Annotated in this window: 54 protein-coding genes, 1 tRNA gene and 1 pseudogene (2 of these 56 only partly in view); 28 read left to right on the top strand and 28 right to left on the bottom strand. The window is 69.1% G+C overall.

Annotated elements, in window-relative coordinates:
- Positions 1 to 189, bottom strand: partial view of an AMP-binding protein gene (locus tag ACSQ2B_RS19135; protein WP_436052267.1) — the 5' end (the start) only. It extends 1,497 nt beyond the left edge of the window; 189 of the gene's 1,686 nt are visible here — the first part of the coding sequence; its start codon is at positions 187 to 189; its stop codon lies beyond the left edge, outside the window.
- Positions 190 to 241: 52 nt separating this feature from the next.
- Positions 242 to 1,600: a PLP-dependent aminotransferase family protein gene (locus ACSQ2B_RS19130; RefSeq protein WP_436052265.1), complete on the bottom strand. Its 1,359-nt coding sequence runs from the start codon at positions 1,598 to 1,600 to the stop codon at positions 242 to 244.
- Between the two features lie 102 nt (positions 1,601 to 1,702).
- Between ACSQ2B_RS19130 and ACSQ2B_RS19125 the strand changes: the two genes are divergently transcribed.
- Positions 1,703 to 2,122, top strand: a complete 420-nt coding sequence (locus tag ACSQ2B_RS19125) for a DUF983 domain-containing protein (protein WP_436052263.1) — start codon at positions 1,703 to 1,705, stop codon at positions 2,120 to 2,122.
- Between the two features lie 55 nt (positions 2,123 to 2,177).
- Positions 2,178 to 2,423, top strand: coding sequence for a hypothetical protein (locus ACSQ2B_RS19120; protein WP_436052262.1), 246 nt, complete (start codon positions 2,178 to 2,180; stop codon positions 2,421 to 2,423).
- A 36-nt stretch (positions 2,424 to 2,459) separates the two neighbouring features.
- Here ACSQ2B_RS19120 and ACSQ2B_RS19115 read toward each other — a convergent pair whose 3' ends face one another.
- Entirely contained in the window at positions 2,460 to 3,014 is a 555-nt protein-coding gene (locus ACSQ2B_RS19115; protein ID WP_436052260.1) for a TspO/MBR family protein, read from the bottom strand.
- Positions 3,015 to 3,112: 98 nt separating this feature from the next.
- Between ACSQ2B_RS19115 and thiE the strand changes: the two genes are divergently transcribed.
- Genes thiE through ACSQ2B_RS19100 form a run of 3 tightly spaced genes read left to right on the top strand, consistent with a single transcriptional unit; the run spans position 3,113 to position 5,723 of the window.
- Positions 3,113 to 3,796, top strand: a complete 684-nt coding sequence (gene thiE, locus ACSQ2B_RS19110) for a thiamine phosphate synthase (protein ID WP_436052258.1) — start codon at positions 3,113 to 3,115, stop codon at positions 3,794 to 3,796.
- A 12-nt stretch (positions 3,797 to 3,808) separates the two neighbouring features.
- Complete coding sequence (locus ACSQ2B_RS19105) at positions 3,809 to 4,603, top strand: inositol monophosphatase family protein (protein WP_436052256.1); 795 nt, start codon at positions 3,809 to 3,811, stop codon at positions 4,601 to 4,603.
- A 58-nt stretch (positions 4,604 to 4,661) separates the two neighbouring features.
- Entirely contained in the window at positions 4,662 to 5,723 is a 1,062-nt protein-coding gene (locus ACSQ2B_RS19100) for a glycerophosphodiester phosphodiesterase (RefSeq protein ID WP_436052254.1), read from the top strand.
- A gap of 66 nt (positions 5,724 to 5,789) precedes the next feature.
- Here the strand turns inward: ACSQ2B_RS19100 and ACSQ2B_RS19095 are convergent, their stop codons facing one another.
- A complete protein-coding gene (locus tag ACSQ2B_RS19095; RefSeq protein WP_436052252.1) occupies positions 5,790 to 7,661 on the bottom strand; it encodes an ABC transporter transmembrane domain-containing protein in 1,872 nt (623 codons plus the stop codon).
- 118 nt (positions 7,662 to 7,779) lie between these two features.
- Between ACSQ2B_RS19095 and rpmE the strand changes: the two genes are divergently transcribed.
- Positions 7,780 to 8,004 (top strand): 50S ribosomal protein L31, encoded by a 225-nt coding sequence (gene rpmE / locus ACSQ2B_RS19090; RefSeq protein WP_436052250.1) that lies wholly within the window; start codon positions 7,780 to 7,782, stop codon positions 8,002 to 8,004.
- A 290-nt stretch (positions 8,005 to 8,294) separates the two neighbouring features.
- On the opposite strand, the gene rcdA is transcribed toward rpmE, so the two are convergent.
- Both rcdA and ACSQ2B_RS19080 read right to left on the bottom strand, forming a co-directional pair.
- Positions 8,295 to 8,807: a protease adaptor protein RcdA gene (gene rcdA, locus ACSQ2B_RS19085; protein WP_436052248.1), complete on the bottom strand. Its 513-nt coding sequence runs from the start codon at positions 8,805 to 8,807 to the stop codon at positions 8,295 to 8,297.
- Between the two features lie 98 nt (positions 8,808 to 8,905).
- Positions 8,906 to 9,112, bottom strand: a complete 207-nt coding sequence (locus ACSQ2B_RS19080; protein ID WP_436052246.1) for a DUF1192 domain-containing protein — start codon at positions 9,110 to 9,112, stop codon at positions 8,906 to 8,908.
- 113 nt (positions 9,113 to 9,225) lie between these two features.
- Between ACSQ2B_RS19080 and ACSQ2B_RS19075 the strand changes: the two genes are divergently transcribed.
- Positions 9,226 to 10,188 (top strand): NAD(P)H-quinone oxidoreductase, encoded by a 963-nt coding sequence (locus ACSQ2B_RS19075; RefSeq protein ID WP_436052619.1) that lies wholly within the window; start codon positions 9,226 to 9,228, stop codon positions 10,186 to 10,188.
- Between the two features lie 68 nt (positions 10,189 to 10,256).
- On the opposite strand, the gene ACSQ2B_RS19070 is transcribed toward ACSQ2B_RS19075, so the two are convergent.
- Positions 10,257 to 11,696: a helix-turn-helix domain-containing protein gene (locus tag ACSQ2B_RS19070; RefSeq protein WP_436052244.1), complete on the bottom strand. Its 1,440-nt coding sequence runs from the start codon at positions 11,694 to 11,696 to the stop codon at positions 10,257 to 10,259.
- Between the two features lie 161 nt (positions 11,697 to 11,857).
- On the opposite strand from ACSQ2B_RS19070, the gene ACSQ2B_RS19065 reads away from it, so the two are divergent.
- Complete coding sequence (locus tag ACSQ2B_RS19065; protein WP_436052242.1) at positions 11,858 to 13,450, top strand: isocitrate lyase; 1,593 nt, start codon at positions 11,858 to 11,860, stop codon at positions 13,448 to 13,450.
- 61 nt (positions 13,451 to 13,511) lie between these two features.
- On the top strand, positions 13,512 to 13,718 hold the full coding sequence (locus ACSQ2B_RS19060; RefSeq protein ID WP_436052240.1) for a DUF4170 domain-containing protein: 207 nt from the start codon (positions 13,512 to 13,514) through the stop codon (positions 13,716 to 13,718).
- 236 nt (positions 13,719 to 13,954) lie between these two features.
- Here the strand turns inward: ACSQ2B_RS19060 and ACSQ2B_RS19055 are convergent, their stop codons facing one another.
- The 3 genes from ACSQ2B_RS19055 to ACSQ2B_RS19045 are packed head-to-tail and all read right to left on the bottom strand — an operon-like array spanning position 13,955 to position 17,569.
- Entirely contained in the window at positions 13,955 to 14,317 is a 363-nt protein-coding gene (locus ACSQ2B_RS19055) for a DUF1318 domain-containing protein (RefSeq protein WP_436052238.1), read from the bottom strand.
- Between the two features lie 11 nt (positions 14,318 to 14,328).
- Positions 14,329 to 14,538 (bottom strand): YnbE family lipoprotein, encoded by a 210-nt coding sequence (locus ACSQ2B_RS19050; RefSeq protein WP_436052236.1) that lies wholly within the window; start codon positions 14,536 to 14,538, stop codon positions 14,329 to 14,331.
- 40 nt (positions 14,539 to 14,578) lie between these two features.
- A complete protein-coding gene (locus tag ACSQ2B_RS19045) occupies positions 14,579 to 17,569 on the bottom strand; it encodes an intermembrane phospholipid transport protein YdbH family protein (protein ID WP_436052234.1) in 2,991 nt (996 codons plus the stop codon).
- Positions 17,570 to 17,764: 195 nt separating this feature from the next.
- Here ACSQ2B_RS19045 and ACSQ2B_RS19040 point away from each other — a divergent pair, with 195 nt between their 5' ends.
- The 6 genes from ACSQ2B_RS19040 to ACSQ2B_RS19015 all read left to right on the top strand — a co-directional run bounded on the left by ACSQ2B_RS19040 (position 17,765) and on the right by ACSQ2B_RS19015 (position 24,448).
- Complete coding sequence (locus ACSQ2B_RS19040; RefSeq protein ID WP_436052232.1) at positions 17,765 to 19,828, top strand: 3-hydroxyacyl-CoA dehydrogenase NAD-binding domain-containing protein; 2,064 nt, start codon at positions 17,765 to 17,767, stop codon at positions 19,826 to 19,828.
- A 62-nt stretch (positions 19,829 to 19,890) separates the two neighbouring features.
- Positions 19,891 to 20,985, top strand: a complete 1,095-nt coding sequence (locus ACSQ2B_RS19035; protein ID WP_436052230.1) for an NADH:flavin oxidoreductase — start codon at positions 19,891 to 19,893, stop codon at positions 20,983 to 20,985.
- A 244-nt stretch (positions 20,986 to 21,229) separates the two neighbouring features.
- A complete protein-coding gene (locus ACSQ2B_RS19030) occupies positions 21,230 to 21,796 on the top strand; it encodes an NUDIX domain-containing protein (protein WP_436052228.1) in 567 nt (188 codons plus the stop codon).
- Between the two features lie 7 nt (positions 21,797 to 21,803).
- A complete protein-coding gene (locus tag ACSQ2B_RS19025; RefSeq protein ID WP_436052226.1) occupies positions 21,804 to 22,202 on the top strand; it encodes a hypothetical protein in 399 nt (132 codons plus the stop codon).
- A 141-nt stretch (positions 22,203 to 22,343) separates the two neighbouring features.
- Positions 22,344 to 22,616 carry an usg protein gene (locus tag ACSQ2B_RS19020; protein WP_436052224.1) on the top strand — a complete coding sequence of 91 codons (273 nt, stop codon included), beginning with the start codon at positions 22,344 to 22,346 and terminating at the stop codon, positions 22,614 to 22,616.
- A gap of 203 nt (positions 22,617 to 22,819) precedes the next feature.
- Positions 22,820 to 24,448 carry a peptide ABC transporter substrate-binding protein gene (locus ACSQ2B_RS19015; protein WP_436052222.1) on the top strand — a complete coding sequence of 543 codons (1,629 nt, stop codon included), beginning with the start codon at positions 22,820 to 22,822 and terminating at the stop codon, positions 24,446 to 24,448.
- Between the two features lie 18 nt (positions 24,449 to 24,466).
- Here ACSQ2B_RS19015 and ACSQ2B_RS19010 read toward each other — a convergent pair whose 3' ends face one another.
- Positions 24,467 to 24,766, bottom strand: a complete 300-nt coding sequence (locus tag ACSQ2B_RS19010) for a glycine zipper 2TM domain-containing protein (RefSeq protein ID WP_436052220.1) — start codon at positions 24,764 to 24,766, stop codon at positions 24,467 to 24,469.
- Between the two features lie 185 nt (positions 24,767 to 24,951).
- Between ACSQ2B_RS19010 and ACSQ2B_RS19005 the strand changes: the two genes are divergently transcribed.
- Both ACSQ2B_RS19005 and ACSQ2B_RS19000 read left to right on the top strand, forming a co-directional pair.
- Entirely contained in the window at positions 24,952 to 25,209 is a 258-nt protein-coding gene (locus ACSQ2B_RS19005; protein ID WP_436052219.1) for a GlsB/YeaQ/YmgE family stress response membrane protein, read from the top strand.
- 148 nt (positions 25,210 to 25,357) lie between these two features.
- The gene (locus ACSQ2B_RS19000) at positions 25,358 to 26,245 is read left to right on the top strand and encodes an SMP-30/gluconolactonase/LRE family protein (protein WP_436052217.1); all 888 of its coding nucleotides are present in this window, start codon (positions 25,358 to 25,360) and stop codon (positions 26,243 to 26,245) included.
- Positions 26,246 to 26,335: 90 nt separating this feature from the next.
- Here ACSQ2B_RS19000 and ACSQ2B_RS18995 read toward each other — a convergent pair whose 3' ends face one another.
- The 4 genes from ACSQ2B_RS18995 to ACSQ2B_RS18980 form a co-directional block, all read right to left on the bottom strand.
- Positions 26,336 to 27,109, bottom strand: coding sequence for an outer membrane protein (locus ACSQ2B_RS18995; protein ID WP_436052215.1), 774 nt, complete (start codon positions 27,107 to 27,109; stop codon positions 26,336 to 26,338).
- A 243-nt stretch (positions 27,110 to 27,352) separates the two neighbouring features.
- Complete coding sequence (locus ACSQ2B_RS18990) at positions 27,353 to 27,589, bottom strand: DUF3606 domain-containing protein (protein WP_436052214.1); 237 nt, start codon at positions 27,587 to 27,589, stop codon at positions 27,353 to 27,355.
- A gap of 69 nt (positions 27,590 to 27,658) precedes the next feature.
- Positions 27,659 to 28,012, bottom strand: a complete 354-nt coding sequence (locus ACSQ2B_RS18985; protein WP_436052212.1) for a hypothetical protein — start codon at positions 28,010 to 28,012, stop codon at positions 27,659 to 27,661.
- Positions 28,009 to 29,217, bottom strand: a complete 1,209-nt coding sequence (locus ACSQ2B_RS18980; protein WP_436052210.1) for an aromatic ring-hydroxylating oxygenase subunit alpha — start codon at positions 29,215 to 29,217, stop codon at positions 28,009 to 28,011. Before ACSQ2B_RS18980 ends, ACSQ2B_RS18985 begins: the two co-directional genes overlap by 4 nt.
- A 190-nt stretch (positions 29,218 to 29,407) precedes the next feature.
- Between ACSQ2B_RS18980 and ACSQ2B_RS18975 the strand changes: the two genes are divergently transcribed.
- Positions 29,408 to 30,001, top strand: a complete 594-nt coding sequence (locus ACSQ2B_RS18975; RefSeq protein WP_436052208.1) for a TetR/AcrR family transcriptional regulator — start codon at positions 29,408 to 29,410, stop codon at positions 29,999 to 30,001.
- A gap of 140 nt (positions 30,002 to 30,141) precedes the next feature.
- On the opposite strand, the gene ACSQ2B_RS18970 is transcribed toward ACSQ2B_RS18975, so the two are convergent.
- Positions 30,142 to 30,516, bottom strand: a complete 375-nt coding sequence (locus ACSQ2B_RS18970) for a VOC family protein (RefSeq protein WP_436052206.1) — start codon at positions 30,514 to 30,516, stop codon at positions 30,142 to 30,144.
- Positions 30,517 to 30,548: 32 nt separating this feature from the next.
- Complete coding sequence (locus tag ACSQ2B_RS18965; RefSeq protein WP_436052204.1) at positions 30,549 to 31,361, bottom strand: SDR family NAD(P)-dependent oxidoreductase; 813 nt, start codon at positions 31,359 to 31,361, stop codon at positions 30,549 to 30,551.
- 216 nt (positions 31,362 to 31,577) lie between these two features.
- Here ACSQ2B_RS18965 and ACSQ2B_RS18960 point away from each other — a divergent pair, with 216 nt between their 5' ends.
- From ACSQ2B_RS18960 to ACSQ2B_RS18940, 5 genes are all read left to right on the top strand, one after another.
- Positions 31,578 to 32,984 (top strand): M20/M25/M40 family metallo-hydrolase, encoded by a 1,407-nt coding sequence (locus ACSQ2B_RS18960; protein ID WP_436052202.1) that lies wholly within the window; start codon positions 31,578 to 31,580, stop codon positions 32,982 to 32,984.
- Positions 32,985 to 33,063: 79 nt separating this feature from the next.
- Positions 33,064 to 33,825 (top strand): FadR/GntR family transcriptional regulator, encoded by a 762-nt coding sequence (locus ACSQ2B_RS18955; RefSeq protein ID WP_436052200.1) that lies wholly within the window; start codon positions 33,064 to 33,066, stop codon positions 33,823 to 33,825.
- A 134-nt stretch (positions 33,826 to 33,959) separates the two neighbouring features.
- The gene (locus ACSQ2B_RS18950) at positions 33,960 to 34,334 is read left to right on the top strand and encodes a hypothetical protein (protein WP_436052199.1); all 375 of its coding nucleotides are present in this window, start codon (positions 33,960 to 33,962) and stop codon (positions 34,332 to 34,334) included.
- Between the two features lie 370 nt (positions 34,335 to 34,704).
- A complete protein-coding gene (locus ACSQ2B_RS18945) occupies positions 34,705 to 37,194 on the top strand; it encodes a TonB-dependent receptor (RefSeq protein ID WP_436052197.1) in 2,490 nt (829 codons plus the stop codon).
- Between the two features lie 218 nt (positions 37,195 to 37,412).
- Positions 37,413 to 40,919 carry a PAS domain S-box protein gene (locus ACSQ2B_RS18940; protein WP_436052195.1) on the top strand — a complete coding sequence of 1,169 codons (3,507 nt, stop codon included), beginning with the start codon at positions 37,413 to 37,415 and terminating at the stop codon, positions 40,917 to 40,919.
- Between the two features lie 15 nt (positions 40,920 to 40,934).
- Here the strand turns inward: ACSQ2B_RS18940 and ACSQ2B_RS18935 are convergent, their stop codons facing one another.
- Positions 40,935 to 42,134 carry an amidohydrolase family protein gene (locus ACSQ2B_RS18935; protein ID WP_436052193.1) on the bottom strand — a complete coding sequence of 400 codons (1,200 nt, stop codon included), beginning with the start codon at positions 42,132 to 42,134 and terminating at the stop codon, positions 40,935 to 40,937.
- An 18-nt stretch (positions 42,135 to 42,152) separates the two neighbouring features.
- Positions 42,153 to 43,010, bottom strand: a complete 858-nt coding sequence (locus ACSQ2B_RS18930; RefSeq protein WP_436052191.1) for a fumarylacetoacetate hydrolase family protein — start codon at positions 43,008 to 43,010, stop codon at positions 42,153 to 42,155.
- A gap of 344 nt (positions 43,011 to 43,354) precedes the next feature.
- Between ACSQ2B_RS18930 and ACSQ2B_RS18925 the strand changes: the two genes are divergently transcribed.
- Positions 43,355 to 44,122, top strand: coding sequence for a TetR/AcrR family transcriptional regulator (locus ACSQ2B_RS18925; protein ID WP_436052189.1), 768 nt, complete (start codon positions 43,355 to 43,357; stop codon positions 44,120 to 44,122).
- A gap of 55 nt (positions 44,123 to 44,177) precedes the next feature.
- Here ACSQ2B_RS18925 and ACSQ2B_RS18920 read toward each other — a convergent pair whose 3' ends face one another.
- Positions 44,178 to 45,365, bottom strand: coding sequence for an amidohydrolase family protein (locus ACSQ2B_RS18920; protein ID WP_436052187.1), 1,188 nt, complete (start codon positions 45,363 to 45,365; stop codon positions 44,178 to 44,180).
- A gap of 345 nt (positions 45,366 to 45,710) precedes the next feature.
- Here ACSQ2B_RS18920 and ACSQ2B_RS18915 point away from each other — a divergent pair, with 345 nt between their 5' ends.
- Positions 45,711 to 46,937 (top strand): CaiB/BaiF CoA transferase family protein, encoded by a 1,227-nt coding sequence (locus tag ACSQ2B_RS18915; protein ID WP_436052186.1) that lies wholly within the window; start codon positions 45,711 to 45,713, stop codon positions 46,935 to 46,937.
- Positions 46,938 to 46,956: 19 nt separating this feature from the next.
- Here the strand turns inward: ACSQ2B_RS18915 and ACSQ2B_RS18910 are convergent, their stop codons facing one another.
- The 3 genes and pseudogenes from ACSQ2B_RS18910 to ACSQ2B_RS18900 all read right to left on the bottom strand — a co-directional run.
- Positions 46,957 to 47,634, bottom strand: coding sequence for a sugar transferase (locus ACSQ2B_RS18910; RefSeq protein WP_436052185.1), 678 nt, complete (start codon positions 47,632 to 47,634; stop codon positions 46,957 to 46,959).
- Between the two features lie 241 nt (positions 47,635 to 47,875).
- Positions 47,876 to 48,325, bottom strand: a complete 450-nt coding sequence (locus ACSQ2B_RS18905) for a hypothetical protein (RefSeq protein WP_436052635.1) — start codon at positions 48,323 to 48,325, stop codon at positions 47,876 to 47,878.
- A gap of 152 nt (positions 48,326 to 48,477) precedes the next feature.
- Positions 48,478 to 48,738 (bottom strand): annotated as a pseudogene (locus ACSQ2B_RS18900) (hypothetical protein); the annotation flags it as partial.
- Between the two features lie 272 nt (positions 48,739 to 49,010).
- On the opposite strand from ACSQ2B_RS18900, the gene ACSQ2B_RS18895 reads away from it, so the two are divergent.
- On the top strand, positions 49,011 to 49,970 hold the full coding sequence (locus ACSQ2B_RS18895) for a LysR family transcriptional regulator (protein WP_436052183.1): 960 nt from the start codon (positions 49,011 to 49,013) through the stop codon (positions 49,968 to 49,970).
- Positions 49,971 to 50,058: 88 nt separating this feature from the next.
- On the opposite strand, the gene ACSQ2B_RS18890 is transcribed toward ACSQ2B_RS18895, so the two are convergent.
- A tRNA-Ser gene (locus ACSQ2B_RS18890) sits at positions 50,059 to 50,148 on the bottom strand.
- Between the two features lie 85 nt (positions 50,149 to 50,233).
- On the bottom strand, positions 50,234 to 50,656 hold the full coding sequence (locus ACSQ2B_RS18885; protein ID WP_436052181.1) for a PaaI family thioesterase: 423 nt from the start codon (positions 50,654 to 50,656) through the stop codon (positions 50,234 to 50,236).
- A 109-nt stretch (positions 50,657 to 50,765) separates the two neighbouring features.
- On the opposite strand from ACSQ2B_RS18885, the gene ACSQ2B_RS18880 reads away from it, so the two are divergent.
- A complete protein-coding gene (locus ACSQ2B_RS18880) occupies positions 50,766 to 51,059 on the top strand; it encodes a hypothetical protein (RefSeq protein WP_436052180.1) in 294 nt (97 codons plus the stop codon).
- A 67-nt stretch (positions 51,060 to 51,126) separates the two neighbouring features.
- The gene (locus ACSQ2B_RS18875) at positions 51,127 to 51,900 is read left to right on the top strand and encodes an enoyl-CoA hydratase/isomerase family protein (protein ID WP_436052178.1); all 774 of its coding nucleotides are present in this window, start codon (positions 51,127 to 51,129) and stop codon (positions 51,898 to 51,900) included.
- Positions 51,901 to 51,922: 22 nt separating this feature from the next.
- Here ACSQ2B_RS18875 and eda read toward each other — a convergent pair whose 3' ends face one another.
- The 3 genes in view from eda to edd are tightly spaced (at most 1 nt apart) and all read right to left on the bottom strand, a layout consistent with a single transcriptional unit that may run on beyond the window.
- The gene (eda, locus tag ACSQ2B_RS18870) at positions 51,923 to 52,561 is read right to left on the bottom strand and encodes a bifunctional 4-hydroxy-2-oxoglutarate aldolase/2-dehydro-3-deoxy-phosphogluconate aldolase (RefSeq protein WP_436052176.1); all 639 of its coding nucleotides are present in this window, start codon (positions 52,559 to 52,561) and stop codon (positions 51,923 to 51,925) included.
- On the bottom strand, positions 52,558 to 53,526 hold the full coding sequence (gene glk, locus ACSQ2B_RS18865) for a glucokinase (RefSeq protein WP_436052174.1): 969 nt from the start codon (positions 53,524 to 53,526) through the stop codon (positions 52,558 to 52,560). The genes eda and glk overlap by 4 nt, the downstream gene beginning before the upstream one ends.
- A 1-nt stretch (position 53,527) precedes the next feature.
- Positions 53,528 to 54,790, bottom strand: partial view of a phosphogluconate dehydratase gene (gene edd / locus ACSQ2B_RS18860; RefSeq protein ID WP_436052172.1) — the 3' portion only. The gene runs 549 nt beyond the window's last position; 1,263 of the gene's 1,812 nt are visible here — the last part of the coding sequence; its start codon lies beyond the right edge, outside the window; its stop codon occupies positions 53,528 to 53,530.

Genomic DNA, 54,790 nt, shown 5'->3' with positions numbered 1-54,790 from the left:
CGCGTGATCGCCGACGATCGTCAAGGCCGTGCGACCGGCGGACGGCCCCTGTCCCAGCTCGGCGTCGAACCAGTCGAGCGCCCAGTTGAACCAGTCGAGCGCGGGCCAGCGGAAGCTCCTGCGGGCCTCGTCGTAGTCGTCCCGAAGGTCGAGCAGCCGATCCCGCGCCTGCCGAAACGCCGTCTGCATGGTGGCTTCCTCCGGTTGCGCCGCCCCTTGGCCAGGGCGACGTGACGCCAACCTAGACGATATGGCGCCGCGGCGCGGCGCCCTCGCCCACCAGGTCCGACAGGGTCGCGAGCGCGCGCTCGAGCACGCTACGCTTGCCGGGGCCGCCGAGCGAGATCCGCGCCCCGGCCGGATGCCCGGACGCGACGGCGAAGGCCTGCGCCGTCACCACCGCGAGCCCCCGCGCCTGGGCGCCGAGCTGCACGCGATCGGCCGCCGCGCCATCCGCGAGCGGCAGCCAGAGATGCATGTTGTCGGCCGCACCGAGCGCCTGCGGCAGCGCTCTGGCGGCGATGACGCGGCGGGCGCGTGTTTCGGCCCGGACGGCGGCCAGCAGCTCTTCGGCGGCGCCCTCCTGGATCCACCGGGTGGCGACGGCCGCCATCAGTGGCGGGGGCATCAGGACCGCCGCCCTGAGAGCTTCGGCGACGGGCTCGCTCCAGCCTTGGGGACAGACGAGGTAGGCGATCCGCAGGCCCGGGCTCAGACACTTGGCCAGGGTCGCGACATGGAAGGTCCGGTCGCCGGCGATCGCGGCGATCGCCGGCGGCGGCGCGTCCATCAACCGGCTGTAGGGATCGTCCTCGACGATCCAGATCCCGGCCGCAGCCGCGATCCGCGCCACCGCCTCGCGGCGCCCCGGCGTCATGGTCGCCCCGGTCGGGTTCTGCATGGTCGGCACCAGGTAGATCGCCGAAGGCCGCGCCTCGGCGCAGAGCGCCTCCAAGGCTTCGGGGATGACGCCTTCGGCGTCGACGGCGCAGGGAAGCACCCGCAGGCCGAGCCGCTGGGCGAGGCTGATGAAGCCCGGATAGGTCAGGGGTTCGGCCACCACCGCGTCGCCCGGCCTGCACAGGCTCGACAACACCGCCGCCAGCGCCGCCTGCGCCCCCGGGCAGACCAGCAGACGGTCCGAGGGGATCTCGCCGATCACGGGCGCGAGCCATTGCGCGCCGGCCTTCTTCTGCCCGATCGTGCCGAAGCCCGGATGGTAGGCCATCAGGATCGCCGGATCCGACCGCTCGAGAATGGCCGCGGTCGTCTCCCGCAGCAGCCGCCCGAGCGACAGCCCCTCGGGCGGCGGCGGCAGGTTCATGCTGAGGTCGACCAGGCCGGCGTCGTCGTCGTCCGCCTGCGCGCGGACATAGGTTCCGCGGCCGACCGCGGCCTCGACGAGGCCCTGGGACTGCGCCGCCGAATAGGCCCGGGTCACGGTCGTCAGATCGACGCCCAGCCGCTCGGCGACGGCGCGTTGCGGCGGCAGCCGGTCGCCGGGGTGCAGCTCGCCGGCGCGGATCGCCTGCTCCATGGCGCGCAGGACGGCCAAGTAGATCGGCCCCTGATCCGACGCGGCGCGATCTACCCACGCCATGGGAGTCGTTCGAACGGCCACGCTTGCGTTTTCCTGAGAAAATCCATACATTGATGACATATTGTATGGACTACCGCAACCATTGTATGGAAGGCGAAACCGGTGGCCGAGAACTTCAAAACCCCGTCGACCCTGAGCGCCGGCCTGCGCTGCCGCTGCCCCCGTTGCGGTGAGGGACATGTCTTCAGCCGGTTCCTCACCGTTGCGGACCGCTGCGAGGCCTGCGGCCTGGACTTCAGCTTCGCCGATCCGGCGGACGGCCCGGCCTTCTTCGTCATGAGCGGCGTCGGCATCCTCGTCACCGCGCTGTGGGCGATCTGGGCCGTCGTCGTCCAGCCGCCGATCTGGGCGCAGTTCGCCGTGGTGACGCCCGCCCTCGTCGGAGGCTGCCTGGCGACCCTGCGTCCGGTGAAGGCCTGGCTGGTCGCCGAGCAGTTCACGCACAAGGCCGAGGAAGGTCGCTGGGCCAGCGTAGGAACCCATGGCGCAGCGCCCGAGGGCTACAATCGGCGGGGCTGGTAGCCGGCCGCGCCGCCCTGGTGGAACCCGAGACGGCGGAGGCGCATTGAATCGCGTCATGCGCAAGCACGTCATCATCCTGAGCCTGACGTTTGCGGGTCTCGCCGCCTTTGCGGTTTTCGCCGGCTGGGCCTTTTTCCAGGTCTCCGAGATGGGCGGCGGATGGCGCAGCCTGGGGCCCCTCTGGCCCTATATGCTGGGCGGCTGCCTGGTGGTGGCTGCGCTGGCGATCTTCCTCATGTCGCTCGCCTTCTACTCCGCCAACCAGGGCTACGACGACCGCGTCGACCACGAGGGGCCCTGACGCCTCAGCGCCCCTAGTTTCAGTGGCCCCGATCTTTCAGTGGATCGTCGGCTTGGCCGCGTCCTTGCGCCAGAGTTCCTCGGTCAGTACGTTGGCCAGGCCGATCCACCCGACGTAGGGCGCGACCATCTTGGCGGCGGACGCATCGACCTGGCGGGCGCGCCAGACATAGGCCGCCGAGGTGCCGAGCGAGGTGACGGCGGTGGCGAGCTGGCCGCCCAGCTTGCGCGGCCCCAGCGCCATCCAGAGCGCATTCAGCGCCTGCACCACGCCCCACAGGGTCAGCGCCTGGGTGCGGGCGGGGCTCCTCGGCGCGTTCCAGATCCGCAGGCCCGAGACGATCAGCGCCAGGAACAGCGGCGGCCAGATGATCGAGAAGGCATGGAGGCGCGGGGCGGACGACGGCGGGTCGACGACGTCGCGCTCCCCCCGTCGCTTCGGAGTGTCCGACGTCGGTGCGTTCAGGCGCGCGATCACCGCCGAACCCAGCACGGCTCCGGCGGTGACGCCGAGGCCGATCAGCAGATGCTCCATCGAGCGGCCGCGGCTGTTGGCCAGATTGTCCACGGCTCCACGCACCATCGACGTCATCAGGACCTCCACTTGCCAGCCTGCCGGAAATCCATGAGGCGAAGCCGGGTTCCGGCGGCCATCTTCGCCCGGACGCCGAGACGCGCTATGAGGCGGCCATGACCACCCCGCCCTGCCGGCTCTATCTGATCACTCCGCCCAGGCTCGACGACCTGGCGGCCTTCGGCCATGTGCTCGCGCACGCGCTCGACGCCGGCGATGTCGCCGCCCTGCAGATCCGGCTGAAGGACGTCGACGACGTCATCATCGCCGCGGCCGTCGACATGATCCTGCCGATCGCTGCGTCCCGCGACGTGGCGGTGATCCTCAACGACCGGCCGGACCTGGCGGCGAAGCTCGGCTGCGACGGGGTGCACATTGGCCAGGACGACGTTCCCTACAAGGAAGCGCGCCGGCTGATGGGGCCCGACCGGATCGTCGGCGTCACCTGCCACGACAGCCGCCATCTCGGCATGGAGGCGGCGGAGGCCGGCGCCGACTACGTCGCCTTCGGCGCAGTCTTCCCGACCGGCACCAAGGAGGCGAAGATCCGGTGCGACCTGGAGGTCCTGACGATCTGGCAGGAGACCATGCAGACGCCCTGCGTCGCCATCGGCGGCATCACGGTGAAGAACATCCGCCAGGTGGCCCGGGCCGGCGCCGACTTCGCCGCCGTCTGCGCCGGCGTCTGGTCCTACGGCGACGGTCCGGCCGCCGCGGTGAAGGCGCTCAACGCCGAGATCGCCGCCGGCGTCGCCGAGCGCGACGAGGCCGTCCTTGCTTTGCCGTCGCCCGACCAATAGTTATCGCGCCGCATGATCAGCCAATCGGCCCTACTGAAGGTGATGAGCGACGCCGCGCGCAAGGCCGCGCGCGGGCTCAACCGTGATTTCGGCGAGCTCGCCGAGCTGCAGGTGGCCCGCAAGGCTCCCGCCGACTTCGTCTCCGCCGCCGACATCAAGGCCGAGCAGACGCTGTTCGAGATGCTCGAGAAGGCGCGCCCCGGCTACAGCTTCCTCGGCGAAGAGCGCGGGCTGATCGAGGGGAGCGACAAGACCCACACCTGGATCGTCGACCCGCTCGACGGCACCACCAACTTCCTGCACGCCATCCCGCACTTCGCGATCAACATCGCCCTGCAGCGCGAAGGGGCGGTCGTCGCGGCGGTCACCTACAACCCGGTGAGCAACGAGCTGTTTTGGGCCGAGAAGGGCAAGGGCTGCTATCTCAACGACAAGCGCCTGCGCGTCGCCGCCCGCAGCCGGCTCGACGAATGCGTCGTGGCGACCGGCATCCCCTACCTGGGCCACGGCCAGCACGGGCGGTTCCTCAAGGAGCTGCATCAGGTCAGCCAGCGCGTCGCCGGCGTCCGCCGCTTCGGCTCGGCCGCCCTCGACCTCGCCTATGTCGCCGCCGGCCGCTACGATGGCTACTGGGAGCGCGACCTGAAGTCGTGGGACGTCGCTGCGGGGTTGCTTCTCGTGACCGAGGCGGGCGGCAAGGTGACCGACGCCGACGGCGGCGAGGACATGCTGACCGCGGGCTCGATCTGCGCCGGCAACCTCGACATCCATCCGCTGCTGTTCGACAAGCTGCGGGCGGCTCAGTAAACCTAGGCGAAGCCGGCCGTGAGCCGAACTGTCACGCGGGCGGCTTAAGCGAGCCGCCATGCTGACCCGCCGAACCTTAGCCCTCGCCGTCATGGCCTCCACCGCGCTCCCCGCTCACGCCAAGGCGCCCGCCGCACGCAAGCCCCTGGTCATCGCCCATCGCGGCGCCAGCGGCGAGCGGCCCGAGCACACCCTCATGGCCTATCGGCTGGCGATCGCCGAAGGCTGCGATTTCATCGAGCCGGACCTGGTCCCGACGAAGGACGGCCATCTGGTGGTGCGCCACGAGCCGGAGATCGGCGGCACGACCGACGTCGCCAGCCGACCCGAGTTCGCCGCGCGCAAGACCCGCAAGGTGATCGACGGCGAGACGCTGGAGGGCTGGTTCACCGAGGACTTCACCCTGCAGGAGCTGAAGACCCTGCGCGCGCGGGAGCGGCTGCCGCAGCTGCGGCCGGGCAATGTAAAATATGACGGGCTGGAGCCGATCCCGACCTTCCAGGAGGTGGTCGACCTGGCCAGGGCCGAGAGCCGACGGACGGGCCGCACCATCGGGACCTATCCCGAAATGAAACACCCGACCTATTTCGCCTCGATCGGCCTGCCCCTGGAGGGGCGGCTGCACGCGGCCCTGAAGGCGAACGGGCTCGACAGCGCCGCGGCCCCGGTCTTCGTCCAGTGCTTCGAGGTCGGCGCGCTGAAGGCCCTCCGCCAGCTGTCGCGCGCGCCGCTGATCCAGCTGGTCCCGGCGGACGGCGGCCCCGCGGACGATCCCACCCTCACCTATCGCGCCATGACCACGCCGCAGGGCCTGAAGCAGGTCGCCGCCTACGCCGACGGGATCGGTCCGGAGTGGCGGATGATCCTGCCCACGGGCCCGGACGGGGCCCTGACGGGCGCCACAACCCTGGTCGCCGACGCGCACGCCGCGGGGCTGAAGGCGCATCCCTGGACGGTGCGGGCGGAGAACGCCTTCCTGCCCCCGGCGCTGCGGCGCGGGGACGCGCCAGCCGCCCATGGCGACGTCGGGGCCGTCTACCGCGCCCTCTACGCCGCCGGCGTCGACGGCCTGTTCAGCGACTTCCCCGGGCTGGCGGTGGCGGCGCGGGACCACATCTGACGGTCACCCACCGCCCCTCCTTCCGCTCGCCCCCGCGAAAGCAGGGATGACCGGAGAAGGGTGGTCCTACGCCGCTTCCCCGAACTGCAGCGCCGCCAGCCTCGCGTAGAGGCCGTTGCGGGCCACCAGCTCGTGGTGGGCGCCCTGTTCGACGACGCGGCCCTCGTCCATCACCACGATGCGGTCGGCCTTGAGCACGGTGGCCAGGCGGTGGGCGATGACCAGGGTGGTGCGGCCGGCCATGGCGCGGTCGAGGGCGACCTGGACCAGGCGCTCGTTCTCGGCGTCGAGCGCGCTGGTCGCCTCGTCGAGCAGCAGCACCGGGGCCTCGCGGACCAGGGCGCGGGCGATGGCGAGCCGCTGGCGCTGGCCCCCGGAGAGGGCTCGCGCCCGCTCGCCGACGGAGGTGTCCAGCCCCTGCGGCAGGGCTTGCAGGAAGCCCTCGGCCTGGGCCGCGCGGAGGGCGGCGCGCAGCTCTTCGGGACTGGCGTCCTGGCGGCCGAAGCGGATGTTTTCGAGGGCCGAGCCGGAGAACAGCGGCGAGTCCTGGGCGACCAGGGCCATCCGGGCCCGCACCTCGGCGGGATCGGCGTCCTTCAGGTCGACGCCGTCGAGCAGCACCCGGCCGGCCTGGGGATCGTAGAAGCGCAGCAGCAGGCGGAAGACCGTGCTCTTGCCGGCCCCCGACGGCCCCACCAGGGCCACCCGCTCGCCGGGCCGCACCGAAAGCGAGAACTCGCGCAGCGCCGGCAGCTCCGGTCGGCCCGGATAGGCGAAGGTCACGTCCTGGAAGGCCAGATCGCCCCGCGCCGGCGCGGGCAGAGGCCGGGGATGGGCCGGGGCCTTCACGTTCGGCTGGGCGTCGAGCAGGTCGCCGATCCGCTCCATGGCGCCGGCGGCCTTCTGCACGTCGCCCCAGGTCTCGCCCAGCGAGCCCACGGCGCCGGCGGCGAGCACGGCCAGGATGGCGAACTGTATCAGCGCGCCCATCGTCAGGCCACCCTGCAAGACCTGGTGGACGCCGAACCAGAAGATCAGCACCACCCCGCCGAAGACCATGCCGATGACCAGGGCGGTCATCAGCGCCCGCGCGCTGATCCGCTTCAGCGACATGTTGAACGAGGCGTCCACCGCCCCGCCGAACCGCGCCCCAGCGGCGCCTTCGCGGCCGAAGGCCTGCACTGTCTCCAGCGCGTCCAGGCTCTCGCCGGCGTAGCCGACGGCCTCGGCGAAGCGGTCCTGGGTCGAGGCGGTCAGCTTGCGCACGCGGCGGCCGAAGAGAAACAGCGGGACCAGCAGCATGGGGATGAGCAGCAGCACCAGGCCGGTCAGCTTCAGGCTGACCACGGTCATGAAGGCGACGGCGCCGATCACCGTCAGCAGGTTGCGCAGCGCCACGGAGACCGAAGAGCCCACCAGGGACTCGACGATCTGGATGTCGGTGGTCAGCCGCGACAGCACCTCGCCCGTGCGGGTGTTCAGGAAGAACATCGGGTCGAGCGTCAGGATGTGGCGGTAGGTGACCTTGCGCAGGTCCGCCACCACCCGCTCGCCGAGCTTGGTGATGAAGAAGTAGCGGCCTGCGGTCGCCAACGCCAAGGTGAGCGCCACGCCGCCGAGCAGCAGGAACCAGAGGTTGATGGAGCCGGCCTGGGCGTGCGCCCGCTGCGCCGAACCCAGGTGGTCCACCAAGAGACGCACCGCGCAGGAGATGCCCAGGGTGGCGCTGGTCGAGACCAGCAGGAAGACGGCGGACAGGGCGGCGTCGCCCCAATGGGCGGCGATAAAGGGCGTGAGGCGGCGGAGCACGCCGACGTTGCGGCTCTTGGGCCGGCGCGCAGCAGCTTCAGCGAGGGTCTGCGCCAGGCTCTGGCCGGCGCTCGGACGTCCTTCGGCGCCCGCCGCGTCCGGGGCGGCGGCGCCCCTCTCTTCACTCATAGCGCGTCACACCTTGCGTTTTGGACGGGCTTTCGGTTATACGCCCGGCTTCATTTCTGGCCGCCCCTGCGGGCTGCCGTTCAACTTTGGCCGCTCCTTTACGTCAGGCGCCCGCGCGATGAAACAAGACACCCACCCGGACTACCACTTCATAACGGTGGTGATGACCGACGGCACCTCCTACCAGACCCGTTCGACCTACGGGAAGGAAGGCGCAACGCTGAACCTGGACATCGATCCGAAGACCCACCCGGCGTGGACCGGCGGCGGCCACCAGCTGCTCGACCGCGGCGGCCGCGTGTCGCGCTTCAACGCCAAGTTCGCCGGTTTCACGCGCAAATAGGCGCCTGGCCGGACCTCGAGTTCGCGAAACGCCGCGAGGGGAGACCTTCGCGGCGTTTTTTGCTGTGCGTGCAGCCCAACATCCGCTCATCCCCGCGAAAGCGGGGACCCAGGTGTTTTTGTTATTTGCGGTCGCGGGTTCGGAATTCGCGCTACGACGAAAAAAGCCTGGATCCCCGCGTTCGCGGGGACGAGCGGATTTCAAGACAGGATCGCGCTCAATCCATGAGCGCCGTGTTCATGGGTCCCGGATAAGCGCTGCGCGCTTTCCGGGATGACACTGGGTGGGGCCTAGAACGCCCCGAGAGCCGTTCTGAGACGGTCGAATTGGGACAACACCGGGTGCGGAGCGGCGGCGTCGTCGACTTCGACGTACATGCGCCGGTCGAGGTGGCGGACGCGTTCGTAGAGGCGTTCGGAACGCTCGAGCAGCGACAGCAGGCCTTCGGGCAGAACCTCGCCCGGCGTCTCGCCGCCGCGGCAGACGTCCTCGGCGGCGAGACGGTAGCGGTCCTCGCAGGCGGCGGTCGGCGGCATGTCGCCTTCACGCACCGCGCGCTGCACCAGCAGCCAGGAGGCCACCTGCATCAGCCGGGTGGTGAGCCGCATGCTCTCCGAGGCGTAGCCGAGCGCCGCATTGCGCGACAGCATCTTGGATTCCTGGCGCCCGGCGCCGTCGAGATAGCTGGCCGTCTCCTCCACGAGGTCCATGCCCTCCTGGAAGGTCCGCTCGAACAGTTCGGAGCGGGCGAAGTCCTGGATTACGTCGGAGCGCCAGGGCAGGACGGTGTTTGCTTCGGTCATCTTGATCCCAGCTCCCCGCCCGATTCCTGCGGCGGGACGAACGTTCGGTGATAGGGCCGCAGGTGCAACATCCGTGCCAAACTTGGTAAAGCGAACAGCTAGGCCAGCCGCGGCGAAAACAGGGCGTCGGCGGCGGCGCGCCCGGCCCGTTTGCGATCGATCTGCGCCTCCACGCGCGCGATCTCTGAACGCAGGAGGTCGATCCGATCCTCCAGTTCAGCGACCGCGTAGAGCTCCAGGTCCTCCCTCAGAGCGTCGGTGAGCCGTTGCCCGCGGGCCAGTCGAATGTCGGTAGGTTCATCCATCACGCAGCGAGCCTCCCTTTGCCGGGCCCCCAGAGCCGGCTATCCAAACCCGCATCCTCGTCTCGCGCAAGGCCGCAGGAGCCACACCCATGAGCATTTCTGTTCCCGCCGCCATGAAGGCCATCGTCGTCGCCGGCGGCAAGGGCCCGGCGGAAGCCCTCCACATCGAGACGATTCCGACGCCGGAGCCCAGGCCCGGAGAGATCCTGATCGCCGTGCAGGCGGCCGGGGTGAACCGCCCGGACCTGCTGCAGCGGATGGGCGCCTATCCGCCGCCGCGCGGCGCGCCGGACACCCTGGGGCTCGAGGTCGCAGGAGAAGTGGTGCGCGGGGCGGGCCGCTGGCGGGCCGGCGACAAGGTCTGCGCCCTGCTGGGCGGCGGCGGCTACGCCGAGTACGCCGTCTGCGACGCGCGGCACGCCCTGCCGATCCCGGAGGGGCTGGACCTTCTCCAGGCCGCCGCCCTGCCGGAGACCGTCTTCACCGTCTACGCCAACGTCTTCGAGCACGGCGCCCTGAAGGCCGGCGAGACCTTCCTGGTGCACGGGGCGACCTCCGGCATCGGGGTGGCCGCGATCCAGATGGCCAAGGCCGCCGGCGCGCGGGTGATCGCCACGGGCCGCGGGGCGGCCAAGGCCGCCGTCGCCAAGGCCCTGGGCGCCGACGTCGCGGTCGACGCGACCGCCGAGGACTTCGCCGAGATCTGCAAGCGCGAGGGCGGCGTGGACGTGATCCTCGACATGGTCGGCGCGGACTATTTCCGGAAGAACCTGGACGCGCTGAAGACCGGCGGCCGCCTGGTCTTCATCGGCCACCAGAGCGGGGCGGAGGCGACCCTGCCGATCTTTCGCCTGATGCAGAAGCGCGCCGTGGTCACCGGCTCGACGCTTCGGCCCCGCGACGCCGACGAGAAGGCGCGGCTGGCGGCCGAGGTCGAACGGGTGGTCTGGCCCTGGGTGGCCAAGGGCCTGGTCCGGCCGATGATCGACGCGACCTTCCCGCTGGCGGACGCCGCCAAGGCGCACGCGCATCTGGAGGGCGGGGCGCATGTGGGGAAGGTGATGCTGACGGTTTAGCCTCTCGCACATGCTCCGCTCCTCCCCCGTTCAAACGGGGGAGGAGCGACGGGCGTGACCTTCGCCCCCTACCCCTCGGCGAACGGATACGGCGAGATCGACTTGGTGAAGTCGTCGACGGTCAGGGTGCGGCTGATCGGCGCGGCGGCGCGCTGCCGGCAGGCCGGGCGTTCGCAGATCCGGCAGGCCGGGCCGATGGCGGTGGCCTTCGGCTCCTTGAGGTCAAGACCGCGCGAATAGACCAGTCGCTCGGCGTGCTTCAGCTCGCAGCCCATGCCGATGGCCAGTTCGGCGTCCTCGCCGGCGTAGGCGGTGGCGATGCGGGTCACGGTCCGGGCGATGGTGAAGTAGCGCTGGCCGTCGGGGGTCTCGACGATCTGGGTGATGATCCGCCCGGGCGAACGGAAGCTGGAATGGATGTTCCAGCGCGGGCAGGCGCCGCCGAACCGTGAGAAGGGGAAGGTCGAGCCAGCGAACCGCTTGGAGATGTTGCCGGCGGAATCCACCCGCATCATGAAGAAGGGCACGCCGCGGGCGCCCGAGCGGGACATGGTCGTCAGCCGATGGCAGGCCTGTTCGAAGGAGACGCCGAAGCGGACCCGGATCAGGTCGATGTCGTAGGCCGTCCGTTCGGCCGCCTCGTGAAAGGCGGCGTAGGGCATCAGCATGGCGGCGGCCAGATAGTTGGCGAGCGAGACCTTGAGCAGGTTACGCGTCGGCCGGTCCGGCGGATTGGAGCGGTCGGCCAGCCGGTCCAGCAGCTCACGATGCTCCAGGATGGCCAGCTGGAAGGCCAGCGAGAAGGCGCGGCCCTCCCCGGTCAGGGCCTCGGACAGGAACAGCCGCTTCCTGTGATGATCGAAGCGGCGGACGCTTTCCGGCAGCACCTCGACGGGCACCACCCGCACCTGGATGTTGTGCGTCTTCGCCAGCCGCTCGCGCGCGGCCCAGGCGAACTCCTGGGGCTCGGCGCCCATCGCCTCGACCACCTGCTCGGCGGCCTCCTCCAGCTCGCTGAAATAGTTCTTCTGCGCCTGGATGAAGTCGCGCACCCAGTCGGAGGGCATGGCCATGGGCGCGCTCGCGCCGCCCTCCTCCGGCCTGCCGGCCGCGCCGAGCTCGGAAAGGCGACGCTGGTCGAGATAGGCGCGGTAAAGGCGGACCACCGCCTCGGCCACGCCCGGCGCGCTCTCGGCGACCTCGGCGATCTCGTGACGCGGCAGACCCAGGTCGCGGAACAGCTGGTCGGTGAAGACCTCCGACAGGCCGGTGGCGCCCGACGAGTCCGGATCGGACGAGAGGCTCTTCAGGTCGAGGTCGTAGGCTTCGGCCAGCCGCAGCAGCACCTGGGCGGTGACCGGCCGCTGGTTGCGCTCCAGCAGGTTCAGATAGCTCGGCGAGACGCCGAGATCCTCGGCCATACGGGTCTGGGTGATGCCCAGCTCGCGGCGCAGGCGCTTAACGCGCGCGCCCAGGAAAAGCTTCCGGTCGGAGGTCGGGGCAGCCATCTTTGTGTGTGTTGTCACAATTTTACATTTATGACAAGGTTTAACTGTGACAGCTTGGCCTTTTGCAGTGCAGCAAGCTGTTTCCTTAACGGGAATTCAGGCGTTAGTGGACTGCAACGGTTGTCACAGTGCGATGACCGACCCATTCGCAGAGAGTCAATATGTCCTACCAAGACCACATCATCGAGATGGGCCAGCTCGTTAAGAGCAAGGCCGGCGCCTGGGACGGAATCGACCCTTCGGCAGTAGCCCGGATGCGCCTGCAGAACCGGTTCAAGACCGGTTTGGAGATCGCCCGCTACACCGCCGACATCATGCGCCGGGACATGGCGGCCTATGACGCCGATCCGACGCAATACACCCAGTCGCTGGGCTGCTGGCACGGCTTCATCGGCCAGCAGAAGATGATCTCCATCAAGAAGCACTTCAAAAGCACCGACCGCCGGTACCTCTACCTGTCGGGCTGGATGGTCGCGGCGCTGCGCTCGGAATTCGGCCCGCTGCCGGACCAGTCGATGCACGAGAAGACCACGGTCCCGGCGCTGATCGAAGAGCTCTACACCTTCCTGCGCCAGGCCGACGCCCGTGAGCTCGGCGGCATGTTCCGGGAGCTGGACGCCGCCCGCAAGGCTGGCGACACCGCCAAGGAAGAGCAGCTGGTCGAAGCGATCGACTCCTACGAAACCCACGTGGTTCCGATCATCGCCGACATCGACGCGGGCTTCGGCAACGCGGAAGCCACCTACCTGCTGTCGAAGAAGATGATCGAGGCCGGCGCCTGCTGCATCCAGATCGAGAACCAGGTCTCGGACGAAAAGCAGTGCGGCCACCAGGACGGCAAGGTCACCGTTCCGCACGAGGACTTCCTCGCGAAGATCCGCGCGGTCCGCTACGCCTTCCTCGAGCTGGGCGTCGACAACGGCGTCATCGTCGCGCGCACCGACAGCCTCGGCGCGGGCCTGACCAAGCAGATCGCCGTCTCGAACGAGCCGGGCGACCTGGGCGACAAGTACAACAGCTTCCTCGACTGCGAAGAGATCACGCCGTCGGAACTGAAGAACGGCGACGTCATCCTCAACCGCAACGGCAAGCTGCTGCGGCCGAAGCGCCTGCCGTCCAACCTGTTCCAGTTCCGCAGCGGGACCGGCGCGGAGCGTTGCGTCCTCGACTCGATCACCGCCCTGCAGAACGGCGCGGACCTGCTGTGGATCGAGACCGAAAAGCCGCACATCGAGCAGATCGCCGGCATGATGGACAAGGTCCGCGAGGTCTTTCCGAACGCCAAGCTGGTCTACAACAACTCGCCGTCCTTCAACTGGACGCTGAACTTCCGCCAGCAGGTCTATGACGCCTGGGAAAAGGCCGGCAAGGACCTCGCCCAGTACGATCGCGCCAAGCTGATGAGCGTCGACTACGACGGCACGGCGCTGGCGATCGAGGCCGACGAGAAGATCCGCACCTTCCAGGCGGACGCGGCGAAGCGGGCCGGCATCTTCCACCACCTGATCACCCTGCCGACCTACCACACCGCGGCCCTTTCGACCGACAACCTGGCCAAGGAGTATTTCGGCAGCCAGGGCATGCTGGGCTACGTCCTCGGCGTCCAGCGCCAGGAGATCCGCCAGGGCATCGCCTGCGTCCGCCACCAGAACATGTCGGGCTCGGACATCGGCGACGACCACAAGGAATACTTCGCGGGCGAAGCGGCCCTGAAGGCCGGCGGCGTCCACAACACCATGAACCAGTTCGCCTGAGCCAAATCAGACGACCGGCGGGCGGTCCCACCGTCCGCCGGAAGTGAAGGAGTGAAGGACCATGAACACGGAACGCTTTTGGGTCGTCGGCGGTGAATACAGCAGCACCACCTTCCACACGCTGAAGAAGGGCCAACCGGACGTACTCGGCCCCTTCGCCACCCGCGACGAAGCCCGCGCCGTCTGGAAGCAGGTCTCCGAGACGACCCGCAGCTGCGCCACCGCCAAATATTCGATCACCGCCGAGCAGCTGACCCTGCCGCGCTGATCCAGGCGAGGAAACGCCCAACGAATTAGGGGCCGCTCAGCGATGAGCGGCCCCTTGTCTATTCAGATGTCATCCCGGAAGCCGCGCAGCGGCTATCCGGGATCCATGAACACGGCGTCGCCGGATCCCGCTGGAGATCTCCGGTGTGCATGGGTCCCGGTCTTCGCTTCGCGAAACCGGGATGACACGGAATTTGGATCCCCGCTTTCGCGGGGATGAGTCCGGCTAGCGCCGGCTCACTTCCTGACCCAGCCGCCGCCGTTCGGCTTGTAGTACTGGCCCGGCTGGATACGGGGCTGGATGGCGTTGATGAAGGCCGAGGCGCCGGCGGCGGCCGGCGTCGCGCCGGACTTGGCGGCGGCTTCGCGGTAGACCTGAGCGCGGCCGGCGTTGATCTCGGCCACCGCCGAGCGGAGCGCCGGATCGCCTGCGCTCGTCACGAAGCCCAGGAAGCCGTCGGCCTGTTCGCCGACGATTCCCGCCGCCTTGGCGGCGTCGACTGCGGCCTTGGCCTGGGCCGTCTGGGCGACGGCGGCCACGGGAAGGGCCAGGGCCGCGAGAACCGCCGCGCCGAGCCCCAGGATGTCTCGAGTTTGCATCTCTTATCCGCCTAGAAGAGGTTCGGGTTCTTCTGGATCAGGTCTTTGACTTCCTGGTCCAGGCGCAGCCGGACGTCGGCGTCCAGCTTGGCGTAGATGGTGATCGGCTTGACGTCGACCGTCACAGTGGGGCTGCAGGCGCTCTGGGCCAGGCCCAGCAGCAGAAGTGCGCCAAGCGCGGCCGCGGGGGGAGTCTTGTTAAACAGGCGCGGGCCGATCATGCGCAGGTCTCCATTCGTCTCACCGTCTCATCCTTCTGCATCAGGGCTGAACCTGGGCTGAACCGTGCAGCCGACGGAACTCGGCGTAGTCGCCCAGCAGATCGTCCAGGTTGAGCGTCGTGTCCAGGGTGAGATCCACCCCGGTGTCGGACGGCAGCGGCAGCTTGCGGCCCAGGAACTTCTTCTGGATCAGGTCGAGGAACGACAGCCGGATCTCCTGGCGCTGCGGCGGATCGTGCTTGCCGATGATGTGGAACAGCACGGCGAGCCGGCCGTCGTCGCGGCTGTCGATCCCGGCCGTGAGCGTCGAGAAGGCCAAATGCTCCATCGCCTGGTAGGCGAAGTCGCTGAAGGTGTCGGTCGAAGGCTCGGGAGCCACAGCCGCCGGCGCGCCGGACGTCTCGACGGCGCCGGAGGCTTCGACATTGGTCAGCGCCGTGCGCTGGATCGACAGCCGGCCGGGCTGGACCGCGTGCAGCGTCCCCCCCTGCACCCGCACCTTGTCGCCCTGCGTGGTGAACGGGATGCGGCCGCTGACCTTGGCGTCCAGCTCGACGCGATCGCCGAAAGGCGAGGCCTCGACCAGGTCGTGCAGCTGCACCCCGTCCAGATTGACCACGCCGCGGATCGGCTGGCCGACGGCCAGCGGGATCTCCAGGCTCTCGATGCGCGCCAGGCCGCCGCCGACCGCCGCCTGGCCGCCGGTGACGCGCAGGGCGTCGGGCTGCAGGCCGAAGGCGATCCGCACCTCCGTCAGCGGCGCCACCGGGGTCGCCACCGAGGCGGCCTGCAGGGTCTGGCCGGGCGCGGCGACCAGCGGGGCGAGGCTGGTGAACGCCACCCGGCCGGAGAGGCCGCTCACCGCGCCCGCCGGGCTCTGGAAGTCGAGGTTCGGGATCTCCAGCACGCCGGCGCTGGTCTGGGCCGCAGGCGTCCAGGCGAAGCCGCCGGTGAACTGCGCCTCGCCCTGCGCGGGCGAGCCCACCGCCGCGGCCAGCGGCGAGAGGTCGGCGGGCTGCAGGCCGCCTTGCGCGAACCGCAGGGTCCCGCTGTCGATCTCGACCCCGCCGCGACCGCTCAGGCTCTCGTGCTTCAGCCGGGCGGTCGCCAACGGCCGGCCCGCGCCGTCGCGGATCGCGACCGCCGCCGTCCAGAGCTCGCGCGCCAGCTGCGCCTGGCCCGAGATCCCGACCGGCCGGAACCGGGTTACCGGCGCCGCATCCGAAACCTCGGCCGCGGCGATGCCCGCCTTCGCCTGCAGCGCGCCCTTGCGCGCGGCCAGGTCCAGGGTCCCGGCGCCCTTGGCGACTCGCGCCTGCAGGAAGGGAACCTCGGCCGCGACGTCTTCCGCACGCCCGGCGATCCGCCAGTCGCCGCCCCCCAGGCTCAGCAACGGGCTTCCCGCCGGGCAGAGCCGGCCGGAGAGGCCGCGCACGTCGTTGGCGCCGAAGTTGGCGCGGGGCGCGGTCATCGAGGCGCAGCGATCGCCGGTGAAGCTGACCACGCCGTCCGCGAGGCGCAGCGCCCCGGACGCGTCGAACACCCCCCGCTCGATCGGGCCGATGGAGAGGGCGGCCTTGATCCGGCCGCTCGCCACGCCGCCGCCGGGGGCCAGCGCCGCCTGGACGATGTCGGCGTCGACCTTGGGCAGGCCGCCGCCGGCCGCGGTCAGCTTCCAGCCGGCGCCGGCCGGGGCGAAGGTCACCGATCCGCCTCGGTCCGGCGTCAGCCGCACGGGCTGGACCAGCCGGGCGCGTACCGCACCGCCGCCCTGGCGGCGCACCGCGACCGCCGGGGCCGTGAAGCGGAAGCCGGCCGCGGCGCGCTTCACAGCCGCCATGTTCGCAGAGTCCGTCGCCACCGGCGCGCCCAGGCCGCTCCAGGCGCCATGGCCCAGGGCGTGGGTGACGAGGTCGAGGTCGGCCCCCTTGCGGCTCAGCCGCACCGGCCCGCGCGCCGCGGCCGTCACCTGGGACAGGTTCAGCGCATCGCGGGCGTAGCTGTCGAGCGAGGCGCTGGCGGCGATCCTGGCCTGCACGAGGTCGCCGCCCTTGCGGGTCCAGCGCAGGTCTTCGGCGCTGCCTGCGGCCCGGAGGGTCCCGGCCTGCCCGCCGCCGGCCTCCGCCCCGCCCGCGCGCAGGTCGGCGACGGCGCGGCCGGTCAGCGTCAGGTCGTCGATCCAGCCGGCGGCCTGGCCGGTCAGGGCGGCCGAGATCTGGCCGTTGCGCAGGGCTTGGCCCCCCAGCGCCAGCCGGCCGCCGGAAAGCTCGGCATGGGCCACCACCGCCCCGGTCTCGCGCTTGCGCTTGAGGTCCGGATAGGGGCCGGCGGCGGTCATCCGCAGCCGCGCGTTGGTCGCCGACAGTCCGCCGGCCGTCCCGCTCGCGATCGGCGCATCGAGGCTGAGCTCGACGCGGCCGCCGGCGGCCTGCGCCGTCAGCTGGGTCTCGCCCAGGCTGACGTCGAACCGGTCGCTGCGCAGCCGCGTGGGCGCGGTCCGGGCGGAGAGCTGTTGCAGCCGTCCGTCGACCATCTTGGCGTCGGCCTCGATGCGGACCCGGCCGTAGCCGGTGTCCAGGGCGACCACGCCGCCTTCGACCACAATCCGCGGCTGGACGGCGCCGGTGCGCGGCGGGGCCTTGCGGAATTGTGCGATCAGCGGGTCGAGCTCACCGGCGGAAAGCTGGCCGCCCTTCAGGCGCGCGCGCAGGACGGGGCGCACCAGACGCACCGAGCGGACCTCGAAATTCAGGCCGCGCAGGCCATAGCCCACGTCGGCGCGCGCGATGGTCAGGTCGGGATGGCCGGGGTCGCCGATGACGATCGAGCCGGTCACGCCGGTGGGGCCGATCGACTGCACCTCGGCCGAGGCCGCCACGCCCTTGGACTTGAGCCAGCCGGTCAGCGCTTCGCGCGCGATGGTCCGGCGGGCGGCGTAGAGCAGCAGCGCGGCGACCACCGCGACCACGCCCAGGATAACCAGCGCAGGGCGCAGGCGGCGGGCGGGGGTTGGCGGCGCGGCTTCGGTCAAACGGCGGTCTTTCGATCCTCTGGTGACGGTGATAGCGCAAAACCGAGCCAAAGCGTGGCGCCCGCCTTCGAGCCCGCCCGCAATTGACTTGGAACCTCCTGGCGTCGCCAATCCCTTTCAGCGCGACGGGACGAGTTGGCCGGGATGGGCGGGCCAAGATGGGCGGGGCGCCTGTCCAGGTTCCAGGAGGACACGATGACGGCCATTAATGCGGTGACGGATCTCAGCCAAGACGGCGAGGTCGCCGTCCTCACCCTCAATTCGCCGCCGGTGAACGCCCTGTCGCTGACCGTGCGCGAGGGGCTTTTCGAAGGCTTCAAACAGGCGCTCGCGAGTTCGGCGAAGGCGGTCGTCGTGATCTGCGACGGGCGCACCTTCATCGCCGGCGCCGACGTCTCCAACCTCGCCGACATGCTCAAGGACCCGAGCATCGAGGATATCCAGAAGCTGATGGACGGCGCGGACCGTCCGGTGGTCGCGGCGATCCACGGCACGGCGCTCGGCGGCGGGCTGGAGATCGCCCTTTGCGCCCATTTCCGAGTGGCCGTCCCATCCGCCAGATTGGGCCTGCCGGAAGTGAACCTGGGCCTCCTGCCCGGCGCCGGCGGCACCCAGCGCCTGCCCCGCGTGCTTGGTCCGCAAAAGGCCCTGGAGATGATCACCTCGGGCAAGCCGATCCGCGCGGCCGAGGCGCTGGAGCTGGGCCTGGTCGACGAACTCGTGGCGGAGGACGGCTTGCGCGCCGGGGCCCTGAGCTTCGTCCGCAAGGCTCTGGCCGGGGGCCGGCCGCTGGTCCGGCTACGCGACCGCGACGACAAGGTCGCGCCCTTCCGCGGCAAGCCGGAGCTGTTCGAGACCTTCCGCCAGGCGACGGCGAAGAATTTCCGCGGCCAGGTCGCGCCGGACTGGATCGTCGAATGCGTCGAGGCCGCGGTCGAGAAACCGTTCGACGAGGGCCTCGCGCTGGAGAAGCAGCGCTTCTTCCAGGCGGCGATGAGCCCGCAGTCGGCCGCCCGGCGCTACTACTTCTTCGCCGAGCGCAGCGCCCAGAAGATCCCCGACGTCCCGGCCGAGACCGCCGCCCGCGAGGTGAAGAGCGTCGGCGTGATCGGCGCCGGCACCATGGGCGGCGGCATCGCCATGAACTTCGCCAACATCGGCGTGCCGGTGACGATCATCGAGATGAAGCCGGAAGCGCTGGAGCACGGCCTGTCGGTGATCCGCGGCAACTACGAGCGCTCGCGCGGCGCCAGGCCTGAGGAGACCGAAAAGCGCATGAGCCTGCTCAAGGGCTCGCTCGACATGGCCGACCTGAAGGACTGCGACCTGGTCATCGAGGCGGTGTTCGAGAACCTCGAGGTCAAGAAGCAGGTCTTCCAGAAGCTCGACCAGGCCTGCAAGCCGGGCGCGATCCTGGCCAGCAACACCTCCTATCTGAATCTGAACGAGATCGCCGCCGCGACCGGCCGGCCGCAGGACGTCATCGGCCTGCACTTCTTCTCCCCGGCCCAGGTCATGCCGCTGCTGGAGATCGTCCGCGGCGACAAGACCAGCCCGGAGGCGCTGGCCACGGCGGTCGACTTGGCCAAACGCATCCGCAAGACGATCGTCATCTCGCGCGTCGGCCCGGGCTTCATCGCCAACCGGGTGGCGATGCCGCGGCTGACCGAGATCAACAGCTTCCTGCTGGAAGGCCTGCCGCCGGCCCGGGTCGACAAGGTGCTCTACGAGTTCGGCTTCCCGATGGGGCCGTTCGCCATGCTGGACCTGGTGGGCCTGGACGTGATCGCCGACCCGCCCGGCCATCAAACTATCCGAGGACGGATGGCCGAGGCCGGCCGGCGCGGCCAGAAGGGCGGCGGCGGTTTCTACGACTATGACGAAAGCCGCAATCCCCGGCCTTCGCCTGCGGCGGACAAGATCATCGAGGACTTCCGGATCGCTTCCGGCGCGGCGATCAAGGAGGTCACCGACGAGGAGATCCTCGAGCGCAGCCTCTATCTGGAGGTCAACGAGGGCGCGAAGGTGCTGGAGGAAGGAATCGCGATGCGCGCCTCGGACATCGATGTGGCCCTGATCAACGGCTACGGCTGGCCGGTCGATCGCGGCGGGCCGATGTACTACGCCGACCAGATCGGACTGGATAAGGTCGTCGCCAAGCTGAAGGAATTCGAGCTGAAATACGGGCCGCAGTACAAGCCCGCGCCCCGGCTGGAGCGCCTCGCGGCGGAAGGCAAGAAGCTCACCGGCAAGAGCTAGCTTGGCCTGACCTGCGCACTACATGCAGGGGATAGGGCCGCGCCAATCGCCGAGGATCTTTCGTGTCGTTCGAAAACCTGTTCCAGCCGCTCGCCTTCGCGCGCGGCCCCCAGATGAAGAACCGCTTCATGCTGGCGCCCCTGACGAACAAGCAGAGCCGGCCCGACGGCGTCCTCACGGATGAGGAAATTCGCTGGCTCACACTGCGGGCCAAGGGCGGCTTCGGCCTGGTGATGACCGCCGCAGCCCACGTCCAGGCGGTCGGCCAGGGTTTTGAAGGCCAGCTCGGCGTGTTCGGCGACGAGCACCTGCCGGGACTGACCCGACTGGCCGAGGCGCTGCGGGCGAACGGCGCCCGCTCCGCCGTCCAACTGCACCACGCCGGGAACCGCGCCCCTGCCGCCCTGGTCGGCCAGCCGGTCTCGGCCTCCGACGATCCGGAGACCGGCGCGCGCGGCCTCACCCTCGACGAGGTCCAGGGCCTGCGCGACGACTTCATCGCCGCCGCCGTCCGCGCCGAGCGGGCCGGCTTCGACGGCGCCGAGATCCACGGCGCCCACGGCTATGTCATCACCCAGTTCCTCTCCGCCGAGCTCAACCGGCGCGAGGACCGCTACGGCGGCAGCCTGGAGAACCGCAGCCGCCTGCTGTTCGAGATCATCGACGGCGTGCGCGCCGGCGCCGGGCCCGATTTCCAGCTGGGCCTGCGCATCTCGCCGGAGCGGTTCGGCATGAAGATCGCCGAGATGCGCGAAGTGGCGCGCAAGGTCCTGGCCGACGGCAGGATCGACTACCTCGATCTCTCGCTGTGGGACGTCTTCAAGACCACCGACGACGAGGCCTTCCGCGAGCGTCCGCTGCTCGGCTGGTTCACCGACCTGGAGCGCGGCCAGGTCCGCCTCGGCGCCGCCGGCAAGCTCACCACCCCCAACCAGCTGACGGCCGCGCTCGCCGCCGGCTGCGACTACGTCATCCTCGGCCGCGCCGGCATCCTGCACCACGACTACCCCGACCAGTTGCAACGGAGCGATCGCTTCCGCCCTGTGGGGACCCCGGTCGCCCCCGAGCACCTGCTGGACGAGGGCCTCACTCCCGGCTTCGTCGAATATATGCGAACCTTCAAGGGCTTCGTCGCGGAGGCGGCGGCCGCGGAGTAGTTGTTCGGCCCTCTCCATTCCGTCATGGCCCGGCTGCCCGGCATAGGCGCTAACATGAGGGGGCGCCGGCCCCTCCCCTACCGTCATTCCCGGCCTTGTGCCGGGAACCCATGCACGCGAGAGACAGAGACCAACCTGCGCCTTCGACGTTCATGGATGGCCGGGACGGCGCCCGGCCATGACGGAAGGACGAAGGGACGGCGGGCAGGGAGCGCGTCGGCGGAAGCGCAGGAGAGGACCATCCATGCCCATCGAAATCCACAAGCTGGAGACCCTCTACCAGGGCTACTCCACGCTGATGATGGCGACGCTGGCGGCGCCTGACGGAACCACCTTCAAGCGGGAGATCGAGCACCACGGACACGCCGCGGCGGTCCTCGCCTACGATCCGGCGCGGCGCACGGCGCTGATGGTCAGCCAGCCGCGGGCGCCGGTGATCTGGGCCGACGGGCCGCCGGAACTGCTCGAGGCCATCGCCGGCATGCTCGACGGCGAGGACCCGCAGGTCTGCGTTCGCCGCGAGGCGATGGAGGAGGCTGGCGTCACGCTGGGCGAGGTGGAGCCGCTGGGCGTCGCCTTCCCCTCGCCCGGCGTCTCCAGCGAGCGGATGCACCTGTTCCTCGCCGCCTATTCGCTGCGCGACCGGGTGGCCGACGGCGGCGGCGTCGACGGCGAGGACGAGAACATCACGGTGATGGAGATCCCCCTCGCCCAGCTCTGGGCTCAGGTGGAGGCCCAGGAGATCCAGGACCTGAAGACCCTGACGCTGATCCTGGCCCTGCGGGTGCGGCGTCCCGAGCTGTTCGCCTGAGCCCCTCATGAGCGAGCCACCACCGAGCGACCCGAAGCGCTTCTACACCGGCTGGCTGCTCGACCCGGGCGACCGCGAGGCCCTGCTGCGGCGCTTCCCGCCGCGCTACCCCGAGGTGGTCGCCCATCACGTGACGCTGAAGTTCGGCGACCGCGCGGCTGTTCCGCCCATCAACACCACCGGCGAGGTCATCGGCCAGGCCGACGACGGCCTGGGCGTCGAGGCCCTGGTGGTGCGGATCGCCGGCTCCACCGACCGTCCGGACGGCTCGACCTATCACATCACCTGGTCGCTGGCGCCCGGCCGCGAAGCCCGGGAAAGCAACGCCGTGATCGCCAGCCTCGGCTGGACCGGGCTGCCGCAGCCGGTCCCGATCCGGCTCCTGGCCCGACCGTTCGGAGACTGACGATCAAAAGCTTGGCAGCACACCGACCACATGAGTGCTAAGCAACTGAATTTAAGAGACATTTTACAGAATCGCGCCTAATGTTTCTCATGCGCGGCGCAGCCTGCGCCGCGCCTGGTCAAACAGTCGCGAGGTCCCTTCATGACGCCGTCGCCTGAGTTCCGCAAACAGCTGGAAGGCTACGGCCTGACCACGGCCGAGATCCTCTACCGGATGCCCGACCACCCGGCGCTGCTGCAGAGCTACATCTGGCAGGAATACGACCTCTTCCCGAAATTCCCGGAGCTGAAGAAGTTCCTCGACTTCTGGGCCCGGACCCTCGACGGGCCGCTGTTCAAGGTCAGCGTGGCGCACTGCCGGTTGATCAAGCCGGCGGAGATCAAGGCCCTCGACGGCGAGTTCCGGCTGCACTGAGCGGACGGCAGGCCCCCCTCCACCCCTTCGGGGTCCCCCTCCCCCGGAGGGGGAGGAGAGGGACGCTGCAACCTCGACTCTCCTCCCCCCTTGGGGGAGGGGGACCGCGAAGCGGTGGAGGGGGCCGCCGCAACAGCCGAGCCCCTCGACAAGCGGTCGCGTCCGAGGCGTGATGCACGCCTCTTCGCCCGCATGAGGCCGTCTTGGCGCCCAAACCGCTCCGTCCGTTCGCGCGCCTTCTGCTGATCGCCGCCCTGGCGCTGAGCGCCTGCCAAGACGCCCCGCAGCGGCCGGCCTGTGCCGCCGGCAAGGTCTGCCTGCAGTACGGCAACGACACCGAGCCGGCGACGCTCGACCCGTCGATCGCCCAGCTCATCTCCGAAGACCTGGTGATCGGCGACCTGATGATGGGGCTGACCACCGAGGCCGCCGACGGCAAGACGATCCCGGGGATGGCGGAGCGGTGGGAGACCAGCGCGGACGGCTTGACCTGGACCTTCCACCTGCAGCCGGCGCTCTGGTCCGACGGGACCCCGGTGACGGCCGACGATTTCGTCTTCGCCTACCGGCGGATCCTCGATCCGAAAACCGGCTCGCCCTACGCCTACATGGTGCAGATCCTGAAGAACGGGGCTGCGGCGACCGCCGGAACGGCGCCGCCCCCGGCCATCGGCGCCCGCGCCCTCGATGCGCGGACCCTGGAGCTGCGGCTCGAACACCCGGCCCCCTACCTGCCCCAGCTGCTCACCCACAACAGCTTCTACCCGGTCCCGGCCCATGTGGTTCGGCGCCATGGGGACGCCTGGATCCAGCCGGGCCGCCATGTCTCCAACGGCGCCTACCGGCTGGTCTCCTGGCGACTGGGCGACCGCATGACCGTCGAGAAGAACCCCCGCTTCTTCGACGCCGCCCACGTCTGCGTCGACCGGATCGACTATTATCCGACCCCGGACTATGTGGCCGCCGAGCGGCGCGTGGCCCGTGGCGAGCTCGACGTCACCACCCAGTTCCAGTCGAACCGCCTGCAGCACATCCGCGAGGTCATGCCGGGCTACGCCCGCACGCACGTCTGGCTGATGAGCGCCTACATGACCTTCAATACCCACGACCCCGGCCCCTTCCGGGACCCGCGGGTGCGGCGCGCCCTGTCGGAGTCGGTCGACCGCGAGTTCATCGCTCGCAAGCTGCTCCGCGCCGGGCAGCTCCCGGCCTACGGCTTCGTTCCGCCAGGCACGGCGAACGCCGAGCCGGGGCCCGCCGCCATCTGGGCGCGCAAGACCTTCGCCGCGCGCCAGGCGGAAGCGCGGGCGCTGCTCGCCCAGGCGGGATATGGGCCGGACCGGCCGCTCAAGATCGAGCTGAAGACCGCAACCCTGACGGACAGCCTGCTGCTGGCGCAGGCGGTGCAGGCCGATTGGCGGGCCGTCGGGGTCGAGGTTCGCACCATGCAGTCCGAAGGCCAGATCCTCTTCGCCGACTTGAGGTCGCGGAACTTCCAGGTCGCCCTGGTGAGCTGGATCGGCGACTTCAACGACCCGCTGACCTTCCTGGGCCTCTTCCAGTCCAGCACCGGGGCGCAGAACTACGGCGACTATAAGAATCCCGCCTACGACGCCCTGCTCGCCGCCGCCGACCAGGAGCCTGATGCGAAGCGCCGGACCGCCCTGCTGGGGCAGGCGGAGCAGACCATGCTGAACGACGACGCCATCGCGCCGGTCTATTTCGGCGTCAGCCGGAGCCTGGTGAACCCGCGGGTGAGCGGCTGGGTGGACAACATCCAGCACCGGCACCGCGCCCGCTGGCTATGCGTGAAGCCGGGCGCGGCGCCGTGACCATTCAGCGATGACGGCTTAGCGATAGACGTAGTGGCACTTCTTCTTGGCGCGGTTCTTGGCGATCTCGTGGCCGGCCACCGCGCCGGCGCCGGCGCCGATCAGGGTGCCGGTGGTGTTCTTGCCGATGGCGTTGCCGAGCAGGCCGCCGCCGACGGCGCCGATGACCGTGCCGTTGTTGGCGTTACGGCGAACCGCGCTTTTGGTGTCGCAGACCAGATGGCGCTGCTTCGGGGCCGCCTCGGCGGCGATCGGGGCGGCCACGATGGCGAAGGCGGACGCCGCCATCATGGTCTTTGCGATGATCGTCTTGCGCAAGAAGGTCTCCTGGGTTGCAGCGACACGCTCGGACCAGAACCCCTGGCGGCGTCTATCGTTGCGCCGCCGACGTCCCGGGGCTTGAATTGAGGGGGCGGGAACCCAATCGGCATGTGAGGGCTTTTTTGCGGCGTCGGCCGGCTCGCGAACCTCGTTCTCAAGCCGGCGTCATTGGAGAATGTCTGATGTCCATCCTCGCCTGGATCGTGCTGGGCCTGATCGCCGGCTTCATCGCCAGCAAGCTCGTGAACAAGACCGGCGGCGGCCTCGTGCTCGACCTGCTGCTCGGCGTCGTCGGCGCGTTCGTCGGCGGCTTCCTGTTCACCCGCTTTGGCGCCGCCGGAGTCACCGGCCTCAATATCTACAGCATTCTCGTCGCCATCGTCGGCGCCGTGGTGGTGCTGTTCATCTACCATGCCATCGTGGGCCGCCGAACGCTCTAACGACGGCCGACATGACGTGCCTGCAGAAAGCCTCGCTCGAAGCCGAGCGGGGCTTTTTTGTACGAACAGCGGCGCCTGCAGTCGGCGCCGACTTCCCTCCTCAGGAGAGCTCGGTCTAGGGTCTCTCCGCTTAAGTAGGAGTAATGCGATGAACGAGCGGCTGCAGTGCGTGGCGCCGGTGGGCGACAAGTGCGGCGAGGCGGCGACCTGGAGTCCCGGCGAGGCGGCGCTCTACTGGTGCGACGTGAACCGTTTCCTGATCCATCGAATCGACGCCGCCGAGCGGGTCTCCAGCTGGTATTTCGACGAACCGGTCGCCGCCCTGTCGCTGACCGAGACGCCGGGCCTGTGGCTGGTGGCGCTGGCCTCCAGGCTGATCCTCTGGCGGCCGGACGACGACAGCCGGCGCGATCATGGCTTCAGGCTCGCCGAATGGCCGACCGCCCGCCTGAATGATGGCCGCGCGGCGCCGAACGGCGACTTCTGGATCGGCACCATGGCCAACAATGTCGGGCCGAACGGCGAGCCGGGCGAGGTCGCCTTCGGCCATGGGGTGCTGCACCGGCTGCAACCCGGCGGCCGCGTGACGGAGCAGAAGCGCGAGCTTGGCATCTCCAACACCGTCTGCTGGTCGCCCGACCGCAAGACCTTCTATTTCGGCGACACCCTGCAGAACACCATCTGGGCCTACGACTACGACGAGGCCGCCGGCGAGATCGCCAACGAGCGGCCGTTCTTCACCGGCTTCGAGCGGGGCCTTCCGGACGGCTCCTCGATCGACGCCCAGGGCCGGTTGTGGAATTGCCGCTTCGGCGGCGGCTGCGTGGTCTGCGTCACACCCGAGGGCGAGATCGACCAGGTGCTGGAGATCCCGGCGCGCAATGTCACCACCTGCGCCTTCGGCGGACCCCAGCTGGACACCCTCTTCATCACCACCGCGGCGATGATGACGACCGAGTCCGACCGCCTGGCCGGCTCGCTGTTCGCCTATGACGCCGGCGTGGCGGGGCTGGAGAGCTTCAAGGTGAAGCTCTGAAAACGCGAAAGCCCCCTCCGCCGCGAGGCGAAGGGGGCTTCCTGGCGATCAAAGCCGAAGTCCCCGCGCCCGAAGGCGCGAGGACGCCGCTTAGAAGCCGGTGACGCCGGTGAACAGCTTCCGGACCGAACCGAGGTCGGCGCCCGACGCATCGCGCGCCTTCAGGGTCTGACCACCGAAGGTGTAGCGGCCGCCGACGCGGAAGGTGTTCGACTTCACGTCGAGGTCGCTCGAGTCGGCATGCTCGTAGCCGGCCAGGACGCTCCAGGGCGTGCCGGCGAACTGGTATTCGCCTTCGACGCCGACGGTCCAGGTGTCGTAGCTGCCGACATTGTCGGTATCGACCTTCGACCAGCCAGCCGCGCCTTGCAGCTTCACGTTGTCGTTGAAGAAGTAACGGGCTTCACCGCGGACGGCCCACAGGTTGGCCTGGTCCAGCTCGTCCGAGTAGCCGTAGCCGGCTTGGCCGTACAGGGTCACGTTCGGGGCGAGGGCCGCTTGGCCTTCGACGCCGGCGCTCCAGACGGTCAGGTCCCGGGTGGCGTAGACGCCGCCGAAGCCGCCGACGATCGACTCGCCGAGCTTGCCGTTGAGGTGGCCGGTGAAGGCGTAGTCGACCACGTCATCGACGTCGCCGCCGACGTCGGTCACGGCGCCGTCGATCAGCAGGTTGACCCGACCAAGGTCGAACAGGGTCGCGCCTTCGATCTGGTAGTTGTCGAGGTCGGGGTTCGGGCCGGCGACGTCGACGTTGGTGCGGGCGTAGTTCACGCCGACGTGGCCGGCGGCGACTTGCGCTTGGGCGGCGGTCGCGCCGAGAGCGAGGGTCACGGCGGCGGCGGTGGCGAGGAGAGACATTTTCATTTTTTAGTTCCCGGGTGGAGCGGAAGAGGGGCGTCCTAGCCCCGCGACGCCTGCACCGGCAACAGTTCAGCTCACGGATCGAGCATTCCGGCATCAGCCTGTGGCGACTTCGACACAGTCGCAGGTTGAGCCTTGACTGTGACATTCCCGTCGCACGCGTCTGGCGCGACGGGATTTCACAGACTCATCAGCCTCTTAGACGCGGGAAAAATGGCCACGAGAACACGCCCGGCCCCGAATGATCTACCGCAGCGAAAGGCTCGGCGGAACGATCCGCTCCTGGTGCGGGGCTTCCAGCTTCAGGGCGACGGCGGTGGTGTTCGGCCCCACCTCCTTCACCACCGCGGCGATCTCTTCCGGGGTGACGCCCAGGCGACTTGACCAAAAGCGCATCGCCTTCCCGTCGGTGACGTCGATGGTCCGACAGGTCTCGAAGGCGCGGCGCTCAGCCTCGCGCCGCTCCGGATGTTTGTTCTGCATCGGCCGCCGCTCCTCGGATTCAGCTGAGCGGTAACGGACGATATGCGAACAACGTTCCGCGGCGGATGTCTAAGGGTGGCGGTCCGCCGGCGCCCGCGTGATCGTGATATGCCGCGCGCCCTCGGCGTGCTTGGGCTCGTCGTCGCCCTGGGTCTCCACCGCCAGCGAAACGTGCGCGAAGGTGAGAAACAGGTTCATCAGCCGCCTTTCCACCGCGTCGAACTGACCCAGCGGCTTGCGGTCGAGATAGGTCAGCGCCGCGGGCAGCAGATCCTTGGCGGCGTTGAAGAAGGCGACCTGCTCGGCCTCAGAGCTGGTCAGCCGGCGCTGGAGGCGGTTGTTGGCCCCCTCGACGGCCCAGGCGTCCGCGAACGGCTCCAGGGCCTCGAAGCCGGACGGAAGTCGAGACGTCGCGGCGCTCACTTCGCTTCTCCTTCGCCGACCAGCTCGGCCCTGTAGGCGTCCACCGCCTTGGTGACCTCATGCAGCAGGTGACGCAGCAGCACCTCCTGGGACTGCAGGTGGATGTGCCGCAGGGCGCCGCTGTTCAGGCCCCGCTGCCCCGCCTCGATGACCGCGCGGTCTTCCGCGTGGATGTCGAGCGCCGTAGCCATCTGGTACTCGCGGGAGAACCGCCGGCTCGCGCTGTCGTCGTCGCCGACCCAGTAGAGCCGGATGACCCCGCGCGACCGGGTGGCCGAGATCGGGAAGACCGTGTGCGAGAAGTGGGTGCCCGGCGAGCCGAACAGGAAGAAGTTCGGGAAGAGGGCGAAGTACTGCTTGTCGAGCCGGCTCGGCGCCACGTCGGCCTCGGCGTAGGCCAGCGGCATGGCCTTGCCCATGGCGTAGGCCTGGATCGGCGTGACCTGGGGGGCGGGGTTGCTCCAGATCAGCTGCGTACGGTGCTGGCCGTGGAAGCCGTACTCGACCGGGTAGCCGAACGGATTGTCCGGCCCGCCCGCGGCGGCGCCTGACCGCGGGTGAATGAACCGCAGGTGGTAGTTCTCCTGGAAATTGTCGTAGGTCAGCTTCCAGTTGGCCTCGATCTCGTAGACGTACTCCGAGAAGGTCGTCGCCTTGGCGACGGGCCGGGTCGCCATCTCCTCGGCCAGCGGCCCGATGAAGTCCGCCAGGCCCTGCTTGGGCTCAGGATCGAGATTGACGAAGATCAACCCGGCGCAGACGTCGACCGCGACCTTGGGCAGGCCGCAGTCCTTCGCCTCGACATAGAAGCGCTCCATGTCCGGCGCGGCGCGGAGCGCGCCGTCATTGCCGAAGGTCCAGGCGTGATAGCGGCAGGTGAAGGACGCCTTCCTGCCATCGGTCTCGGCGACCAGCTGGGTGCCGCGATGGGTGCAGACATTGTGGAAGGCGCGGATGACGCCGTCCTTGCCGCGGGTGATCAGGATGGAAGCCTTGGCGAAGTCCAGCGACCGGACAATGAAGCTGCCGGGCTCAGGCAGTTCGCAGACATGGCCGATGTGCAGCCAGGTGCGCTTGAAGATCGCCTCCCGCTCCAGCTCGAACCAGTCGTCGCGGTAGTAGGGGCCGGCCGGGACCGGGGCAGTGCCCAGGCCGGCGGGATCTTCGCCCTTGATCGTGAGGAATTGCGGAGCCTGCACGTTCATCGGTCACCTCCCTGAAGCCGCCAGGCGCCACGGCCCGGTCTCTGTCTGCTGGTCGATATTTACAACAGACCTGTCGCAAATACAACAGGCCTGTGGGCAAGCTTGACCATAGGCGGGCGGGCCGCCGCGCTGGCATCGGCGCCGCGCATCAGGCTAGCTTGGATCGCAGGATCAGGATCGAACGCACGAGATGAGCTCAGCTGAGGCCACCCCCCAACGGCGCAACAAGGCGTTCGAAGAAACCCATCAGGAGATGATCGAGACGGCGGTGCGCTTGATCTCGGAGACCGGGGTGGAAGCGCTGTCGGTCTCAGCCCTGGCGCGCGCGATGAACGTCAACCGCACCACCGTCTATTATCACTTCGAGAGCCGCGACGTTCTGATCGCCGCGGTGAAGGCCTGGTCGTCGGCGCAGCTCGCCAGGGCCTTCCAGCCGATCGGCTCCCAGGCGGAGCGGATCGACTACATCAGCCGCTTCGTCCTGGAGAACCCCGAGCTCATCAAGCTGTGGATCGAGGACTTCGTCTCCCCCGGCGACATCCACGAGAGCTATCCCCACTGGGACGGCCTGGTGAAGGGCGTGCAGGGCAACCTCGCCGAGGCGCACGGCGACGCGCCGTTCGACGCCGAGATCTTCTGCGTCATCCTGATCACCAGCGCCATCATCGGCCCGCGCGTCTTCAAGAACCGCGTGCGTCCGCAGGAGGCGACCGAACGGGTGATCGAGCGCTTCCGCACCGAATGGCAGCGGATGCTGCGAACCGACGGCATGCTGAAGCCGTGAGATAGCGGCCGAACGCCCCCTCCGTCTCGCTACGCGAGCCACCTCCCCCGCTACGCGGTGGAGGAGCGGGGCCGAGCTGATCCCCCGCCTGCGGGGGAGCTGTCGCGAAGCGACTGAGGGGGCGTTCGGCTGCGCCGCCGTCAGATCGGCCGCGGCGAGTTCAGCTCCACCATCACCCCGTTCGGATCCTCGAGGAACATCTGCCGCACCGGCGCGCCGGGGACCTGCATCATCTTGTAGGTCACGCCGTGCGCGTCCAGCCGGGCGGCCATGGCGTCGAGATCGCCGACCTCGAAGGCCGCGTGGTTGAGCGCGCTCACGTTCGACGGTCCCGCCGGTCCGCGAGCCTTCTGAAGATGCACGATCGGCCGTCCGCCGGCGTAGAGCCAATAGCCTTCGAAGCCGCCGAAGTCCGGCCGCGGCCCCTCCTCCAGGCCGAGGACCTCGACGAAGAAGTCGCGGGTCTCGGCCAGCTTCTCGGTGGCGATGTTCACGTGATCGATCAGGCGGATCATGCGGCCGTCCTCCCTGTCGGAAACCAATGATCTCAGAGCAGGGTTCCGCCGTCGACCTGGAAGACCTGGCCGGTGACGAAGGCGGCGCGATCCGAGGCGAGATAGACCACCGCCGCGGCGATCTCCTCCGGCTTGGCGATGCCGCGGGTGAGCACGCCCTTGCGCGACCGCTTGGCGTTCTCCGCCGGGTCCAGCCCCTTGAAGGCCGTCGCCAGGAAGCCGGTCTCGCGGTTGAAGCGGCTGCCGCTGCTGAAGGCCTCCGGGTCGTCCGAGACCGTGCCGTAGGGCGCCACGCAATTGACCGTGATCCCGTGCTGGCCGACCTCCTTGGCCAGCACCCGGGTGAAGCCGTGCACGGCGCTCTTCGCCGCCGAATAGACCGGCAGCATGTAATCGCCGACCAAGCCGGCGGTGGAGCCGATGTTGACGATCCGCCCCGCCCCGCGCGCGACCATGCGCTTCACCACCGGATGGGTCATCCTGAGCGTGGTCATGAAGTTGAGGTCCACGTCGCCGGCCCAGGTCTCGGGATCGGAATCGACGAAGAGGCCCGAGCCGACGTTGCCGCCGACATTGTTGACCAGCACCGCCACCGGCCCGAGCGCCTCGGCCGCATCAAGGATCCGCGCCGGCGACTGATGATCGAGCAGATCGGCGCGGACGAACACCGCCTGGTCGGCGCCGCGCGCCCTGGCCTGCTCGACCACCCGCGCGCCGGCGGCCTCGTCTCGCCCGACCGCGACCACCCGCGCGCCCTCGGCGGCGAACTCCAGCGCCACCGCGCGGCCGATGTTGGCCGTCGCCCCGGTCACGATCACCACCTTGCCCGCCAGTCCGAAGTCCATCGTCCATCCTCCCGATCGTTCTTGCGCGGCGGCCGGCCCGGCCTCTCCACAACTCTGTGGAAAGATTGTGGGCTCACCCCTGGGGTGGACGCAAGTGTCTCACCCGGCCATGCCTAGGGATCGGGACAAATGCGGGCGTCGCGCTCAAGCCGACAGGCGCCGCTTTCCGCCCGCACGGCGCTGTGCATCATGACCAACCTGTGCGGGAGAGTGAGCATGCGCGTACTGGCGGCGGCGGCGGCGAGCCTGGGTCTTCTGGCGGGGAGCGCTGCGGCCCAGGCGCCGCCCCTGCGGCCGGACCAGGTCCAGTTCCGGGCCGTCTATAAGGAGCTGGTCGAGACCAACACCACCCTCTCCGCCGGCAGCTGCACCGAGGCCGCGCAGAAGATGGGAGCCCGCCTGGCCCAGGCCGGCTTCGCAGCCTCCGACCTGACCTATTTCGCCGACCCCGCCCATCCCAAGGATGGCGGGCTGGTGGCGGTGCTGAAAGGCTCCGATCCCAAGGCCGGCGCCATCCTGCTGCTCGGCCACATCGACGTGGTCGAGGCGCGTCGCGAGGACTGGACCCGCGACCCCTTCGTGCTGGTGGAGGAGAACGGCCACTTCTTCGGGCGCGGGACGGCCGACATGAAGGGCCTCGACGCCATCTGGGTCGACAGCCTGATCCGCCTGAAGCAGGCGCCGCGGCCGCCGCGCCGAACGCTGAAGATGGCCCTGACCTGCGGCGAGGAGACGGACGGGGCCTTCAACGGCGCCCGCTGGCTGGCGACCCAGCGGCCCGACCTGGTGGCGGCGGACTTCGGGCTGAACGAAGGCGGCGGCGGGCGGCTGGACGAACAGGGCCGGCGCGAGATGCTCACCGTCCAGGTCGGACAGAAGGCCTATCAGGACTATCGGCTGACCGTGACCAATCCGGGCGGCCACTCCTCGCGGCCCCGGCCCGACAACGCCATCTACCAGCTGGCCGACGCGCTGGAGAAGGTCAGGCCCTACGTCTTCCCGGTGAAGCTCACCGAGACGACGCGCGCCTCCCTGGCGCCGCGAGCGGCGCGCGGCGATGCGGTCGGCCAGGCGCTCTCCCGCCTATTCGCCGATCCGGCCGACGCGGAGGCCGCGCGCGTCGCCATGACCGACGCGGACGTCAACGCCATCCTGCACACCAACTGCGTCGCCACCCAGCTCGCGGCCGGCCACGCGCCCAACGCCCTGCCCCAGCGCGCCACGGCCAACATCAACTGCCGCATCTTCCCCGGCGAGACCGTCGAGGAGACCCGCCAGACCCTGGTCCGCCTGGTCGCCGACCCAGGCGTGAAGGTGGAGGCCACCGATCCCGACAAGCCGCTGGCCGCCGTGACCGCCCTGGACCCGAAGGTGATCGGCCCGATGCGCACCCTGGCCGCCAAGCATTTCCCCGGCGTCCCCCTGGTCCCCAGCATTTCGGCCGGCGCCACCGACGCGGTCTATCTCGGCCCGGCCAAGGTCCCGATCTACGGCGTCCCCGGCGTCTTCCGCGACGCCGACGGCGGCGGCGTCCACGGCCTCAACGAACGCATGCAGGTCCGCGCCCTTTACGAGGGGCGGGATTATCTGTTCGAGCTGTTGAAGGTCTATGTCGGCGGGTGATGGCCGCGAGCCCGGCGCCCACACTCCAAACGGCGGTGGGCGCTGGACCGGGCGTGACGCGTATGCTTGTGAATCTACGGTGAGCACGAAACCGGTAAGATCCACAATCGACGCCGCGGCCGCCAAGCTCAGGGCGATGTCCTTGGCGGGCGAGCCGGGCGCTCTCCTGGGCAGCGAAGATCATCTTGTGGCCGCGCTCGGGGTCTCGCGCGCGACTGTGCGGCAAGTCGCGCGCCTGCTTGAACGGGAGGGGCTGCTTCGCGTCCGTCGCGGGCTGAATGGCGGATACTTCGTCGCGCGTCCGGGCCTGAGCACGATCGAGGCGGCGGTCAGCGCCTATCTCGACACGCTCGACATGGACGCCCAGGACGTGACGGTGATCGCTTCGGTGCTCTGGGTCGAAGTGCTCCGCAAGGCGGCGAGCGTGCGCACCGACGCCGCCAGGGCGATGGCCGCCAAGTTCCGCAAGCGCGTGGCCGCGCTAAAGGCCGATGTCCGGTTTGGGCAGATTGCCGAACTGGAACAGGAGAGCCGCACTGAAATATTCGCGCTCACCAAATCGCCCTACATCGAGCTGATCTTCCAGATCAACATGGCCTTCGCCCAGAAGCATTTCTCACCCTCCAGCCTGCAGGACGACACCGAGGAGCACCGCGAGTTTGTCGACGCCTGGCGAAAGGCGAAGCTCATGGAGCTGGACGCCATTTTCGACGGCGACCCGGAGCTCGGGATGATGGCCGCCCGGCATATCCGCAACCTCTGGCACCAGCGGATCTGGGCCAGGTCCGGCGGCGAGCGCCCGGCGCGGTCGGCGCCCCTGGCAGACCTGCCGGCCGCCTGAGCCGTCGCGGCCGCGCCCTGCGCGGTCAGGTCTCCGACAAGGCGCCCGCCCTACTTCGGCCAAGCCCCTGCCCCATCCAGCACCATCAGGGCATAATCGTTCCTCGGACGGCCCAGCAGCACAGGAGAGCGAGCGTGAGCACGAGAGTATGGGCGATCGGGAGCGCGCTGACGGCGGCGCTTGTGGCGACCTCGGCCGGCGCCGCTTCCTTGGACCTCAGCCGGGACGTCGTCGCCCAGGGCGCGAAGCCAACCTGGAGCCTGAAGGTGACGCGCGGAACTCAGTTCAATCTGACCCGTCCCGGAAAGCCGGCCCTGCTCGCCACGGCGCCCGGCGCGGCGATCTCCCCCGCGGGCGCCAGCTGGTCTGCGAAGGCCGCCGACGGCCAGCTGATGAAGGTGACCCTGCAGACCCGGTCCTGCGCCATCGGCGCGACCCAGTATCCCCTGAGCGCGCAAGTCGAGACCGGGGCGGAGATCCTGTCCGGCTGCGCGGGCTACGCGCGCTAGCGGCGACAGATCCAAGCCGCGCCTGAAGCGGACACCCCCGCTCCAGGCGCGGGACATCTGCCGGCTGGGCGGAAGCCCGCCCGGCAACGGACCCAAGGTCTGCACAGATCGGCGGCGGACACTGGTCCCCGGCCGCCCGACGCGCGCGCTTCGCGCCCCGAACCGACCTTCCAACCCGGCCTGAAAGACCCCCGATCGGGCGCCGCCTGCGGCCGGCCAGCGTCAGGCGAGCACCATGTAGCAAGCGATTGGTATTTTCCCGACCTCCCGACCCTGACGCCTTGACCACCCCAGGGTCGCACGATACGAAGCAATCGCTTGCTTCATAGATCGACGGCCAGAGCAAACAGGGCCGCGCGCAGGGGGAAACATGCAACCACGAGCTTCAGTCCTGTCCGCTGGCGTGAGCCTGCTGGTGCTTGCCGCGGCGACGGGTGCGTCCGCCCAATCCGCCGTCGAGGCGCCCGTTCCCGCAGCGACCGAGGACACCACGCTCGGCGAGATCGTCGTGACCGCCCGCCGTCGGTCGGAAAGCCTTCAGGAGGTGCCGCAGGTCGTCAACGCCATCCCGGCCGACACCCTGCAGAAGCTGAACATCCAGCGCTTCCAGGACATCCAGACCGTGGTGCCGGGCCTCACCCTGCAGGCGAACGCCACCGGCTATCAGGCCAGCGCCTCGCTGCGCGGGGTGAGCTTCGATGTGGTGACGAGCGGACAGCCGACGGTCGCCCTCTACCTCAACGACGCGCCGATGCAGGCCGCCTTCCTCTTCCAGACCATGTTCGACGTCGGCCAGATCGAGGTGCTGCGCGGTCCCCAGGGCACGACCCGCGGCGTCTCGGCGCCGTCCGGCGCCATCACGGTCACGACGAAGAAGCCGAGGCTGTCGGAATTCGGCGGCTATATCGACGTGACCGCCACGGACCGTCAGGCGCGCAACCTCAACGGCGCGATCAACGTGCCACTGATCCAGGACGTCCTGGCCATGCGGGTCGCGGCCCTTGTGGAAGAGAACGACGGCGACGGCGTGCGGAGCATCAACAATCCGCTGCGGCCGCGCCAGGTCACCGAGGCCGTGCGGGCGAGCCTGAGCTTCGAGCCCAGCGACCTCTTCAACGGCGGCCTCACCTACACCGTGCTGGACAGGGACCTGTCGAGCTTCAACCAGGTGTCCGGCCCCGGGAACGCCACGGGAAATCCGGCGATCTCGCCGGACCAGCGCCTGTCAGCGCAAGCCAACCCCAACAGCATCAAGATGCACATGGAGGTGGCCACGGCGCAGATCGACTCGCGGATCTTCGGTCAGCACCTGAGCTACGTCGGCTCCTACCAGCACCAGGGCATCACCAGCTTCCTCTCCGAGGATAACGGGAACGTCATCCCGGGGATCAGGACGCTGCAGTTCAACGATCTCTTCCAGGAGCAGACGAGCCAGGAGATCCGCATCGCCTCCGATCCGGCGCCGAACCGGCTCTTCGACTACACCGCCGGCGTCTTCTACAACTGGGCCCGGACGGGCGGTGTTGTCCGGCGCACGGCGACCTTCCTGCCAGGCGCGTTCGGCTCGCCCGCCGGGCCGCCCAACACCGCGACCCAGGATACGCGCTTCATTACGCCGCTGTTCGTCGACGTTCCCAAGACCCAGCAGGAGACCTCGTTCTTCGGCAGCCTGACGCTGCACCTGGGCTCGAAGACGGAGCTCAGCGGGGGCGTTCGCCACATCATCGCGATCAACAACAGCGCCGCGATTCTGCGGACCGGCAACGGCCTGATCGCCCGGGCGCCCAGTACGCTCGGCGCGCCGTCCTGCGCCGCGGCGGGGCTGCCGAGCACCTATGCCGGATATTGCGACGTCACCATTCCCGGCGGCGCGATCGTGCAGAACCTTCGCCTGCGCACCTCCGAGCGCCCGACGATCTACAACCTGTCGCTGTCGCACCGTTTCACCCGCGACCTGATGGCCTATGCGAGCACCGGAACCGCCTACCGTCCGCCGGTCGCCAGCACCGGGGTCTTCAACGCCACCGGGGATGCGGTCCTGAACGCGCTGATCCTCCACCCGTCGGAGAAGTCCCGTTCCTACGAAGTCGGCGTGAAGTCGACCTTCCTCGGCGGTCGCGCCTGGGTGAACCTCGCGGCCTACCGCCAGACCTTCGACAACCTGCTGGTCTACGCCCCGGGGGTTCCCTACATCAGCAACAACGGCACGGGGCCGGCGCTCGCGACCTTCAACTTCACCGCCAGCGTCGACGCGGTGGTGGAAGGCGTCGACCTCGACACCGCCTTCCAAATCACCCGCGACTGGAACATTGCGGCCCAGGTCAGCTATTCCGACGGCCGGGTGAGCGGCGGCAAGCTTCCCTGCAACGACTCCAACTTCGACGGGACGCCCGACACCGGGGCGGTGACCAGCCTCGCGCAATTCCCGGCCGGCGTCCTGGTCGCCCAATGCGCGGGCGGCTCGGTCTCTCGCAACCCCTACTGGAGCGGCTCGGTGCAGTCGGAATACACCCGGCCAATCTCGGATAAGGTCAACGGTTTCGTCCGCGGACTGGTGAGCTACTCGCCGAAGAACGCGGACCGGGTGCAGCCTGGCTTCACCGTCCCGGCCTACAGCCTGGTCAACCTCTATGCCGGCGTGCGCGCAGCCGACGGCGCCTGGGAAGTCTCGCTGTTCGCCCGCAACGCCTTCAACACCGAGGAAACGACGGATCTCGGCCGCCAGCAGGTGAACAACGCCACGAGCACCGTCGCCCGCACCTTCCCCTCGCTGGTGCGCAACTCGGGCTATTTCGAAACCACCATGACCCCGCGCCGCGAAGTGGGCGTGACGGCCCGCTACGCCTTCGGCTCGCGCTGAGGCCGACAACCTCCCAGCGGCCGGGCGGAGGGAGCCGCCCGGCCGTTCTTTTTTTGGGAAGCGGCGCCGCGGTCGCCCTCACTGGGCCGCTTGCCTCACCACGGGTCATTGACCGGATCGAGCGGGCCACGCCCGCACGGCGTGCGACCCTGCATCATATATACTTTTGCGTGCGACTCCCTCAGGCTCCCGGCCACTGGGTTAGGGACCTGACGCGCATGTCGGACACCGAGCGCAAGCGCCTTCAGTCGCTCCGCTCCTATCGCATTCTCGACACCGCACCGGTGCCGGCGTTCGACGAGATCGTGGAGCTTGCAGCCCACACCTTGCAGGCGCCGGCCGCGCTCGTTTCGCTGCTGGATGGCGAGCGTCAATGGTTCAAGGAAGGCCTGGAGGCCCCGGCCACGCCGCGCGACGCCTTCTTCGCCCACGTGCTGGACCTGCCGCCCAACGGCGTCTTTGTCGTCGAGGACGCGCGCGAGGATCCGCACTTCGCGGTCAATCCGCTGGTCACCGGCCCACCCTTTGTCCGCTTCTATGCCGGCGCCATGATGACGAGCCCTCAGGGACGGCATCTGGGAGTGCTCGGCGTCATCGACACGGCGCCCAGAGCGCGGCCATCGAACGCGGACCTGGGCCGCCTGCAGAGCCTGGCGCGGTTGGCGGTCGACCGGTTGGAGCGCGGGCGCGCCGAGCGCGAGCTCGCCGAGCAGCGACGGCTCCTGGCCATGACCGAAGCCATGTCGGCGGTCGGTCACTGGCGGACCGACCTGAAATCCGGATCGGTCACCTGGTCGGAAGAGATCTATCGGATCACCGGCCATTCTCCCGACTCTCCACTCAGCGCGGAGACCCTGCTCACCCTGCTTGCGAGCTCGGCTTCCGAGGCGCTTGCGGACTTCGATCAGGCCGTGCGCGATCACGGGCGCTACGATCAACACCGGCAGTTGCGCCGCCCGGACGGCGAGGTGCGGGAGGTGCATTCGGTCGGCGCGTGCGAAGTCGACGAACGCGGCGAGCCGGTCGCCTTCCTGGGCGTGGTGCAGGACGTGACGGAGAGCCAGCGTGCGCTCGAAACGCTGCGGAAGAGCCAGGCGCACTACAAGCTGTTGGCCGAGAACATGGCTGACGTGGTCACCAGCATCCAGCTGGACGGATCTACAGACTATGTGTCACCTGCCGTCCACGACCTGCTCGGCTATCGCCCGCACGAATTGAGCGGCCGGCCCGTTCAGGATTTCGTCTATCCGGAAGACCGGCCGCCGTTCTCCGCCACCATCGCCGAACTGGCGGCGGGCCGGGAAGAAGCCACCGTGCAGCATCGCGCCCAGCACCACGATGGCCAGGTGGTGTGGGTGGAGACCCGGTTCCGGCTGGTCCGCGACGAGGCTGGACGGCCGCGCGAAATGATCGCCGTAATCCGCGATATTTCCGAGCGACGCGCCCTCGAAGAGCAACTGGCCGCAACCGAGGCGCGCGCACGCAGCATCATCGCCAACGCCAACCAGGCGATCATCTGCATGGACGCCTTCGGGCGAGTGCTGGACTGGAATCATTTCGCCGAGGTGATGTTCGGTTGGCGCGCCGATGAGGTGATCGGAAACAGCCTCTATGACTTCATCTTCCCGGCGCGGGATCGCGCGACCCACGTCGAGGGACTCGAGCAGTTCCGCAAGACCGGCGAGGGCGCAGGGATCGATCACAGGCTCGAGCTCACCGCTCTGCGCAAGGCCGGCGACGAATTTCCGGTGGAGGCGGCGATCAGCGCCATGCGCACGCCTGACGGATGGATCTTCACCTTGCTGATGCACGACATCAGTGAGCGCCGGGCCCAGATGGAGGTGTTCGAGACGGCTTTCCACCATGCCTCCATCGGCATGGCGCTGGTCAGCATGGAGGGCCGGCTCCAGATGATGAATCAGGCGTTCTGCGGCATCGTCGGCTACACGGAAGACGAACTTCTGGATCTCGCCTATCCCCGTCCCGACGATCTGGAGCCTGGCGAGGCCCAGCTGGCGCGGCTGATCGCTGGCGAAATCCAGAGTTACAGCCGCGACAAACGCTACCTGAGGAAGGATGGCCGAACGGTGCGGGCGCGCGTGTCCATATCGCTCGCGCGGGGCCAGGACGGCGAACCGCGCCACCTCATCGCCCAGGTCCAGGATCAGACGGCGAGCATCGAGGCGCGGGAGGCGCTCGCCGCCATGGCGAAGCAGTTGACGACCGCGCGGGACGCCGCCGAGGCCGCCAACCGGGCGAAGTCGGAATTCCTCGCCAACATGAGCCACGAGCTGCGCACGCCGCTGAACGGCGTCATCGGCTTCTCGCGCCTGCTGGCGGAAAGCAAGGACCTGACCGCCGAGGACCGGCGGCGGATCCTGCTGGTGCGCGGAGCCGGCGAGGCGCTGAACAGTCTGATCAACGACGTGCTCGACTTCTCCAAGCTGGAGGTGGGCGCGGTCCAGCTCGAAGCGCGCCCGTTCAGCATCGGGGACATGGTCTCCGAGGCGCTCTCGATGGTCGAGCCGCAGGCGACGGACAAGGGCCTGGAGCTGAAGATCACCGGGGAGGATCCCGGCGTCCTGGTGGGCGACAAATACCGCCTGCGCCAGGTGCTGCTGAACTTCCTGTCGAACGCGGTGAAGTTCGCCGGCAGGGGCGCCATCACCGTCCATCTCGCGACCGAGCCTCGGCCCGACGACCGCCTCTGGCTGAAGGTGAAGGTCGTCGACCAGGGCATCGGCATCGAGCCGGAGAAGATCCCCAACCTGTTCCGGCGCTTCTCCCAGGCCGACGGGTCCATCACCCGGAACTTTGGCGGCAGCGGCCTTGGCCTCGCCATCTCCCGCGAGCTGGTCGAGCTGATGGGCGGCGAGGTCGGGGTGGAGAGCGCGCCCGGCCGGGGCGCGACCTTCTGGTTCCAGCTGGAGCTTCCGCGCGGGCGGATGGCGCCGCGCCGCGAAAAGGCCGCCCAGGGGCGCGCCAGCTTCCTCGGCCGTCGGGTGCTGGTCGTCGACGACGTCGCGCTGAACCGCGAGCTGTTCCAGGAGATGCTGCAGCGGCACGGCTGCGAGGTGCATCTCGCCTGCGACGGCCAGGAGGCCGTCGAGGCGGTGACGGGCGGGCGCTACGACCTCGTGCTGATGGACGTCCACATGCCGGTGATGGACGGGCTGGCCGCCACCCAGGCGATCCGGGCGGCCGGCTTCATGTCGCTGCCGGTGCTGGCCCTCACCGCCAGCGGCACGCCGGAGCAGGTGGACGCCTGTCTCGCGGCGGGCATGAACAGTCATCTCCTCAAGCCGCTCGCGCCCCAGGACCTGGAGCGCGCCCTGGTCCGCATCTTCGACGGCGTCGCAGGGCCGCCGGTCCAGCCCTCGTCCCCCGACCGGCGCGACGAGGAGCGGCAGGCCCGGGAGGCCTTCGAGACCTCCATGGGCCCGGCGACCACGCTCAAGCTCGTTCGTCTGTTCCAAGAGCAGCTGGCGCAGCGTTTCCTCGACGAGCAGCGGCCCGCGCTGCTGGAGGACGCGCACAAGGTCGCCGGCACAGCCGGCGCCCTGGGCCTGTTGACCCTGGGCGCGGCGGCGCGGCGCCTCGAAGAGACCTGTCGCGACGGCCGGCCGTTCGACGCCGACCTCGTGCGGATGCGGGCGGCCGTGCAGGAAGCCGCCTGCGTCCTCCATCCCTGGGCGGAGCGACTGAGCAGCCTTGTCGAGGGCTGACTCTTCGCCCGACCCTCAGAGCCTGATGTTGTAGACCTTGGCGGCGTTGCCGGAGAGGACCTTGACCTTCTCCTCTTCGGTGAGGCCGGCCATGGCCTTGTCCATGTCGTCGACCGGATAGAGGCAGACCGGGTGCGGGAAATCGGTCTCGAAGAGGACGTTGTCGACGCCGACCGCCTTGATGGTGTGGGTGAGGTCGCGCCGCTCGAACCAGAAGCAGGCGTGGAAGTTGGACTTGAAGTACTCGCTGGGCAGACGCTGCAGCTTGGCGACGTTGGCCCCGGTCTCCTTGTACTCGTAGTCGATCGCCTCGAGCAGGAAGGGGATCCAGCCGATGCCGCTTTCGACCGAGACGAACTTCAGCTTCGGGAACCGGTCGAGCAGGCCCGAGAGGATCAGGTTGCCCATCACCCGGCCGTTGTTGATGAACAGCATCGCCCCGCCGAGCGCCGCGCGCATGTCGTAGTGCAGGCCCGGCCAGCCCTGCGCGCCGACGAAGTCCATCGACTGCTCCGAGGCGCCGATGTGGAAGTTGACCGGCATGTCGAGGCTGACGCAGGCCTCCCACATCGGGTTCCAGTGCTCGTCGCCGAGGTCCGGCAGCCGCGAGCCGTCGGCGCGGATCAGGTAGTGCGGGTCGGAGTTGATGTTGATGCCCTTGAGCCCCATCGCGTGGCTGCGCTCGATCTCCTTCACCGACAGGTCGACGTCCCACCAGGGGATCAGCGCCATCGGGAAAATCCGCTCGCCGCTCTCGCGCTGGATGTCGGCCATGGCGTCGTTGAAGATCTGCACGCTGACCAGCCGCAGCTCCTCGTCGACCTGCACGGCGTTCTGGCCGCCGAAGCCGAGAATGTTCGGATAGAGGATCTGGGCGGTGATCCCCATGGCGTCCATCATCTCGACCCGCTCACGGGTCGAGTAGGACGCCGGGTGCACCTCCTCGATCTGGTGGTTGAGGAACTCCAGCCCCGGCCACTTGGTGTTTTCCTTCGTCACCGTCGACGACGGGATCGCCCCCTTCAGCAGGATCTTGTCGCCGTCGATCACCCAGGAGCGGACCCCGTCCACCACCTTCACCTGCGGCACCCGATCCAGGTACTTCGCCGGGGCCAACCTGGTCCAAAGGTCGTGCGGCTCGACCAGGTGGGTGTCGACGTCGATCACCTTGCGGCCGCCGAAGACGGCGGGGTTGTTCAGCACCGGCTTGTTCATGGCGGGTTCCTCCGAACTCTAGGATTTGTGGCCGCGGGCGTGCGGCGAGACGGACACGGGCACGTCCATGCGCCCGACGCGGGGGATTTCGAGGGTCATGACGTCGCCAGGCGCGACGGGACCCACATCGGCGGCGCCGGAGAAGATCACGTCGCCGGGGTAGAGGGTCATCACCGTCGAGGCGAAGGCCACCAGCTGGGCCGGGCTGCCGGTTAGGTCGCGGAAGGACCGCTCGCCCTTCAGCTCGCCGTTGATCCAGAACTGGTAGCCGAGCTCGGAAGGGTCGGCGATCTCGTCGGCGGTGACCAGGCAGGGGCCCAAGACGCCGTAGGTGTCGAACGACTTGCAGAAGGAGAAGAACTCCTTCTCCTCCTTCATCGTCATGTCCAAGGCGCAGGTGTAACCTGCGACATAGTCCAGGGCCTCGGCCTCGCTGACATTGGTGCATTCGCGGCCGATGACCATGGCCAGCTCCGGCTCATGCAATGTGGTGCGGTCGGTCCAGCGGATCTGCACCCCGTCCCCCTCGCCGGCCGAGGCGCTGGTCATCTTGAACAGGAAACCCATCATCCCCAGCGGCGCGCCGTGGTGCGACCAGTTGCCGACGCCGCAGACGAACTTGCCGGGATTGGCCACCGGCGACAGCAGGCGGACCGCCTCGCGCGGGATCAGCGGGGCGTCCGAGGCCAGCGCCGCCATCCGCGGGGCCAGCTCGGCAAGGTTGGCGATCAGCTGATCGCCCGGCGGCAGCGGCCAGCGCAGCGCCGGCAGGGCGTCGGTCGCCCCGGTGACGTCGCGCACCCCGCCCTCCTCCAGGAGACCGAGACGCGGCTGGGCGGCGGCGTCCGACGTCAAGCTGAACCGGCAGATCTTCATGCTTCCTCCTGACCGCCCCTTGTTTTTCGCCTCCCGCCTGGCGGTGCATGGGCTTGGAGGCTCGTGGAGTCAGCAGCGGCGCCGAAAGCCCAGGGCCGGCCATGGACCAAGCGCCTCGACACGGCGGCGTCGATATGTAGCAATCGCTTGGTTCAGTAACTCTCGGCACTATGTGGGTCAAGCGTGATCGCCGCGCGATGAGCGAACAATGGCCGTCGCCAGTAAAGCAGCGGCTTGCTTCGGCTCGCAATCACGCCATGGCCTTGCTAAGGGAAGGTCTAGCTTAGGCGTAGTAACCGAAGGGCGACCGTCCCAGGCTCGAGTTCGTAAAAGGGCGTACTGCAATGGCCTCGAATATTCCCCGACGCCGCAAGGCCGCCAAGGCGAGTGCTCTTCGCGACGCATCGCGTCCGGCGGCGCGGCCGGCCGCCAAGCCCAAGGGGAAACAACCTCAGCCGGATCGGCGCGGCCTCATCTTGAGCGCGGCGACCAGTTTGTTCGCGAAACTTGGCTTCGAGGCGACGAGCGTCCGGCAAATCGCCGATGAAGTGAACATCCTTTCTGGAAGTCTGTATCACCACTTCGAGACCAAGGACGAAATGCTGCATGAGATCGTCCGCGACGCGGTCGAGCAGATGCGGGACAACGCCATCCGGATCGCTGAAGCGCCCGTGGATGCAGAACACCGGCTGATCGCGCTCATCCTGCTGGACCTTGGCGAACTGACCCGCAATCAGGAGGTCCACGCCATCCTCTCGAACGAGCGGCGGTTGTTCCGGCAGCGCGAGGAATTCGCCTACATCGTCGAGGCCAAACGCGGCGCCTATCACGCGTGGCGTTCGGTGCTGCAGGACGGGATCGCCGACAAGCTGTTCAGGCCGGACCTCGACATCTTCCTGGCCATCTCGACCGTGGTCCGGATGCTCAACACGGCGGCGGATTGGTACGTCAACGAGGAGGCGTCCATCGCGGATTCCGCCGGCGCCTACGGCCTTGACGACATCATCGACTTCTACCTCGGCTTCATCCTAGGGGCCGTCCGCACCCCGGCGCGCGCGGCCGAGCCGATCCCGCGGGAGGCCTGCGAAGGCCTGGCGACCTTTCGCAACTGAGGGCAAGGCCGACGAGGCCCGCATGAGGCCTCGCCGCCCTCAACGCCTCGGCTAGCTAGCCGAGGCCGTAGAACTTCTCGGCGCAGCCGGCGATGATCCAGTCCCGCTCGGCCGGCGGCACGCCCTTGAAGTTCTGGGCGATCACCTCGTGCGAGTGCGGGAAGGTGGTCTCCGAGTGCGGATAGTCGGACGACCACATGATGTTCTTGCCGCCCGGATGATGGCGCAGCTCCACCCCGATGGGGTCGCTGATGAAGGAGGCGTAGACGTTGCGGTCGAAGTAGTAGCTGGGCGGGTGCTTGATGTCGCACTCGGTCCAATGCCGCTGCATGTCCCAGGTGCGGTCCATGTAGTTGGCCGCCCAGGGGATCCAGCCGACGCCGGACTCGATCAGGCCGATGCGAAGGTCGGGGAAGCGGTCGAACACCCCGCCGTAGATCATGATCCCGACCATCTCGAGCATGGCGGGCTTGCCCATGACGATGTCCGGCAGGAAGTTGATCTTGTCGCTGAACCGCGACACGCGCGCGCCGAGATGGAAGGTCACCGCCACGTCCAGCTCGCTCGCCGCCGCCCAGAACGGATCGAACTCGGGATCGCGGTACTGGCGAACCGAATTGGCGTCACCCGTGAGCGCCTGAAACTGCGAGTCCTTCTTGTTGAACGCCGAGGCCGACTGCGGGAAGGCCGGGATGTTCACCGCCACCGCGCCGGCCTTGCGGGCCTCGCGCATCATCGCGATCGCCAGGTCGACATCCAGCATCGGAATGAAGGCGGCCCACTTCAGCCGCTGCGGGTCGTGGGTGCAGAAGTCGGCGACCCAGCGGTTGTAGCCGCCATAGCTGTCCACCCAGAGATCGTAGTTGGCGGTCTGCAGCGGCCCGCCGCCGAAGATCACGCCCACGTCCATCCCGTCGCGGTCCATGTCCTTCAGGCGCTGGGGCGCCATCCAGCCGCCGACCCGCATGTCGGAGAGTTTGCCGGTGTTCTTGTACTTGTCGACCGACCGGCCGGCCTGCGACTGCATCAGGTTGACCTTGCGCCGGTTCCCTTCGAAGACGACGTAGTCGGCCTCGCCGTCCGACTCGACCGTCGGCGCCAGCTGGCGAAACGGCGGCGAGAGATATTGCGCCCACATGCCCGGCGGCGGCGTCACATGGACATCGGAATCCACGACGTAGTCCGCCACCCGCGGCGCGGCTTCAATTTCCCGGTTAACGTCAAGGTCTTCGGCGACACTCATCCTGTTCTCTCCCTAGGCTGACCCGTTCACCCCGCGCTTGGCGCGTCCGACACGTCCGGCAGGACTGGCAAGCCGCGTTGCGCCGCCGGGCCGCGCTCATCAAAACTCTGGAAAACTCCAGGAGCCCGCACGCCCGAGGGGCGCAATCGGCGTTCACGCTAAGCCCGAACGGGCATCCTAGCAAGCGCTTGGTAATTTTCGCGGCGCGCCTTGCGACGGCGCGAAAATCCGAGCTATTGCTTGCGGGGTTGGCGCGCATCGCCGTCGCGCCCTCGAGGCCGAACCTGCGAGGCGTCGCCGTCCTCCGGGCCCGTTCAGAACCGGCGGTTTGGGAGGCGCGCTCGGATGGACACGCTCGACAATTCCACCTTCGCCGGCGTGCGCGTCGTCGAGCTGGCGCAGTTCGTCTTCGTGCCCGGCGGCGGGGCCATCCTCGCCGATCTCGGCGCCGAAGTGATCAAGATCGAGGAGCCGAAGGGCGGCGATCCCTACCGGTCGCTGAAGATCAACGACGGCCGCCAGACGGCGTCGGCCAACCTCGCCATGGAGCAGAACAACCGCGGCAAGAAAAGCCTGGCGGTCGACCTCAAGACGCCGGAGGGACGCGAGGTCTTCCTCCGGCTGATCGCCACGGCGGACGTCTTCCTCACCAGCATCCGGCCCGACGCCATCGAGCGGCTGGGCCTCGGCGTCGAGGCGCTGCGCGCGCACAATCCCAAGCTCATCTACGTCCGCGGCAACGGCACCGGCTTCCGCGGCCCGCAGGCGAACCGCGCCGGCTATGACGCCTCCTGCTTCTGGGCCCGGGGCGGCTTCGCCGAAGCCCTGCGCCCGCAGGGCGCGGCCCAGCCGATCAGCCCGCGGCCGGCGCTGGGCGACCACGCCGGCTCGACCAATATCGCGCTCGGCATCGCCGCAGCCCTGTTCCGCCGCGAACGCACGGGCGAGCCCTCCCTGATCGAGGTCTCCCTGCTGTCGACGGCGACCTGGATCCTCTCGGCCGACATCGTCATGTCGAAGGTCCCCGGGTATAATGAGCGGGTGGCGAACTCCAACGTCACCCGCCAGCCCCTGACCCGCGCCTACCGCTGCGCCGACGATCGCTGGATCCAGTTGATGTTCCTGGACCCCGACCGCTACTGGCCGGGACTGTGCCAGCGCCTGGGCCGCCCCGAGCTGGCGCAGGATCCACGCTACGCTTCGGTGGACCTGCGCTCCGAGCACGGCCTCGAGCTCCACGCCGTCCTGGCCGAGATCTTCGCCGAGCAGCCGGCGCGCAGCTGGGGCGAGGCCTTCGCCGGTTGGGACGCCCCCTGGGAATTCATCCAGTCGATCAGCGAGGTGGCCGAGGACCCGGAGGTCATCGCCAACGGCCACTTCTTCGATGTCGAGGTCAGCGACGGGACCAAGGTCCAGCTCGTCACCGGCCCGGTCTCGGTGGACGGCTCGGCCCGGCCCGCCCATCCGCGCCGCGCGCCGCTCAAGGGCGAGCATACGATGGAGCTGCTAGGCGACGCCGGCGTCGACCGGGCGACCCTCGAACAGCTGCAGAAGACGGGCGTCCTCGGCTAGAACGCGCCGCGACGGGGCCTCAGCACGCGCCCCTGCGCAACAGGATCGCCGGAACGGTCCGCAGCATGATCGACGTATCGAGCCCCAGCGAGCGGGTGCGCGCATAGAGGACGTCAAGCGCTACGCGCCGGCGATAGGAAAGGTCGTTGCGGCCGCTCACCTGCCACAGGCCGGTGATGCCGGGCCGCACCGCACAATAGTAGGCGTAGGCGCGGCCGTAACGAACGACCTCCGCCCGCACGATGGGCCGCGGGCCGACCATGCTCATCTCGCCGCGCAGCACGTTGAACAGCTGGGGCAACTCGTCGATGCTCGCCTTCCGCAGCAGGGCCCCGAAAGGGGTGACCCGCGGATCGACCCGCATCTTCTGGTTCGCCGCCCATTCCCGACGCGCCACCGGATCGCGATCCAGGATGCCGGAAAGCCGCGCCTGCGCATCGACGACCATGGAGCGGAACTTGAAGCATTTGAATGTGCGGCCGCCGCGCCCGACGCGGGTGTGACCGAAGAAGATCGGCCCGCCATCCTGCAGACAGATTACCAGCGCGGTCAGCAAGATGAGTGGCGAAAAGAAGATCAACATCATCACGGCGATCAATACGTCGATAATACGCGTGATCGAACTATCCTTCACATCCCGATCAAAGGCCTCCGATCGCGATTCATTTCGATCATAGCTTGAGACAACCAGGTACAAGGCTACACCTCCCGGCGAGCAACTCTAATAATCTAAGAAATCCGGCCTTCCCCCGCGGAACGACCGTGAGCAGACCTGATAGCGCCCTCGCACATCCGCCAAGTTGTCGAATGACATTCCATGCGCGCGCCGCGCTGGGTCATCTGGTCACACGAGGGCCTGCGGTCGAGGTGATCATCCGCTTCGTCAGCCCGACCGCCTCGGCCCATCCTGCGCCCTCAAGCAGTCTGCGGCCGCTTTGTCAGGCGACGCCGAAAACGTGAATCAGCATGAGCAAGGCGATGACGGACTGGGCGCTGATCGACAGCGTGCGCGGCCAGTTGAAGCGAACCAACTCGGCGATGGTCGCGTTGTTCTTGCCGCCCTTCTCCAGCCGGGCATGGCGTGGAATCTCGAGCAGCACCGTGACCAGCAGGCCGACGACGCCCGTGGCGATATTCGCCGCGGACATCCAGAACGGGACGGCCGGGCCGAACAAGGCCAGCGCGACCGGCAGGATGAAGCTGGAAAACCCAGGGATGATCACCGGCAGCGGGATGCGCCGCGAATAGAAGCGATGATAACCCACATACTCCGCCTCGCCGACCTGGGCGAAGAGCGGATAGACAACGATCTGGACCAACCAGATCTGGCCCAGCACCCAGAATACGAGTCCCGCCCACAGCAACAGAAAGAGTTGAGAGAGTTCCATAGAAAGACCCTTGGATGCCGTATCAAGAGAATGGGCAGGTCAGCCGGCGAGCGCCGCGGCCTGGTCCAGGTCGATGCCCTGACGAGAGGATCGGCATGCCGATGAGCCAGCCTCCACTCAGACCCGTCGCGACGATAGACGAGAGTCACGCGTAGCCACCAGTCTTGGGCCGGCAGGCCGCCGACCTCGCCGTGGCCGCGCTCGATGATCGCCAGAACCACCATGTCGGCCGAGCCATAGGCCTGGACCACCTCCTGTTCCAGCGCGCCGTTCTTGAAGAACCGCCCCATCGCTTGCCAGCGTTCGCGCGTCATGTCCGAGCCGCGCGTGGGCGTTCCGCCGAACGGCGACATCAGCGTGAAGTCGTCGGCGAGCGTGACCAAAGCCCGATATCTGTCGATGTCGCCACGCATGAGCGCGGCATTCGAGTCCGCGGATCGCCGCACGAGTTCGGCGACCGCCTGGTCAACTACGGAGCTTTCGTCCGCCTGGACTGAAACGCCGGTCGTAAGCGATGCGAGGCCGGCCGCGCCGGCTGCGGCGAGAACTGAACGTCGTGAGGTTGGCATTGGTCGTTCCCGACAATCTGGCTTCCAGAGAGCGCGAAGCCGCTGTCGGCGGCCTCGCTTTGACCCTGGAGATCGCAATCCCTTCATGCTGAATCTAGTGATATGATTTCATCGATATGCTGAATAACATTGATCTATCCCGCATCGACCTCAATCTCCTCGTCCTCTTCGAGGTGGTGCTGGAGGAGCGCCATGTCGGCCGCGCGGCCGATCGGCTGAACCTTTCGCCGTCGGCGGTCAGCCACGGCCTTGGCCGGCTGCGCCGGCTGCTCAACGACCCGATGTTCGTGAGAACCCCGAAGGGCGTCGTCCCGACCGACCGCGCGACGGAGCTGGCCGCGCCGGTCGCTGACATCCTGGCGCGGGTGAGGGGCGTGATCTCGACCGCCGAGCCGTTCGATCCCGCCACGTCCACGCGCCGATTCACCATCAGCGCCCCGGACGGCGTCTCGGCCGTGTTCCTGCCTCCGCTGCTCGAAGCGCTGCGCCAGAACGCCCCCGGCATCGACATCGGCCTACGCCAGTTGTCGCCCACACAGGGGGAAACCGCACCCGAGCGCGCCTGGCGCGCCGTCTTCGCCGACCTGGAAGCCCGCGCGATGGACATCGCGATCATTCCCAGCGACGACATTCCGGCCCGCTTCCACCAGCGAACCCTCTACGAAGAGGACTTCGTCGTCGCCATGCGCGCCGGACATCCGTTCGCGGACGCCCTCACGCTCGAACGCTATTGCGAAATGCAACACCTGGTCGTCTCGCTCGCCGGCGATCCTCATGGCTTCGTGGACGAGGTTCTCGCGAAGCAGGGTTATTCGCGGCGGATCGCGCTGACCGTCCCCAACTTCATGTTCGCGATAGCGGTCATTGCCGAGACCGATCTGATTGCCGCTCTGCCGAGGCGGTTCGCCGCCGCGCACGCGCCGCGTTTCGGGGTGGTGGGCGTGGACCCGCCGCTGTTGCTGGGCGACTTCAGGCTCAACGCCGTCGCTCCGGCGGCCGCCATGCCGGACGCCGGCCTGGCTTGGCTCTTCGACAAGCTTGCAGGCGCCGAGCAGGCTGCGCGGAAGCCCCACTAGGTCGATCTAGAAGTTCGTCGCTCAGGCGTTACGGCGATCGGCGATGCATAGGCAGCCATCCCGCAGAATTTTGCACAATCGGCGGCTATGGCGGAGAGGGTGGGATTCGAACCCACGGTACCCTTGCGAGTACGCCGCATTTCGAGTGCGGTGCTTTCGACCACTCAGCCACCTCTCCGAGCCGGGTGCGGGGCCACCTTTGAGGGGGGCCCGCTGAGCGAGGCGCGGAACCTACTCATACGGCCCCGCCTGCGCAAGCACCTCTAACGCGGATAAAGGACCATCTGTGTGCAGCGGAACACGGCCATGGTCTTGCCGCTGGCGCGGTTGACCGCTTCGGCGTCCCAGACCTGGGTCTGGCGGCCGCCGTGGACCAGGCGGGCCTCGCAGCCGACGACGTCGCCGGGCCTGGCGCTGGCCAGGAAGTTGGACTTGAGCTCCAGCGTGGTGAAGCCGCTGGCGCCGTCCGGCAGGCTGGCCCGGCAGCCGTAGCCGCAGGCGGTGTCGACCAGGGCGATCACCGAGGCGGCGTGCAGGAAGCCGTTGGGCGCCATGTGGCGGGCTTCGACCACCAGATGGCCCTGCACCCGGCCGGTCTCGACCGCCTCCCAGACCATCCCCAGCTCGCCCGGCAGGGTCCCCCGCTGCATCTCGGTGAATTGGCGGGCAAGGTCTTCGGGCGTCATCGGGCGGCTCTTCCTGGCGGGCGTCGCATCCTTCGATGTGGCCTCGTCGGCCGATCGGGGCAAGTCGTGCGTCAAGGGAGTGTCATCGAGGGCCGCCATAGATCGGCCGTTGCGCGACGACAGCTTTCGTCGCCGGCCATTGCCGAGGGAGAGCGAATTGCGCGGGTGGGAAGACGACGGTGAGCTGCTGACGCGTCTGGCGCCGGGCGAGCGCGCCGGGCTGGAGCGGCTCGTCGACACCTTCATCCGCGAGCAGTTGCCGTCGGACCGGCCGGGCTGCATCGCCTATGCGGCGGGTCGTTTCGAGGAACGGGCGGCCGACCTGCCCGAAGCCAAGCAGATGGTGGTGCTGCGCTTCGCCGCCGTTTTGCGCGAACGGCTGGTCGGGATGCGCAGCCACTAGAGGCGTCTTGCCGCCCGGCCCGGCCGGCTCGTAAGACTGCGGCGCCGAACAGGGAGCGCCGCCGCCGATGACCCAAGCCACAGACCACCTCGCCGTCGACCGGATCGGCCATGTGGCGGTGCTGACCTTCGCCCGGCCGCCCGCCAACCATGTCTCGGTCGACCTGCTGCGCGACATCGCCGACGTGCTGGAGGGGCTGGACCTCGACGCCAACTGCCGGGCCGTGGTGCTGCAGGCCGAGGGCAAGGTGTTCTGCGCCGGCGCCGACCTGGCCAATCCGCAGGGCGTCTCCGGCATGGACTCGATCGCCGCCCTCTACGAACAGGCGCTGCGCCTGTTCGCCGCCGAGCTGCCGATCGTGGCGGCGATCCAGGGGGCGGCCGTTGGCGCGGGCCTTGGCCTGTCGCTGGTGGCGGACTTCCGCGTGGCGAGCCCTGAGGCGCGGTTCAGCGCCAACTTCGTCAAGCTCGGCTTCCATCCGGGCTTTGGCCTGACCCACACCCTGCCCCGGCTGATCGGCGCCCAGCGGGCCAGCCTGATGGCGCTGACCGGGCGGCGGATCAAGGCCGAGGAGGCGCTGGCCTGGGGCCTGGCCGACGCAATCGCGCCGGCGGCGGACCTGCGCGGCGCCGCCCTGCGGCTGGCGGAAGAGATCGCCGAGAACGCGCCGCTGGCCGTCGCCGCGACCCGCAAGAGCCTGCGCGCCGGCCTCGTCGAGGCCTTCCGCGCCGCCACCCAGCGCGAACACGCCCAGCAGTCGATCCTGCGCGACACCGAGGACTTCGCCGAGGGCGTCAAGGCGGTGGGCGAGCGCCGGGCCGGGGTGTTCGTCGGGCGGTGATCCGACCCTCCCCGCGAAAGCCCTACCCCTCCGTGGGCGCCGCCGCCGGCTGGGCGAGCGCGGACGCCTCGCGGGCGAGCTGGGCGATGCGGTCCCAGTCGCCGGCCTTCACAGCGTCGACGGGCGCGACCCAGCTGCCGCCGACGCAGATCACGTTCGGCAGGGCCAGGTAGTCGGCGGCGTTCTTGGCGTTGACCCCGCCGGTGGGGCAGAACCTGGCCTGGGCGAAGGGGCTGGCGAAGGCCTTCAACGCGTCGATCCCGCCCGCCACATTGGCCGGGAACAGCTTGAAGCGCTCATAGCCCAGGGCCAGGCCGGCCATCAGCTCGGTCGCAGTGGCGACGCCCGGCAGCAGGGGGACGGGACCGTCGGCGGGCGAGTCGGCGATCAGGCCGGGGCTGACGCAGAAGGCCGCCCCGATGTCGGCGCAGGCCTGCCGCTGGGCCGCGGTCAGCACGGTGCCGACGCCGACCACCGCGCCCTCGACCTCGCCGATCATCCGTTCGACGCATGCCATCGCCACGGGGGTGCGCAGGGTGATCTCCAGCACCGAGAGCCCGCCGGCGACCAGGGCGCGGGCGAGCGGAACGGCGTCGGCCACCTCGTCGATGATCAAGACCGGGACGACGGGCGCCCGCACGAGGATCTGGTCGAGGGTCATAGCCGCTCCATCTGGGCGAGCTCGCGCGCAGCTCCGACGATCGCCGGATAGGGGTGCAGCACGAGCGAGGTGGGGATCTGGGCGACGTAGCTGCTGAGCCGGCCCTTGTCCTCGAAGCGGGCGCGGAACGGGCCGGAGGCCAGCCGCTCGGCGATGCGCGGCGCCAGGCCGCCGGAGACGAACACGCCGCCGCGGGCGCCGAAGGTCAGCGCCAGGTCGCCCGCCACCGAGCCGAGGATGCCGCAGAACCGGTCGACCGTCGCCGCGGCCCGTAGATCGCCGGCGTTGCATGCTTCGATCACCGCCTTGTCGTCCGCCAGCTCGGCGTTGGCGCCCTCGATGTCGGCGAGCGCGCGATAGAGATCGAACAGACCTGGACCGGACAGCAGCCGCTCGATGGAGACCCGGCCGTGGCGCGTCTTCAGCTGCTTCCAGACCTCCGCCTCGACGTCGTCAAAGGGGGCGAAGCCGGCGTGTCCGCCTTCGGTGGCGATGGCGATGTCCCCGCGGTCCCCGCGCGCCAGGCCGGCGACGCCGAAGCCCGTGCCGGCGCCCAGCACCACCAGCGGGCAATCCGAGCCCGGCCGCAGCGTCGGGCCCAGCGCGCGCAGGTCGTCCGGCTCCAGCAGGGTGCAGGCCATGGCCTGGGCGCAGAAGTCGTTGATCAGCTTGACCGCCTCGAACTCGAAGTGGGCCAGCAGGTCGCCCTCGGAAATCTGCCAGTCGAGGTTGGTGAACTCGATCTCGCCGTCCATCACCGGACCGGCGACCGCGATCACCGCCCGGGGCGGGCGCCGGCGGCCGGCGGTCTGCTCCAGGTATTCGGCCATGACGTCGCCGAGACTGGAATAGTTGCGGGCCGGAAAGCTGCGCGGATGGCGGATGTGGCCCTGGTTGTCGACCAGGGCGAAGCGGGCGTTGGTGCCGCCCACGTCGCCGACCAGGCCTTCAAACTGCGGTTTCAAATCAAGCGGCCTCGAAAAGGGTGCAGGCGCCGGCGTCCGCCGGGCCCGCGACCCGGCGCATCCAGCCGAACAGCTCGCGGCCGTAGCCGAAACCAGCCGGCTTGGCCACCGCCGGCGTGCGCGACTTGAGCTCCCGCTCGTCGACCTTGATCTCGAGGCGGCCGGTGACGGCGTCGAGCCGCAGGATGTCGCCGTCGCGCACATAGGCCAGCGGGCCGCCGGCGGCGGCTTCCGGGGTCATGTGGATCGCCGCCGGCACCTTGCCGCTGGCGCCGCTCATCCGGCCGTCGGTGACCAGCGCCACCTTGAAGCCCTTGTCGAGCTGGACGCCCAGGGGCGGCGTCAGCGAGTGCAGCTCCGGCATCCCGTTGGCCTGCGGCCCCTGGAAGCGCACCACGGCGATGAAGTCGCGGTTCAGCTCGCCGCGGGCGTGAGCGGCCAAGAGGTCGTCCTGGTCCTCGAACACCAGGGCCGGCGCCTCGATCACCAGGTGTTCGGCCTTGACCGCCGAGGTCTTGATCACCGAGCGGCCGAGCGGTCCGGTCAGCAGGCGAAGCCCGCCCTCGGCGTGGAAGGGATCGTCGACCGGCCGCAGGATGTCGCGGTCGAGCGAGGCGGCCGCGCCGTCGCGCCAGACCAGCTGGTCGCCGTCGAGGAAGGGCTCCTGCTGGTAGCGGCGCAGGCCCTGGCCGGCGACCGTCACCACGTCGTCGTGGGCGAGACCGGCGTCGAGCAGCTGGCGAATGACATAGGCCATGCCGCCGGCGGCGTGGAAAGCGTTCACGTCCTCGGACCCGTTCGGATAGACCCGGGCGATCAGCGGGGTCACGCGGGAGAGATCGTCGAAATCCTCCCAGGTGAGCAGCACGCCCGCCGCCCGCGCCATGGCGACCAGGTGCAGGGTGTGGTTGGTCGAGCCGCCGGTGGCCAGCAGGCCGGCCAAGGCGTTGACGATGCTCTTGGCGTCGACCACCGCCGAGAAGGGAATGTACTCGTTGCCGCCGTCGCGGATCTCCACCGCCCGCTTCGGCGCGGCCGCCACCAGGGCGTCGCGCAGCGGGGTGTTCGGGCTGACGAAGGCCGAGCCCGGCAGATGGAGCCCAATCATCTCCATCATCATCTGGTTGGAATTTGCGGTGCCGTAGAAGGTGCAGGTGCCGGGCCCGTGGTAGGACTTCATCTCGGAGTCCAGCAGCTCCTCGCGGGTCGCCTTGCCCTGGGCGTAGAGGGCGCGGGTGCGGGCCTTCTGGGCGTTGGAGATCCC

The sequence above is a fragment of the Phenylobacterium sp. LjRoot225 genome (genome assembly GCF_964252855.1).
Lineage (GTDB): Bacteria > Pseudomonadota > Alphaproteobacteria > Caulobacterales > Caulobacteraceae > Phenylobacterium.
The sequence above is the reverse complement of the archived record's forward strand: the minus strand, read 5'-3'. Positions and strand labels throughout refer to the sequence as shown.

Excerpts from the sequence above, each read along its gene's own strand:
- ACSQ2B_RS19130 (WP_436052265.1), bottom strand. The coding sequence starts at position 1,600 with ATGGCGTGGGTAGATCGCGCCGCGTCGGATCAGGGGCCGATCTACTTG.
- ACSQ2B_RS19120 (WP_436052262.1), top strand. The coding sequence starts at position 2,178 with ATGCGCAAGCACGTCATCATCCTGAGCCTGACGTTTGCGGGTCTCGCC.
- ACSQ2B_RS19115 (WP_436052260.1), bottom strand. The coding sequence starts at position 3,014 with ATGACGTCGATGGTGCGTGGAGCCGTGGACAATCTGGCCAACAGCCGC.
- thiE (WP_436052258.1), top strand. The coding sequence starts at position 3,113 with ATGACCACCCCGCCCTGCCGGCTCTATCTGATCACTCCGCCCAGGCTC.
- ACSQ2B_RS19105 (WP_436052256.1), top strand. The coding sequence starts at position 3,809 with ATGATCAGCCAATCGGCCCTACTGAAGGTGATGAGCGACGCCGCGCGC.
- ACSQ2B_RS19100 (WP_436052254.1), top strand. The coding sequence starts at position 4,662 with ATGCTGACCCGCCGAACCTTAGCCCTCGCCGTCATGGCCTCCACCGCG.
- ACSQ2B_RS19095 (WP_436052252.1), bottom strand. The coding sequence starts at position 7,661 with ATGAGTGAAGAGAGGGGCGCCGCCGCCCCGGACGCGGCGGGCGCCGAA.
- rpmE (WP_436052250.1), top strand. The coding sequence starts at position 7,780 with ATGAAACAAGACACCCACCCGGACTACCACTTCATAACGGTGGTGATG.
- rcdA (WP_436052248.1), bottom strand. The coding sequence starts at position 8,807 with ATGACCGAAGCAAACACCGTCCTGCCCTGGCGCTCCGACGTAATCCAG.
- ACSQ2B_RS19080 (WP_436052246.1), bottom strand. The coding sequence starts at position 9,112 with ATGGATGAACCTACCGACATTCGACTGGCCCGCGGGCAACGGCTCACC.
- ACSQ2B_RS19075 (WP_436052619.1), top strand. The coding sequence starts at position 9,226 with ATGAAGGCCATCGTCGTCGCCGGCGGCAAGGGCCCGGCGGAAGCCCTC.
- ACSQ2B_RS19070 (WP_436052244.1), bottom strand. The coding sequence starts at position 11,696 with ATGGCTGCCCCGACCTCCGACCGGAAGCTTTTCCTGGGCGCGCGCGTT.
- ACSQ2B_RS19065 (WP_436052242.1), top strand. The coding sequence starts at position 11,858 with ATGTCCTACCAAGACCACATCATCGAGATGGGCCAGCTCGTTAAGAGC.
- ACSQ2B_RS19060 (WP_436052240.1), top strand. The coding sequence starts at position 13,512 with ATGAACACGGAACGCTTTTGGGTCGTCGGCGGTGAATACAGCAGCACC.
- ACSQ2B_RS19055 (WP_436052238.1), bottom strand. The coding sequence starts at position 14,317 with ATGCAAACTCGAGACATCCTGGGGCTCGGCGCGGCGGTTCTCGCGGCC.
- ACSQ2B_RS19050 (WP_436052236.1), bottom strand. The coding sequence starts at position 14,538 with ATGATCGGCCCGCGCCTGTTTAACAAGACTCCCCCCGCGGCCGCGCTT.
- ACSQ2B_RS19040 (WP_436052232.1), top strand. The coding sequence starts at position 17,765 with ATGACGGCCATTAATGCGGTGACGGATCTCAGCCAAGACGGCGAGGTC.
- ACSQ2B_RS19030 (WP_436052228.1), top strand. The coding sequence starts at position 21,230 with ATGCCCATCGAAATCCACAAGCTGGAGACCCTCTACCAGGGCTACTCC.
- ACSQ2B_RS19025 (WP_436052226.1), top strand. The coding sequence starts at position 21,804 with ATGAGCGAGCCACCACCGAGCGACCCGAAGCGCTTCTACACCGGCTGG.
- ACSQ2B_RS19020 (WP_436052224.1), top strand. The coding sequence starts at position 22,344 with ATGACGCCGTCGCCTGAGTTCCGCAAACAGCTGGAAGGCTACGGCCTG.
- ACSQ2B_RS19005 (WP_436052219.1), top strand. The coding sequence starts at position 24,952 with ATGTCCATCCTCGCCTGGATCGTGCTGGGCCTGATCGCCGGCTTCATC.
- ACSQ2B_RS19000 (WP_436052217.1), top strand. The coding sequence starts at position 25,358 with ATGAACGAGCGGCTGCAGTGCGTGGCGCCGGTGGGCGACAAGTGCGGC.
- ACSQ2B_RS18995 (WP_436052215.1), bottom strand. The coding sequence starts at position 27,109 with ATGAAAATGTCTCTCCTCGCCACCGCCGCCGCCGTGACCCTCGCTCTC.
- ACSQ2B_RS18990 (WP_436052214.1), bottom strand. The coding sequence starts at position 27,589 with ATGCAGAACAAACATCCGGAGCGGCGCGAGGCTGAGCGCCGCGCCTTC.
- ACSQ2B_RS18980 (WP_436052210.1), bottom strand. The coding sequence starts at position 29,217 with ATGAACGTGCAGGCTCCGCAATTCCTCACGATCAAGGGCGAAGATCCC.
- ACSQ2B_RS18975 (WP_436052208.1), top strand. The coding sequence starts at position 29,408 with ATGAGCTCAGCTGAGGCCACCCCCCAACGGCGCAACAAGGCGTTCGAA.
- ACSQ2B_RS18970 (WP_436052206.1), bottom strand. The coding sequence starts at position 30,516 with ATGATCCGCCTGATCGATCACGTGAACATCGCCACCGAGAAGCTGGCC.
- ACSQ2B_RS18965 (WP_436052204.1), bottom strand. The coding sequence starts at position 31,361 with ATGGACTTCGGACTGGCGGGCAAGGTGGTGATCGTGACCGGGGCGACG.
- ACSQ2B_RS18960 (WP_436052202.1), top strand. The coding sequence starts at position 31,578 with ATGCGCGTACTGGCGGCGGCGGCGGCGAGCCTGGGTCTTCTGGCGGGG.
- ACSQ2B_RS18945 (WP_436052197.1), top strand. The coding sequence starts at position 34,705 with ATGCAACCACGAGCTTCAGTCCTGTCCGCTGGCGTGAGCCTGCTGGTG.
- ACSQ2B_RS18940 (WP_436052195.1), top strand. The coding sequence starts at position 37,413 with ATGTCGGACACCGAGCGCAAGCGCCTTCAGTCGCTCCGCTCCTATCGC.
- ACSQ2B_RS18935 (WP_436052193.1), bottom strand. The coding sequence starts at position 42,134 with ATGAACAAGCCGGTGCTGAACAACCCCGCCGTCTTCGGCGGCCGCAAG.
- ACSQ2B_RS18930 (WP_436052191.1), bottom strand. The coding sequence starts at position 43,010 with ATGAAGATCTGCCGGTTCAGCTTGACGTCGGACGCCGCCGCCCAGCCG.
- ACSQ2B_RS18925 (WP_436052189.1), top strand. The coding sequence starts at position 43,355 with ATGGCCTCGAATATTCCCCGACGCCGCAAGGCCGCCAAGGCGAGTGCT.
- ACSQ2B_RS18920 (WP_436052187.1), bottom strand. The coding sequence starts at position 45,365 with ATGAGTGTCGCCGAAGACCTTGACGTTAACCGGGAAATTGAAGCCGCG.
- ACSQ2B_RS18915 (WP_436052186.1), top strand. The coding sequence starts at position 45,711 with ATGGACACGCTCGACAATTCCACCTTCGCCGGCGTGCGCGTCGTCGAG.
- ACSQ2B_RS18905 (WP_436052635.1), bottom strand. The coding sequence starts at position 48,325 with ATGGAACTCTCTCAACTCTTTCTGTTGCTGTGGGCGGGACTCGTATTC.
- ACSQ2B_RS18895 (WP_436052183.1), top strand. The coding sequence starts at position 49,011 with ATGCTGAATAACATTGATCTATCCCGCATCGACCTCAATCTCCTCGTC.
- ACSQ2B_RS18885 (WP_436052181.1), bottom strand. The coding sequence starts at position 50,656 with ATGACGCCCGAAGACCTTGCCCGCCAATTCACCGAGATGCAGCGGGGG.
- ACSQ2B_RS18875 (WP_436052178.1), top strand. The coding sequence starts at position 51,127 with ATGACCCAAGCCACAGACCACCTCGCCGTCGACCGGATCGGCCATGTG.
- eda (WP_436052176.1), bottom strand. The coding sequence starts at position 52,561 with ATGACCCTCGACCAGATCCTCGTGCGGGCGCCCGTCGTCCCGGTCTTG.